Annotated in this window: 49 protein-coding genes, 1 tRNA gene and 1 pseudogene (1 of these 51 running past the window's edge); 34 read left to right on the top strand and 17 right to left on the bottom strand. The window is 67.4% G+C overall.

The window, feature by feature from the left end; all coding sequences use genetic code 11:
- Both RCH07_RS05895 and RCH07_RS05890 read right to left on the bottom strand, forming a co-directional pair.
- Positions 1 to 1,040 carry the 5' portion of a carboxylesterase family protein gene (locus RCH07_RS05895; protein ID WP_326966545.1) on the bottom strand. The gene continues 286 nt to the left of window position 1, outside the view, so the window shows 1,040 of its 1,326 coding nt (coding positions 1–1,040); the start codon lies at positions 1,038 to 1,040; its stop codon lies off the left edge, out of view.
- 135 nt (positions 1,041 to 1,175) lie between these two features.
- Positions 1,176 to 1,664, bottom strand: a complete 489-nt coding sequence (locus RCH07_RS05890; protein ID WP_326966544.1) for an inorganic diphosphatase — start codon at positions 1,662 to 1,664, stop codon at positions 1,176 to 1,178.
- A 159-nt stretch (positions 1,665 to 1,823) separates the two neighbouring features.
- Between RCH07_RS05890 and dacB the strand changes: the two genes are divergently transcribed.
- The 15 genes from dacB (at position 1,824) to RCH07_RS05815 (ending at position 17,899) form a co-directional block, all read left to right on the top strand.
- A complete protein-coding gene (gene dacB / locus RCH07_RS05885; protein ID WP_326966543.1) occupies positions 1,824 to 3,434 on the top strand; it encodes a D-alanyl-D-alanine carboxypeptidase/D-alanyl-D-alanine endopeptidase in 1,611 nt (536 codons plus the stop codon).
- A gap of 180 nt (positions 3,435 to 3,614) precedes the next feature.
- A complete protein-coding gene (locus RCH07_RS05880) occupies positions 3,615 to 4,733 on the top strand; it encodes a zinc-dependent metalloprotease (protein WP_326966542.1) in 1,119 nt (372 codons plus the stop codon).
- Between the two features lie 80 nt (positions 4,734 to 4,813).
- Positions 4,814 to 5,851, top strand: coding sequence for a tRNA lysidine(34) synthetase TilS (gene tilS, locus RCH07_RS05875; protein WP_326966593.1), 1,038 nt, complete (start codon positions 4,814 to 4,816; stop codon positions 5,849 to 5,851).
- A gap of 29 nt (positions 5,852 to 5,880) precedes the next feature.
- Complete coding sequence (gene hpt / locus RCH07_RS05870) at positions 5,881 to 6,432, top strand: hypoxanthine phosphoribosyltransferase (RefSeq protein ID WP_232082480.1); 552 nt, start codon at positions 5,881 to 5,883, stop codon at positions 6,430 to 6,432.
- Between the two features lie 264 nt (positions 6,433 to 6,696).
- Complete coding sequence (gene ftsH, locus RCH07_RS05865; protein WP_326966541.1) at positions 6,697 to 8,766, top strand: ATP-dependent zinc metalloprotease FtsH; 2,070 nt, start codon at positions 6,697 to 6,699, stop codon at positions 8,764 to 8,766.
- A gap of 54 nt (positions 8,767 to 8,820) precedes the next feature.
- Positions 8,821 to 9,417, top strand: a complete 597-nt coding sequence (gene folE, locus RCH07_RS05860) for a GTP cyclohydrolase I FolE (protein WP_442784780.1) — start codon at positions 8,821 to 8,823, stop codon at positions 9,415 to 9,417.
- An 11-nt stretch (positions 9,418 to 9,428) separates the two neighbouring features.
- Positions 9,429 to 10,364, top strand: a complete 936-nt coding sequence (gene folP / locus RCH07_RS05855; RefSeq protein ID WP_326966540.1) for a dihydropteroate synthase — start codon at positions 9,429 to 9,431, stop codon at positions 10,362 to 10,364.
- A 13-nt stretch (positions 10,365 to 10,377) separates the two neighbouring features.
- Positions 10,378 to 10,746, top strand: coding sequence for a dihydroneopterin aldolase (gene folB, locus RCH07_RS05850; RefSeq protein WP_326966539.1), 369 nt, complete (start codon positions 10,378 to 10,380; stop codon positions 10,744 to 10,746).
- A complete protein-coding gene (folK, locus tag RCH07_RS05845; protein WP_326966538.1) occupies positions 10,743 to 11,270 on the top strand; it encodes a 2-amino-4-hydroxy-6-hydroxymethyldihydropteridine diphosphokinase in 528 nt (175 codons plus the stop codon). Before folB ends, folK begins: the two co-directional genes overlap by 4 nt.
- Positions 11,267 to 11,788: a DUF3180 domain-containing protein gene (locus tag RCH07_RS05840; RefSeq protein ID WP_326966537.1), complete on the top strand. Its 522-nt coding sequence runs from the start codon at positions 11,267 to 11,269 to the stop codon at positions 11,786 to 11,788. Before folK ends, RCH07_RS05840 begins: the two co-directional genes overlap by 4 nt.
- Entirely contained in the window at positions 11,769 to 12,281 is a 513-nt protein-coding gene (locus RCH07_RS05835; protein ID WP_326966536.1) for a PH domain-containing protein, read from the top strand. Before RCH07_RS05840 ends, RCH07_RS05835 begins: the two co-directional genes overlap by 20 nt.
- Before the next feature lie 40 nt (positions 12,282 to 12,321).
- A complete protein-coding gene (locus RCH07_RS05830; RefSeq protein WP_326966535.1) occupies positions 12,322 to 13,926 on the top strand; it encodes a PH domain-containing protein in 1,605 nt (534 codons plus the stop codon).
- Positions 13,919 to 14,827, top strand: a complete 909-nt coding sequence (locus tag RCH07_RS05825; protein ID WP_326966534.1) for a Rossmann-like and DUF2520 domain-containing protein — start codon at positions 13,919 to 13,921, stop codon at positions 14,825 to 14,827. Before RCH07_RS05830 ends, RCH07_RS05825 begins: the two co-directional genes overlap by 8 nt.
- Positions 14,828 to 14,842: 15 nt before the next feature.
- Positions 14,843 to 15,742 (top strand): pantoate--beta-alanine ligase, encoded by a 900-nt coding sequence (gene panC, locus RCH07_RS05820; protein ID WP_326966533.1) that lies wholly within the window; start codon positions 14,843 to 14,845, stop codon positions 15,740 to 15,742.
- Between the two features lie 660 nt (positions 15,743 to 16,402).
- Entirely contained in the window at positions 16,403 to 17,899 is a 1,497-nt protein-coding gene (locus RCH07_RS05815) for an MDR family MFS transporter (protein WP_326966532.1), read from the top strand.
- Between the two features lie 88 nt (positions 17,900 to 17,987).
- Here the strand turns inward: RCH07_RS05815 and RCH07_RS05810 are convergent, their stop codons facing one another.
- Together RCH07_RS05810 and RCH07_RS05805 are read right to left on the bottom strand one after the other, a co-directional pair.
- The gene (locus tag RCH07_RS05810) at positions 17,988 to 18,821 is read right to left on the bottom strand and encodes an alpha/beta fold hydrolase (RefSeq protein ID WP_326966531.1); all 834 of its coding nucleotides are present in this window, start codon (positions 18,819 to 18,821) and stop codon (positions 17,988 to 17,990) included.
- A gap of 61 nt (positions 18,822 to 18,882) precedes the next feature.
- On the bottom strand, positions 18,883 to 19,509 hold the full coding sequence (locus RCH07_RS05805) for a thymidine kinase (RefSeq protein ID WP_326966530.1): 627 nt from the start codon (positions 19,507 to 19,509) through the stop codon (positions 18,883 to 18,885).
- A 170-nt stretch (positions 19,510 to 19,679) separates the two neighbouring features.
- Between RCH07_RS05805 and lysS the strand changes: the two genes are divergently transcribed.
- The 9 genes from lysS (at position 19,680) to dhaM (ending at position 30,922) form a co-directional block, all read left to right on the top strand.
- On the top strand, positions 19,680 to 21,212 hold the full coding sequence (gene lysS / locus RCH07_RS05800) for a lysine--tRNA ligase (protein ID WP_326966529.1): 1,533 nt from the start codon (positions 19,680 to 19,682) through the stop codon (positions 21,210 to 21,212).
- A gap of 2 nt (positions 21,213 to 21,214) precedes the next feature.
- A complete protein-coding gene (locus RCH07_RS05795; protein ID WP_326966528.1) occupies positions 21,215 to 21,406 on the top strand; it encodes a hypothetical protein in 192 nt (63 codons plus the stop codon).
- A gap of 134 nt (positions 21,407 to 21,540) precedes the next feature.
- Positions 21,541 to 21,867, top strand: coding sequence for a histone-like nucleoid-structuring protein Lsr2 (locus tag RCH07_RS05790; protein ID WP_326966527.1), 327 nt, complete (start codon positions 21,541 to 21,543; stop codon positions 21,865 to 21,867).
- 794 nt (positions 21,868 to 22,661) lie between these two features.
- Positions 22,662 to 25,154 carry an ATP-dependent Clp protease ATP-binding subunit gene (locus RCH07_RS05785; RefSeq protein WP_326966526.1) on the top strand — a complete coding sequence of 831 codons (2,493 nt, stop codon included), beginning with the start codon at positions 22,662 to 22,664 and terminating at the stop codon, positions 25,152 to 25,154.
- Between the two features lie 174 nt (positions 25,155 to 25,328).
- Entirely contained in the window at positions 25,329 to 27,443 is a 2,115-nt protein-coding gene (locus RCH07_RS05780; RefSeq protein ID WP_326966525.1) for a prolyl oligopeptidase family serine peptidase, read from the top strand.
- Between the two features lie 91 nt (positions 27,444 to 27,534).
- Positions 27,535 to 28,044 carry an amino-acid N-acetyltransferase gene (locus RCH07_RS05775; RefSeq protein WP_326966524.1) on the top strand — a complete coding sequence of 170 codons (510 nt, stop codon included), beginning with the start codon at positions 27,535 to 27,537 and terminating at the stop codon, positions 28,042 to 28,044.
- Positions 28,045 to 28,620: 576 nt separating this feature from the next.
- Complete coding sequence (gene dhaK / locus RCH07_RS05770) at positions 28,621 to 29,622, top strand: dihydroxyacetone kinase subunit DhaK (RefSeq protein ID WP_326966523.1); 1,002 nt, start codon at positions 28,621 to 28,623, stop codon at positions 29,620 to 29,622.
- A gap of 2 nt (positions 29,623 to 29,624) precedes the next feature.
- Positions 29,625 to 30,251, top strand: a complete 627-nt coding sequence (gene dhaL / locus RCH07_RS05765) for a dihydroxyacetone kinase subunit DhaL (protein ID WP_326966522.1) — start codon at positions 29,625 to 29,627, stop codon at positions 30,249 to 30,251.
- Entirely contained in the window at positions 30,248 to 30,922 is a 675-nt protein-coding gene (gene dhaM / locus RCH07_RS05760) for a dihydroxyacetone kinase phosphoryl donor subunit DhaM (protein ID WP_326966521.1), read from the top strand. The genes dhaL and dhaM overlap by 4 nt, the downstream gene beginning before the upstream one ends.
- A 16-nt stretch (positions 30,923 to 30,938) precedes the next feature.
- On the opposite strand, the gene RCH07_RS05755 is transcribed toward dhaM, so the two are convergent.
- Both RCH07_RS05755 and RCH07_RS05750 read right to left on the bottom strand, forming a co-directional pair.
- Entirely contained in the window at positions 30,939 to 31,436 is a 498-nt protein-coding gene (locus RCH07_RS05755; RefSeq protein ID WP_326966520.1) for a hypothetical protein, read from the bottom strand.
- 62 nt (positions 31,437 to 31,498) lie between these two features.
- On the bottom strand, positions 31,499 to 32,335 hold the full coding sequence (locus tag RCH07_RS05750; protein WP_442784779.1) for an A/G-specific adenine glycosylase: 837 nt from the start codon (positions 32,333 to 32,335) through the stop codon (positions 31,499 to 31,501).
- 547 nt (positions 32,336 to 32,882) lie between these two features.
- Here RCH07_RS05750 and RCH07_RS05745 point away from each other — a divergent pair.
- Positions 32,883 to 33,470, top strand: a complete 588-nt coding sequence (locus tag RCH07_RS05745) for a hypothetical protein (RefSeq protein WP_326966518.1) — start codon at positions 32,883 to 32,885, stop codon at positions 33,468 to 33,470.
- Between the two features lie 73 nt (positions 33,471 to 33,543).
- Here the strand turns inward: RCH07_RS05745 and disA are convergent, their stop codons facing one another.
- Positions 33,544 to 34,620 (bottom strand): DNA integrity scanning diadenylate cyclase DisA, encoded by a 1,077-nt coding sequence (disA, locus tag RCH07_RS05740; RefSeq protein ID WP_326966517.1) that lies wholly within the window; start codon positions 34,618 to 34,620, stop codon positions 33,544 to 33,546.
- 446 nt (positions 34,621 to 35,066) lie between these two features.
- Here disA and RCH07_RS05735 point away from each other — a divergent pair, with 446 nt between their 5' ends.
- Both RCH07_RS05735 and RCH07_RS05730 read left to right on the top strand, forming a co-directional pair.
- Positions 35,067 to 36,680, top strand: coding sequence for a peptide chain release factor 3 (locus RCH07_RS05735; RefSeq protein WP_326966516.1), 1,614 nt, complete (start codon positions 35,067 to 35,069; stop codon positions 36,678 to 36,680).
- A gap of 216 nt (positions 36,681 to 36,896) precedes the next feature.
- Positions 36,897 to 38,252 (top strand): GAF domain-containing serine/threonine-protein kinase, encoded by a 1,356-nt coding sequence (locus RCH07_RS05730; protein WP_326966515.1) that lies wholly within the window; start codon positions 36,897 to 36,899, stop codon positions 38,250 to 38,252.
- A 39-nt stretch (positions 38,253 to 38,291) separates the two neighbouring features.
- Here the strand turns inward: RCH07_RS05730 and RCH07_RS05725 are convergent, their stop codons facing one another.
- Positions 38,292 to 39,494, bottom strand: a complete 1,203-nt coding sequence (locus RCH07_RS05725) for a PucR family transcriptional regulator (protein ID WP_326966514.1) — start codon at positions 39,492 to 39,494, stop codon at positions 38,292 to 38,294.
- 100 nt (positions 39,495 to 39,594) lie between these two features.
- Here RCH07_RS05725 and RCH07_RS05720 point away from each other — a divergent pair, with 100 nt between their 5' ends.
- Positions 39,595 to 40,665, top strand: a complete 1,071-nt coding sequence (locus RCH07_RS05720) for a ferredoxin reductase (protein WP_326966513.1) — start codon at positions 39,595 to 39,597, stop codon at positions 40,663 to 40,665.
- A gap of 11 nt (positions 40,666 to 40,676) precedes the next feature.
- Positions 40,677 to 41,867 (top strand): fatty acid desaturase family protein, encoded by a 1,191-nt coding sequence (locus RCH07_RS05715; protein WP_326966512.1) that lies wholly within the window; start codon positions 40,677 to 40,679, stop codon positions 41,865 to 41,867.
- A gap of 111 nt (positions 41,868 to 41,978) precedes the next feature.
- On the opposite strand, the gene RCH07_RS05710 is transcribed toward RCH07_RS05715, so the two are convergent.
- The 3 genes from RCH07_RS05710 to RCH07_RS05700 all read right to left on the bottom strand — a co-directional run bounded on the left by RCH07_RS05710 (position 41,979) and on the right by RCH07_RS05700 (position 45,714).
- A complete protein-coding gene (locus tag RCH07_RS05710; protein ID WP_326966511.1) occupies positions 41,979 to 42,632 on the bottom strand; it encodes a class I SAM-dependent methyltransferase in 654 nt (217 codons plus the stop codon).
- 452 nt (positions 42,633 to 43,084) lie between these two features.
- Positions 43,085 to 44,458: a DNA repair protein RadA gene (gene radA, locus RCH07_RS05705; protein ID WP_326966510.1), complete on the bottom strand. Its 1,374-nt coding sequence runs from the start codon at positions 44,456 to 44,458 to the stop codon at positions 43,085 to 43,087.
- Between the two features lie 128 nt (positions 44,459 to 44,586).
- On the bottom strand, positions 44,587 to 45,714 hold the full coding sequence (locus RCH07_RS05700; RefSeq protein WP_326966509.1) for an FUSC family protein: 1,128 nt from the start codon (positions 45,712 to 45,714) through the stop codon (positions 44,587 to 44,589).
- A 255-nt stretch (positions 45,715 to 45,969) separates the two neighbouring features.
- Between RCH07_RS05700 and pstS the strand changes: the two genes are divergently transcribed.
- The 4 genes from pstS to pstB all read left to right on the top strand — a co-directional run bounded on the left by pstS (position 45,970) and on the right by pstB (position 50,114).
- Entirely contained in the window at positions 45,970 to 47,088 is a 1,119-nt protein-coding gene (gene pstS / locus RCH07_RS05695) for a phosphate ABC transporter substrate-binding protein PstS (RefSeq protein ID WP_326966508.1), read from the top strand.
- 159 nt (positions 47,089 to 47,247) lie between these two features.
- Complete coding sequence (gene pstC, locus RCH07_RS05690) at positions 47,248 to 48,180, top strand: phosphate ABC transporter permease subunit PstC (RefSeq protein WP_326966507.1); 933 nt, start codon at positions 47,248 to 47,250, stop codon at positions 48,178 to 48,180.
- Positions 48,181 to 49,290 carry a phosphate ABC transporter permease PstA gene (gene pstA / locus RCH07_RS05685; RefSeq protein ID WP_326966506.1) on the top strand — a complete coding sequence of 370 codons (1,110 nt, stop codon included), beginning with the start codon at positions 48,181 to 48,183 and terminating at the stop codon, positions 49,288 to 49,290.
- Between the two features lie 44 nt (positions 49,291 to 49,334).
- Positions 49,335 to 50,114 carry a phosphate ABC transporter ATP-binding protein PstB gene (pstB, locus tag RCH07_RS05680; RefSeq protein WP_326966505.1) on the top strand — a complete coding sequence of 260 codons (780 nt, stop codon included), beginning with the start codon at positions 49,335 to 49,337 and terminating at the stop codon, positions 50,112 to 50,114.
- A gap of 75 nt (positions 50,115 to 50,189) precedes the next feature.
- Here the strand turns inward: pstB and RCH07_RS05675 are convergent, their stop codons facing one another.
- The 3 genes from RCH07_RS05675 to RCH07_RS05665 all read right to left on the bottom strand — a co-directional run bounded on the left by RCH07_RS05675 (position 50,190) and on the right by RCH07_RS05665 (position 52,819).
- Entirely contained in the window at positions 50,190 to 51,206 is a 1,017-nt protein-coding gene (locus RCH07_RS05675) for an inorganic phosphate transporter (RefSeq protein ID WP_326966504.1), read from the bottom strand.
- Position 51,207: 1 nt separating this feature from the next.
- Positions 51,208 to 51,825, bottom strand: a complete 618-nt coding sequence (locus RCH07_RS05670) for a DUF47 domain-containing protein (RefSeq protein ID WP_326966503.1) — start codon at positions 51,823 to 51,825, stop codon at positions 51,208 to 51,210.
- A gap of 337 nt (positions 51,826 to 52,162) precedes the next feature.
- Positions 52,163 to 52,819 (bottom strand): hypothetical protein, encoded by a 657-nt coding sequence (locus tag RCH07_RS05665; protein ID WP_326966502.1) that lies wholly within the window; start codon positions 52,817 to 52,819, stop codon positions 52,163 to 52,165.
- Between the two features lie 203 nt (positions 52,820 to 53,022).
- On the opposite strand from RCH07_RS05665, the gene RCH07_RS05660 reads away from it, so the two are divergent.
- Positions 53,023 to 53,095, top strand: a tRNA-Lys gene (locus tag RCH07_RS05660).
- Positions 53,096 to 53,290: 195 nt separating this feature from the next.
- On the opposite strand, the gene RCH07_RS05655 is transcribed toward RCH07_RS05660, so the two are convergent.
- From RCH07_RS05655 to RCH07_RS05645, 3 genes and pseudogenes are all read right to left on the bottom strand, one after another.
- Positions 53,291 to 55,690: an excinuclease ABC subunit UvrA gene (locus RCH07_RS05655; protein ID WP_326966501.1), complete on the bottom strand. Its 2,400-nt coding sequence runs from the start codon at positions 55,688 to 55,690 to the stop codon at positions 53,291 to 53,293.
- A 201-nt stretch (positions 55,691 to 55,891) separates the two neighbouring features.
- Positions 55,892 to 57,064 (bottom strand): GGDEF domain-containing protein, encoded by a 1,173-nt coding sequence (locus RCH07_RS05650; protein WP_326966500.1) that lies wholly within the window; start codon positions 57,062 to 57,064, stop codon positions 55,892 to 55,894.
- Between the two features lie 400 nt (positions 57,065 to 57,464).
- Positions 57,465 to 57,671 (bottom strand): annotated as a pseudogene (locus RCH07_RS05645) (hypothetical protein); the annotation flags it as partial.

Here is a 57,671-nt window from a genome sequence, read left to right as displayed (position 1 = left end):
CTGGCTGATCTGCCATACACCGACTCCGTCACGGCCCAGTTGATGGCCTTGACGACGGCGGAACCGAGGACCGGGACCTTTGCCAGCCGGCTGACGGTGCGGTTGCGCGGCAGGAACAGCCGGGCTTCCCCGGACGTGTGCCCGATCAGGACCTCGATGTCCGGGGCCGCCGCATTCCAGGCTGCGTCGATCCCGGCTTCTGCAGGCAGCGGAGAGTGCCCGTATTGCGTGCCGAACGGCATGGCGGCCAGCATCCCGAACTTCCGGGCCACCTGTGACACGCGCTCTTCTGCGGCCACCACCTCCATGGCAGGGGTGTCCACGGTGACGGCCTGGGCCGCGATGCCCATGGCAGTGCTCATCTTCTCGCGACCCCGGGTAATGCCGAGGGGTGCACTTTGAATGATCGCGCGCTGGAAGAGCGCCGGCGCCTCGGCGGTCGCCATGAGGTGGGCGACGGCGTCGCCCCCGGCGGACTGGCCGAAAGCTGTGACTCGTCCCGGATCGCCGCCGAAGGCGGCAATGTTGCGCTGCACCCAGCGGAACGCCTCGAGTTGGTCCAGGAGGCCGAGATTGGCCGGCCGGCCGGTGCCGGTTGCCAGATACCCGAAGAGGCCCAGCCGGTACGTCACGGAGACCACGATGACCCGGTTTTCGGCAACGAGAGCCCTGGGATCGAAGATCGCCAGGTCCCCGGAGCCTGTGGTGTAGGACCCGCCGTGCACCCAGACCATAACCGGCACCTGCTCGCCGTCGTCGAGGTCCGCCGGCAGGGTGATGGAGAGACGCTGGCAGTCCTCGCTGCCGGCCAGTTCGCCGTAGCGGGTGCCCAGAATATCGTCCAGGAACGGCACCGGCGCCTGCGGGCACGCCGGGGAGAGTGACGTCGCTGCGCGCACCTCGGTCCAGTCGGCTGCACGGAGCGGACGCTGAAAGCGGGCCGCGGTGGCGTACGGAATACCCGTGGCGCGCAGCACGTTGCCGTCCCGCCATCCGGTGATCGGACCGCAGGGAGGACTAAAGGCAGGCTCGGCGTTCATGCGCCAACAATTTCACACATTCCTGACACGGCACTGAACAGCCCTCGCTGCCTAAAAAGCAACGCGGGGTCACTTACGGTCCATGCCGTGCCACCGGATGGGCCGTAAGTGACCCCGCGTTGGGGTTAAGGAGTGTTAGTGCGTGGGTGGAACGTAGCGCTTGATGGAGGCCTCGAGCTCGGCTTCGGCGGCGGCGCGGTCGCCCCAGCCTTCGGCCTTGACCCACTTGCCCGGCTCCAGGTCCTTGTAACGGGTGAAGAAGTGCTCGATCTCCTTGATCAGGTATTCGCTGACGTCGCTGATCTCGTTGATGTGGTCGAAGCGGGCGTCGACCGGCACGCACAGCACCTTGGCATCGCCGCCGCCGTCGTCCGTCATGTTGAACACGCCGATCGGGCGGGACTCAACGATCACGCCGGGGTGCAGATCGAAATCCTGCAGCAGCACCAGGGCGTCCAGCGGATCGCCGTCCTCGCCGAGGGTGTTGTCGAAGAAACCATAGTGGGTGGGGTACTGCATGGAGGTGAACAGGACCCGGTCCAGGCGGACGCGGCCGGTCTCGTGGTCAACTTCGTACTTGACGCGTGATCCCTTGGGGATCTCGATGGTCACGTCATGCTTCATGGACTGCTCCTTGAGAATTCAGGGGGTGCACGGTTTCAGGGGGGTGCGCGGCACACACAAGAGGCTGCCGGTGCCGCCGACTACTATTGAGGATATAGCGAGAGGCCCTGGTTTCATGAACGAGTGGGGACATTTCAGGACTAAAGGACCGGCAGCAGCATGAAACGCAAGACGGACCGCGCGGGCACGGACCGGGTCAGGGACCGGGTCACGGACCCGGTTCCCGGGCCCTCCCGCCAAGTCCTTCCGCCGCTGCTTCAGACGCTTCTGGTGGTGGCTCTCGCCGTCCCGGCCGGCATCGCCATCGCCCCGGCTTTCCTCGGCCCGGACCGCTCGGCGGCAGCCGCGAAGTCCGCCCCGCCCTGGCACCAGATCCCTGGCACGCTGACCAGCCGCAACAGCACCGACCCCAACAGCACCGACCCCGACAGCCCCGGCCCCGACAGCAGCGGCCCCGCGGGCATCCGGCCGCTCAGCGACGCGGCCCCCGTCCCCGATCCCGTATCCCTGGCGGCTCAACTCAATGAGACCCTGAAGACGGACGACGCCGGGACTTTCAGCGGGGTGGTGCAGGACGCCGCCACCGGGACGATCCTCTTTGACCGCTCGGGCGACGAGGCCCGGATCCCGGCCTCCAACATGAAGCTCCTGGCGGCCACGTCGGCACTGCGCGCCCTGGGGCCGGACCGGCGCTTCAGCACCCGTGTCGTGGCCGGCCCCGCACCCGGGACCGTGGTCCTCGCCGGCGGGGGAGATGTGCTCCTGGCCGCCGGCGAATCCGCCCCCGGCGAGGTCCTGGGCCATGCCGGGCTGGCGACGCTCGCGCAGTCGACCGTCCGCGCATTGCAGAACGACGGCGTCTCCGGCACCCTGACCGTCCAGCTGGACGACTCCTTGTTTACTGGACCGTCGCTCAATCCCGCCTGGAGCCCCGAGGATGTGGCCGCCGGCGAGACGGCCCCGCTTTACCCGCTGGCGTTGAACTCGGCTAGGTACGACCCGGCGAAGACCACCGGCCCCCGCCCCCAGGATGCCGCCCTGGCCGCCGCCGAGGCGTTCGCGGCCAGGCTCGCCGCCGCCGCCGCAACGGCCGGATTCACCGTGGCGCCGGGCGTCGCGCGGACCCCCGGCCGGACCCCCGCCCGGACCGAAAGCGCGGAAGGCGCTGACCGGCCGGATGCGTCGGTGGGCCCCGGCGCCGTCAGGGTCCTCGCCGAGGTCCAGTCCGCCACGGTGGGCCAACAGGTGGGCCTGATGCTGCGGACCTCGGACAACTACCTCACCGAGGTGGTGGGCCGGATGGCCGCCCTTGCGAGCGGCAAGCCGGCCAGCAACGACGGCGCCACCGCCGCGGTGCTGCAGCAGCTCCAGGAACTGGGCATCCCCGCGGATACGCTCCGCGCCGCCGACGTGTCAGGCCTGGCCCCGGCGAACAAGGTCTCCGCCCGGCAGCTCGCCGCAATCGTCCGCGCCATCACCTCCGGCACGGACACCCGGCTGCGGGCCGCTCTGGCCGGCTTTCCGGTCGCCGGCCTCACGGGAACGCTGGGGGAGCGCTACACGGAGGTGTCCACAGCCCGCGGCGCCGGGCTGGTCCGGGCCAAAACGGGAACCCTCAACACCGTGATCGCGCTCAGCGGGTACGTTGTTGACGCCGACGGCCGGCTCCTCGTGTTCTCCTTCATCGGCAACGGCCTGACGCCGGGCGCCGCCAACAAGACTGCGCTGGACCGCACCGCATCCGTCCTTGCCGGTTGCGGCTGCCGCTGAGGGGACCGCGTCCGACGTCGGACCGTCGACTTGCTCCGTAAATGCCCTTATGGGCCCCCAAAACGGCAGTTACGGAGCAGCGGACGGCCCGGACGACGGCGATGGGCCCGCCGCCGTCAGCCGTTCGCCGCCCGGCGAATTTAAGGCACAACCCTGTGCCGCTGTGATCTGATGGAGCTTATGGAGTCCTCTGCCGCCGAGACATCTGCCCAAGCCCAGCCCATCATCAACTGGGAACTTGCCGCGTCCACGGCCGCCCGGCTGACCCCTGCCGGGCCCGTCCTCAAGCCCGCCGAGATCGGCGCCGCGGTCGACAACCTGCGGCTCATGGCGGATATCTCCGTGCCGCACGTCCACGACATCACCGGTCTCGAGGCCGCCCGGGACCTCCGCGATTCCTCGGTGCTCGTGGTGGACCGGGCTTCCTGGGCCAGGGCCAACACCCAAAGCTTTGCTGTCATGCTCAAACCCGCGATGGAAAAAATGCTGGAGGGCCGCCACGGCACGGTGAGCCCCGGCGCGGCCAGCGTCAGCGGGGCCATCACCGGCAGCCAGCTCGGGGCCATCCTCGCATTCCTCTCCAGCAAGGTCCTCGGCCAGTACGACCCCTTTTCCGCCCTTGCAGAGAACTCCACTGCGCCGGCCGCGGGACGGCTGCTGCTGGTGGCGCCGAACATCATTTCCGTGGAGCGGGAAATCAACGTCGAACCGGAGGACTTCCGGCTCTGGGTCTGCCTGCACGAACAGACCCACCGCGTGCAGTTTGCCGCCGCACCCTGGCTCCGGCATCACATGCTGGACGAGATCGAAAACCTCAGCGGCCAGCTGCTGGGCAATGTCGATTCGCTGCTGGAACGGGCCTCGGCTGCCGCCAAGTCGCTCAAGGACCGGAGTGCTGACGGCACCGGCCCCAGCCGTGGCGCCATCCTGGACCTCCTGCAAAACCCGGAGGAGAAGGCGGCGCTCTCACGCCTGACTGCCCTGATGAGCCTGCTCGAAGGCCACGCCAACGTGGTCATGGACGCTGTCGACGCCAGCATCGTGCCCTCCGTGAAAACGATCCGGCAGCGCTTCAGCTCCCGCGCCAAGGACCACGGCGTGATCGAGAAGTTCATCCGGAGCCTTCTGGGCCTCGACGCCAAGATGCGCCAGTACAGCGACGGCGCCAAGTTCGTCCGCGAAGTGGTTGACGTGGCTGGCATGGAAGGTTTCAACACGGTCTGGGAGTCCGCGGATAAGCTGCCCAGCGAGGCGGAAATCCACGACTCCAGACTCTGGCTCGAACGGATGGGGCACTAGCCGCCGTGACGTCCGGCCCCGTATCAAGCGGACGACGCCGCCCCGGCAGGCTGGCGCCCGTCGTCGGCACCGCACGGACGATGCTGCGGGACGCCCTGGCCGCAGCTGGCTATCCCGAACGGATCCTCGTCGCCTGCAGCGGCGGGCCCGATTCGATGGCGCTTGCCGCCGTCGCCGCGTACTTTGCCCGCCGCGGACACGTGGACGGCCACCCGGTCTCCGTGGGCGCCGTCGTGGTGGACCATCAACTGCAGCCTGGTTCCGCCGGGGTGGCCGCCACCACGGCCACGGCTCTGCGGGAACTCGGACTCTCACCCGTCAACATCAGGGACGTGGAGGTTACCCCTACGGGCATGGGTCCCGAGGCGGCCGCCCGGGATGCCCGCCATGCCGCCCTTGAAGCCGCCGCCCACGAGGCTGGCGCCACCGTCATCCTGCTCGGCCACACCCTGGATGACCAGGCCGAACAGGTGCTGCTGGGGCTGGCGCGCGGCTCCGGCACGCGCTCCCTGGCCGGGATGCGGCCTGCTCGCGGGCGCCTGCTCCGGCCTTTTTTGGGCCTGCGCCGGGCCGATACCCTGGCGATCTGCGACGTCGAGGCCCTGGAGCCCTGGCACGATCCGAGTAACGCCGACCCCGCATTTGCGCGGTCGCGGACCCGGGTTGAAGTGCTGCCGCTGCTCGAGGAAAAGCTCGGCCCGGGGGTCGCCGAATCACTCGCCAGGACCGCCGCGATCCTGCAGCTCGACGCCGACTACCTCGAGGACGTGGCGAACGACACCTTTGCCCGGCTGCAGGAACAGTCCGGATCCACGATCAGCCTCCCGGAAGAAGCCTTGCGCGTACTGGCCCCGGCTCTGCGGTTCCGGGTCATTGCCAAGGCAGCAGCCGCCGTCGGCGGTCAACAGCCCAGCTACGGGCGCCTGCTCGCCGCCGAAACGCTGCTGCGCCGGCACGGATCGGCCGGTCCGGTGGAGCTCCCCGGCGGCGTCAGCGTCTACCGGCTCCCCCTCACGCAGCTGCTCGCAGACGGCCCGTCCGGCCCCGGCGGGGTTCCCCGCGGGGGCGCCCGCTGTGGGAAGCTTGTATTCCGGCTTCAAAAACCGCCCCAAATATAGTCGACCCCGCATCTACACAGGAGTTATTGGTGGATTCAAACGACGTCCAGGCAGACCTCAAGCACGTTCTGTATTCCAAGGAACAGATCCAGACCCGGATCACCGAACTCGCTGCCCAGATCGACAAGGACTACGAAGGCCGCGATCTGCTGATCGTCGGCGTCCTCAAGGGCGCGGTGATGGTCATGGCCGACCTGGCCCGTGCCCTGCACAGCCACGTGTCCATGGACTGGATGGCCGTGTCCTCGTACGGTTCCGGTACGCAGTCCTCCGGCGTGGTCCGCATCCTCAAGGACCTCGACACCGACCTGATGGGCAAAGACGTCCTGATCGTCGAGGACATCATCGACTCCGGCCTCACCCTCTCCTGGCTCAAGACGAACCTTGAATCACGCGGCACGGCCTCGGTGGAAATCTGCACCGCCTTCCGCAAGCCAACGGCCGCCAAGGTCCAGATCGACGTCAAATATGTCGGCTACGACATCCCCAACGAATTCGTGGTCGGCTACGGACTGGACTACGCCGAGAAGTACCGCAACCTGGACTTCGTGGGCACCCTGGCCCCGCACGTCTACGAGTAGCCGGCCGGCGCCGCGGACCGCGGTTGTGCCGCCAACGCGGCCAACGCGGCCCCGGCGGCCCGGCTGTTTCGCCTCCGCCGGCCCGGCCGGGCCGCCTCCGGCGCGCCGGAGGGCCGCCCCGCTACGCCCACAGGGAACTTTTGCACTCGACCGTGCGTGACTCACTGGGACGGTGTATAGCTTGAAGCTGACTCAGCACCACACGCGCGCAGAATTCGGTCGCCGTGCCGCACTACCAGGAGGGACGGGGGCAGCCCCGATCAGATGAAAGCTAAGAGTTTCTTCAAAGGTCCGGGCATCTGGATTGTCGCTGTTATCGGCATGCTCCTGCTGGCCTTTGCCACCTTGGCTCCGGGAGGCTCCGCCCGGATTGATACGGACAAGGGCCTGGCGCTGCTGACTGAGGGCGGCAAGATCGAGCAGGCCAAGATCTTCGACGCGGAGAACCGCGTGGACCTGGTCCTGAAGGACAACCTGCAGGTCGACGGGCAGGACAAGGGCAAGAACATCCAGTTCTACTACGTCAATGCCCGCGCCGCCGACGTCGTCAAGGCTGTGACCGCTGCCAAGCCCCCGAGCGGCTACACGGACCAGCCGGTCGAGAACAACTGGTTCGCCGGGCTGTTCTCCCTCCTGATCCCGGTACTGCTGCTCGGTGTGCTCTTCTGGTTCCTGCTCTCCCGCATGCAGGGCGGCGGATCCAAGGTCATGCAGTTCGGCAAGTCCAAGGCCAAGCTGGTCAACAAGGACATGCCGCAGGTGACCTTCAGCGACGTGGCCGGAGCCGACGAGGCCGTGGAGGAACTCGAAGAGATCAAGGAATTCCTGCAGGAACCGGCCAAGTTCCAGGCTGTCGGAGCCAAGATCCCCAAGGGCGTGCTGCTCTACGGCCCTCCCGGCACCGGCAAGACCCTCCTGGCTCGCGCGGTAGCCGGCGAATCCGGCGTACCCTTCTTCTCCATCTCCGGTTCGGACTTCGTGGAAATGTTTGTCGGCGTGGGCGCCTCCCGTGTCCGCGATTTGTTCGAACAGGCCAAGGCCAACGCGCCGGCCATCATCTTCGTGGACGAGATCGACGCCGTCGGACGTCACCGCGGTGCCGGCATCGGCGGCGGCAACGACGAACGCGAGCAGACCCTCAACCAGCTGCTGGTTGAAATGGACGGCTTCGACGTCAAGACCAACGTCATCCTGATTGCTGCCACCAACCGGCCCGACGTCCTCGACCCGGCACTGCTGCGTCCGGGCCGCTTCGACCGCCAGATCTCCGTGGAGGCCCCCGACCTGATCGGCCGGGACCAGATCCTGTCGGTCCATGCGAAGGGCAAGCCGATGGCACCCGGCGTCGACCTGCGGGCCGTGGCGAAGAAGACGCCGGGTTACACCGGCGCGGACCTGGCCAACGTCCTCAACGAGGCCGCCCTGCTGACCGCCCGGTCCAACGCCAACCTGATCGACGACCGTGCCCTGGACGAGGCGATCGACCGCGTCATGGCCGGCCCGCAGAAACGCAGCCGCGTCATGAAGGAACATGAGCGCAAGGTCACCGCCTACCACGAAGGCGGGCACGCCCTGGTTGCCGCGGCACTGCGGAACTCGGCCCCGGTCACCAAGATCACCATCCTGCCCCGCGGCCGGGCACTGGGCTACACCATGGTGGTCCCGGAGAATGACAAGTACTCCGTGACCCGCAACGAACTGCTCGACCAGATGGCCTATGCCATGGGTGGCCGGGTGGCCGAGGAGCTGGTCTTCCGCGACCCGTCCACCGGTGCGTCGAACGACATCGAGAAGGCCACCGGAATTGCCCGCCGGATGGTCACCGAGTTCGGCATGAGTGAGCGCGTCGGCGCCGTCCGCCTCGGCCAGGGCGGCGGCGAGCCCTTCCTGGGCCGCGACGCAGGCCACGAGCGCAACTACTCGGACCAGATCGCCTATATCGTCGATGAGGAAGTGCGCCGCCTGATTGACGGGGCCCACGACGAGGCCTATGCCATCCTCATCGAGAACCGTGACGTCCTTGATCAGCTGGCCCTGGAACTGCTCGAGCGCGAAACCCTGAACCAGGCCGAAATCGCGGAGGTCTTCGTCAATATCCGGAAGCGCGATTTCCGTGAGGTCTGGCTGTCCAAGGAGACCCGCCCCATCCGGGAGGCCGGCCCGGTGGAGTCACGCCGCGAGAAGGCCGAACGCGAAGCGCAGGAAGAGGCCACCGAGGCCCGCCTCACCGAGCCGCTGGACACCTTCCCGCCGCACGCCCAGGGAGTCTCCGGACAGGAGCCGTTCCAGGGCGGTGGTGTCACCGATCTCGGGCCTGATGGACGTCCCGGCTAAGCTTCTTCCGTGACTTCATTCAGCAACGACGACGACGCTCCCGCCACCGGTTCTTTGGCGGCGGGAGGTCAGGTTTCCGGTACCACCGTGGTGGACCACCCGCGGATCGAGGCTGCGGTCCGCGAGATCCTGCTGGCTATCGGGGAGGACCCGGACCGCAGCGGCCTGCTGGACACTCCGAAGCGGGTGGCCAAGGCGTACGCCGAGATGTTCGCCGGACTGCACCATGATCCGGCCGAAATCCTCGGGACCACCTTCGACCTGGACCACGAGGAACTGGTCCTGGTCAAGGACATCCCGTTCTACTCCACCTGCGAGCACCACCTCGTCCCGTTCCACGGCGTGGCCCACGTCGGCTACATCCCCTCGCGCGAGGGGAAGGTCACCGGCCTGAGCAAGCTGGCGCGGCTGGTGGACATGTTCGCCCGGCGCCCGCAGGTCCAGGAACGGCTGACCACCCAGATCGTCGAAGCTCTCGTCACCCACCTCAAACCGCGCGGCGCGATCGTCGTCGTCGAATGCGAACATCTCTGCATGTCCATGCGCGGCATCCGCAAGCCCGGCGCCAAGACCGTCACCAGCGCAGTACGCGGGCAACTCCATGACCCGGCCACCCGCGCCGAGGCCATGAGCCTCATCATCGGAAGGTAAGAACACTGACTATGGACTCCCTAGCTGCAGCCCCGGGCACCGGTCCCGCCACCTCGCCCCTTCCCGTCATGCGCAAAGCACGCCCGGCAGCGAATTTTAAGGATTTGCCCACGGACCGGACGCTCGTGATGGGCATCCTCAATGTCACCCCCGATTCGTTCAGCGACGGCGGCCACCACGCCACCGCAGACGCCGCCATCGCCGCGGGCCTGCGGATGTTCTACAGCGGCGCGGACATCATCGACGTCGGCGGCGAATCCACCCGTCCAGGCGCCACCGGAGTCAGCGCCCAGGAAGAGCAGGAGCGGGTCCTGCCCGTGATTGCCGCCCTGGCCAAGGCCGGCGCCCTGATCAGCATCGACACGACCCACGCCGTCACCGCGGCGGCCGCCCTGGCCATCGGCGCCACAATCATCAACGACGTCTCCGGTCTCACCATGGAACCCGAGATGGCGGAGCTCGTGGCCCGCAGCAAGGCCCCTTACATCCTCACGCACCGCCGCGGGAACGCAAGCACCATGGATTCCCTGACCGAGTACGGAAACGTCGCCGAGGACGTCGCGGCGGAACTCGCCGGCGTCCGGGACAAGCTCTACGCCGCGGGCGTCGCCCCGGAGCAGATCATCGTGGACCCGGGGTTGGGCTTCGCCAAAACCGATGTGCAGAACTGGGAACTGCTCAGGCATCTGGACGTGCTGCAGGGCATGGGCCACAAGGTCCTGGTCGCAGCCTCTCGCAAGCGTTTCCTGGGCAGCCTCCTGATCGTCGCCGGCAAAGCCGCGCCGCCGGCCGAACGGGACGCCGCCACCGCAGCTGTCACCGCCATCAGCGCCTACCGGGGTGCCTGGGCGGTCCGCGTGCACGACGTCGGCCCCACCCTTGACGCCGTCAAGGTCGCCGCCCGGATGACCGCCGGGACACCGGGCGCCGCGCCCGGCCACAACTGAACCGGCAGCCATCATGGACCAGATCACGCTGAGCGGTGTCACCGCCGTCGGCCATCACGGGGTGTTTGATTTTGAGCGGCGCAACGGCCAGCCGTTCGTCGTCGATGCCGTGCTGCACCTGGACTTCAGCCGGGCCGCCGAGTCCGACAATGTCCTGGACACCGCCCACTACGGTGAAGTGGCCGAGAGTATCCGGGGCTGGATCACCGGGGAGCCGCTGAACCTGATCGAGGCGCTGGCCGTGCGGATCGCCGAGGACGTGCTGCGGCGGTTCCCGGTGGCCGCGGTCGACATCACCGTGCACAAACCCAAAGCCCCCATCGAAGTCGAGTTCGGCGACGTTTCCGTCAGCGTCCACCGGACCCGGCAGGGGCAGCCATGAATTACACCCGGGCCGTGCTGGCGCTCGGCAGCAACCTGGGGGAGCGCAGCGACACCCTCTCGTCCGCCGTCGCGGACCTGGTCGACCCGCCCGAGGTCCGCCTCCTGGCCATCTCGCCGATCGTGCAGACGAAGGCTGTGGGCGGGCCGCCGGGCCAGCCGGACTTCCTGAACATGGTGATCGCCGTCGAAACCAGCCTTTTACCGGAGGGGCTGCTGCGGCACTGCCAAGCTGTGGAAAAGAAGCACCTGCGGGTACGTGGGGTGCGCTGGGGACCGCGCACCCTGGACGTGGACGTCATCACGTACGGGGACCTGGCCTCTGCCGATCCGGAGCTGACGCTTCCCCATCCGCGCGCCGCGGAGCGGGCCTTCGTGCTGTACCCGTGGTCACTCATCGATCCCGCGGCCGAGCTGAACGGTGAACGGGTGGGCGAGCTCGCAGCCCGGGCCGCCGACTTCGCCGACCTCGTGCCTTTCGACGGCTTCGGCGAGCCGCACGGCGTGGCCGGAGCGGAGTCATGAAGCTGACCAACCCCCTGCTGCTGCTGGTCATTGGCGTGGCCGTGGGAGTCCTGGGCTGGCTCGCCGCCCTGCTGACCACCCGGTACAGCCTCAATACCCCGGTGCTGCCGGTGACCGGGCTGATCACCATGGGCGTGATCGTTGCGCTTACCCTGGTGCTGGGGGTCCGGGTGCTCCGCTGGCGCAACGGCAGGAAGAAAACAATGCTCAACCCGATCCTGGCCGCGTGGACGCTTGTCCTTGCGCAGGCCTGCGCCTACACCGGTGCCGTGCTGCTGGGCTGGCACATGGGGATCTTCGTTGACCAGCTACGGCTCTGGAACCTCCGCAGCGACCAGAGCCTCACCTGGCAGGCCCTGATCATGGCAGCCGGCGGCCTGGCCATGATTGTGGTGGGGCTGGTGGTGGAACGGTTCTGCCGGATTCCCCCGGAAGACGGCGACGCCGGCACGGCACCCGGTCTGCAGGAAAAGCGTAAACCCAAAACGGAAGGCGAATATGCGTACCGAGGCGATTGATCCGCCGGGCATCGATTGGCTGCGGGTTTCCCCGAAGTACATCACAGTCCGGATGGCCGGCTGGGCGATCGGCAACCTCATCGCCGTCGCCGTCCTCTCACTGCCGCTGGTCCTTGTTCTCAGCGGAGCATGGACGTGGCCGCCGCTCTGGCTGGCGGTCACGGTTCCCGCTGCCATGCTGCTCCTGGCCCTGTGGCGGCTGGTGCTCATCCCGCGGCAGGTGCGTTCAATCGGCTACGCCGAGCGGGAGGACGATCTGCTCATCCGCCAGGGCATCTTCTTCCAGCGCACCCTCGTGGTGCCCTACGGTCGCATGCAGTACGTCGACATCGGCGCCGGGCCGGTGGAACGCGGCCTGGGCCTGTGCACCCTGAAGCTGCACACAGCATCAGCCGGCACCCGCGCGGAAATCCCGGGCCTGCCCGCCGGGGAGGGCGCGCGGCTCCGCGAGCAGCTCTCCGCCCGCGGCGAAGCCCGGCTGGCCGGACTGTGACGGGGCGGCCGTGAACGGGCCTGCTGTGAATGGGGCTCCTGTGAACGGGGGCGGTACCGGCGTGGCACTGACCTCCGGCGCCGGGGGTGCGGCGACGCCCGACGGCGCGTGGCTGCGTGTGCATCCGGCCTCGCCGTTCGTCCGCGGCTGGTTTGCGCTGGCCGCGATCGGGTTCTTCGTCGGCCGCGACACCTTCGAGCGGATGCTCCGGGGCGGTCCGCTCATCGACGAGGAGGCCGCGGGCCGGGCGCCCTGGCTGCTGGTCGGCGGCGGTGCCGTGCTGCTGCTCGCCGTGCTCGGCTTCGTCCTGAGCTGGTACTTCACCCGCTATCAGGTGGCGGGGGGCTACGTCCGGGTCAACACCGGCTTCCTCTTCAAGCAGCAGCGGCAGGCCCGGCTGGACCGGGTCCAGGCGATCGACATCGTGCAGCCGCTGCTGGCCCGGATTTTTGGCCTGGCCGAACTCAAATTCGAGGTGGCCGACGCCGGTGAGTCCGCGGTACGGCTGGCATATCTTCGGATGGACGAGGCCCGGCAGCTCCGGGCCACCATCCTGGCCCGCGCGGCGGGTGTGGTGCCCGATCCCGAGCGCCCGCAGGCCGCTGTCGCGGAGGCGCCCGAATACGCCGTGCTCACCGTCGCGCCGCGGCGCCTGGTCGGTTCCCTGCTGCTGAGCGAACAGAGCGTGGGCGTCGCGCTGGGCGCGGTGGCCTCCGTGGTGCTGTCCGCCGTCACCGAGAACCGCGGCTTCTTTTTCTACCTCATCCCGGCCGGCCTGGGCCTCGTGGCCGCCTACTGGTCCTCGTTCAACAAGGGCTACAACTTCACCGCCGCCATCTCCCCGGACGGAATCCGGCTGCGCTACGGGCTGCTGGACACTCAGGCGCAAACCCTGCCGCCGGGCCGGATCCAGGCGCTGCGGGTCAGCCAGCCGCCGCTTTGGCGGATCTTCGGCTGGTACCGGATCCAGGTCAGCGTGGCCGGGTACGGCGCCGCCGGCAGCAACGGCGAAAGTTCATCCCGGACCACGCTCCTGCCGGTGGGGACCTTCCCGGAGGTGCTCACCATGCTGTCCCTGGTGCTTCCCGATCCCGGCACCCCCGACCCCATCCGCGTCTTCACGGCCGGCATCAACGGCCTGGCCAATGCTTCCGCTGCTCCCGCTCCCGCTCCCGGTGCCGGTCCGGCGGACGACGGCGGTTTCATCACCACGCCGCGGCGTGCGCGGCGGCTGGCGCCGCTGGGCTGGCGGCGCAACGGCTTCACCGCCACGGACACGGCGCTGCTGATCCGTTCGGGCCGCTGGTGGCGGCACCTCGTGCTGGTTCCGCACCAGCGCACGCAGTCCATGGCCTTGCAACAGGGCCCGCTGGCCCGCCGCTTCGGCGTGGCAGACCTCGTCCTGCACACCACGGCCGGTCCGGTGGCTCCGAGACTCATCCAGGCCGGCCTCGACGAGGGCAGGGCACTGCTCGAGGCACAATCCGCCAGGGCCCGCGCGGCCAGGAAGCGGCAGACCAGCGAGCACTGGCTCGTCCAGGTCCGGCCGCTCGTGGTGGAGCCAGTGCCGGTGGCGGAGCCCGGCCCCGGCACGCCTGATCACCGGGACGACCTCAGCGATACGGAAGGCCCGCGACATGGCTAAGCCAGGACGCCTCGGCGTCGGAATCATCGGCGCCGGCAAGGTCGGCGCCGTCCTTGGGGCGGCCCTGCGCGGTGCCGAACACGCCGTCGTCGGCGTCTCCGCGGTGTCGGATGCCAGCCGTGAACGCGCGGAAACCCTGCTTCCCGGCGTACCGGTGCTGGACGTGCAGGACATCGTCGAGCGCGCCGAACTGGTGCTCCTGGCGGTTCCCGACGACGCACTCGGCCCGCTCGTGGAGGGCCTGGCGAAACTCGGCGCCTGGCAGCCCGGGCAGCTGGTGGCACACACCTCGGGCCGCTTCGGCGTCGGGATCCTGCACCCGGTCCGCTCCGTTGGTGCCATCCCGCTGGCGCTGCACCCCGCGATGACGTTCACCGGCATGAGCCTGGACCTCACCCGGCTGCTTGACTGCACCTTCGGCGTCACGGCCGACGCCGCGATGCTGCCGATCGCGCAGGCCCTCGTCGTGGAGATGGGCGCGGAGCCCGTTGCCATCGCCGAGGCCGACCGCACCCTCTACCACGCGGCCCTGGCGCACGGCTCGAACCACCTTGTGACCCTCGTCGCCCAGGCCGCGCAGCTGCTCCGGGACGTCGGCGTCGACTCCCCGGAACGCATGCTGGGACCGCTGCTGCGCGCCACCCTGGAAAACGCCCTCGCCTCGGGCGAATCGGCCCTCACCGGGCCCGTGGCCCGCGGGGATACCGGCACGGTGGCCGCGCACGCCGAGGCCCTGCGGGAGTACGACGGCGGTGCCGGCGGCGATATTCTGGAGGCATACTTGGCCATGGCGCGGGCCACCGCCCGACGGGCCGAACTCCGCGGGCGGCTGTTGCCGGACCAGCTCGAGGGCATCCGCCGGGCGCTTGAGGGCCCGGACCGTGATGGCCCGCAACCTTAAGGAAGGTCCATAAACTTGGCGATCCAACTCGTGACGACGGCTGCCCGGCTCCGCAGCGAAAGCGCCCGCCTGCTCGCGCAGAAAAGCGGCAGCTCGCAGGGTCTGGTGCCCACGATGGGCGCCCTCCACGAGGGACATGCCCAACTGGCGCGCACCGCCGTCGCCCAGAACGACGTCGTGGTGGTCAGCATCTTCGTCAATCCGCTGCAGTTCGGCGAGGCCGCTGACCTGGAACGATACCCCCGCTCGCTGGAAGCGGACCTGTCCCTGCTCGACGCCGAGGGCGTGGACCTGGTGTTCGCGCCGAGCGTGGAGGAGGTCTACCCCGGCGGGGCGCCGAAGGTCCGGATCGCCGCGGGGCCGATGGCCGAGAAATGGGAAGGTGCGGTCCGCCCCGGGCATTTCGACGGCGCCCTGACGGTTGTGGCCAAGCTGCTGCACTTCGGCATGCCCGGCGCGGCCGCGGGCACAAGGCTGCCGGCCTACCGGGCGTACTTCGGCCAGAAAGACGCCCAGCAACTGGCCCTGGTCAAGCGTATGGTGGCGGACCTGAACTTCCCGGTGGAAATCGTCGCGGTGCCGATCGTGCGTTCCGCGGACGGGTTGGCACTCTCCAGCCGCAACCGGTTCCTTTCGGCGGAAGAACGCGAGGCTGCCCTGGTGCTGTCCCGGGCGTTGCGCCTGATCGAGGAACGGGCCAACGCCCACGAGCCGCTGGACCTGGAATCCGCGCAGGCGCTGGTGGCATCGCAGCCGCTCGTGGACCTGGACTACTTCGACGTGGTGGATCCGGGCACGCTGGATCCGCTGGCCGAGAACTGCCGGGACACACCGTTCCGCGGCGAGGGCCTGGCACTCCTAGCGGCCACGGTCGGCCCGGTCCGGCTGATCGACAACATTCCGCTGAATTCATAAACGAAGCAACGCGGGGTCACTTAGCGCCCATGCCGACGCCATCCATGGGCCGGATCTGACCCCGCGTTGCATTTTCGGGGTCCGCTCATCGTGGGCCGGCCGGCAGTGGTCGCGGCAAGACCACGATCAGTAGCGTCGCAATTGGCCCGAGGAACATGGAAGTGAAGAACTACGCCAACCGGCTCCGGTTTTTCTGCTCGGCCAGTCCGGCGTTGATCAGCGCGACGGCCAACCACACGCCGCCCCCATTGACATAGTTGCTATCCATGGGGCTACTCAACCACAGAGCGGTCAGAGGGAGTCAGGAGCAACAGCCTGGAGGCTGCGTATCTGCACCCATTCGCCATAAGTGGCCCCTCTGGGATCGACATCCCGGCCATCCTTGGCGAACCGCTGGCGTCCTCAACTGAAGTCACGCCAGCTACGTCAGGAAGATCCGTGGTTGTGGAGGGATTCCACGTGGGAGCGGTTGGTGTGTATCGCAGCTGCCGTCCCCGCGCCGACCCAAAGCAGACCCGAAGCCGCCACAAACGGAAATCCTGGCGGAGCGGGAATTACGCCAGGGGATCGTCTGTTTGCACATGCAGTGGACACCAATACGCAGCCACATCCGGACCCCATTTGCCGGACCCCATTTTCGCACTTCCAGAGGGAACCCCCATGTCTACAGACGTCTCTACAAAGGCCGGCGGCGATCCCGCGCAGGCCGTCCCGACCCACGCCGTCCAGACCAAGGCGGCCGGGAAGAAGCCAGCGGCGCCGCCGTCGAAGATGTCCAGGGAATCGGTCACCATCATCGCCACGCTGCTGGTGGCCACGTTCGTGGTGATCCTCAACGAGACCATCATGAACGTCGCCCTCCAGCGGCTGATGGTGGAGCTTGGGGTCAACGCGCCCACCGTGCAGTGGCTGTCCACGGGCTTTATGCTCACCATGGCCGTGGTGATCCCCACGACGGGCTTCATCCTGCAGCGTTTGTCAACCCGCGCCGTCTTTATGCTGGCCATGGGCCTGTTCTCCGGCGGCACGCTGCTCGCGGCGCTGGCTCCGGGATTCGAAATCCTCCTGCTGGCCCGGATCGTTCAGGCCAGCGGCACGGCGATCATGCTGCCCCTGCTGATGACCACCATTCTCACCCTGGTCCCGGTGTCGCGCCGCGGCCTGGTGATGGGAAACGTCAGCATCGCCATCTCGGTGGCGCCGGCCATGGGCCCCACCGTTTCCGGCCTGATTCTGGAGCACTTTTCCTGGCGCTTTTTGTTCGTCTTTGTCCTGCCGATCGCCCTTGCCGCCTTCGCCATCGGCGCCCGGTACCTGACGAACATCGGTGAAAACGAGAAGACCCGGCTAGATGCCCTGTCCGTGCTGCTGACAGTTCCCGCTTTCGGCGGGCTGGTGTACGGACTCAGCCAGATCGGTGGCGGACAGGGCGGGACGGGTTCCGCCGCCGTGGCGGCGCTGGCCATCGGCGCCGTGGCCATGCTGGCGTTTGTGCTCCGGCAGCTGAGGCTGCAGAAGTCCGATGCGCCCCTGCTGGACCTGCGCGCGTTCAGCTTCCGGATGTTCACGGTGTCCGTGCTCCTGCTCGTGGTCGCCATGATCGCACTGTTCGGCGCGGTGATCCTCCTGCCCCTCTACCTGCAGGAGATCCGCGGGCTGACGTCGCTGGAGACAGGCCTCACCCTGTTGCCCGGCGGCCTCGCCATGGGCCTGCTGGGACCGGTCATCGGCCGGCTCTTCGACAAGGTTGGCCCGCTGCCGCTCACAGTCACAGGATCGACGCTGCTGGTGCTGGCCTTGTTCCAGTTCTCCCTGCTGGACGCGGCCACGCCGGTCGGCTGGATCATCGCGCTGCACGTGGGCTTCAGCCTGGGGCTGGCGCTGATTTTCACGCCGGCGTTCACCACGGGGCTGAATCCGCTGCCGCCGCATCTCTACTCCCACGGGTCGGCCATTTTGAGCACCCTGCAGCAGGTGGCCGGAGCTGCCGGAACAGCGCTGCTGGTCTCCATCTACGCCGTCGTGTCCGCTACTTCCGGAATCGTCGCCGGCATGCACACGGCGTTCCTGACGGCGTCCGCCATAGCCCTCGCCGCCGTCGTGCTGGCTGCCCTGATGCGCAAGACCGCCGCAACGGAACACCCCGCCACCCAGTAGCCCAATTAACCCCAACGCGGGGTCACTTAGCGCCCGTCCGGAGGTCCGGAATGGGCGCTAAGTGACCCCGCGTTGCTTTTTGGGTGGGCTAGCTTGCGAAGAACTCGCTCAGTTCGGCGATGAGCTTGTCCGGTGCCTTATTGACGCCGTCGTGCCCCATGCCCGGCAGGATCGTGTAGCTGGAGCCGGAAAGCACGTCGTGGATCTGGGCGCAGGCCACGCCGAAGTACGCCGGACTCTTCTCACCCACAATAATGAGCGTCTCCAGCGGCAGAGCGAGGAACGGCTCGGCGGGCATGTCGGCGGCGATGATCGCCTTGATCTCGCGGACGCCGGTCTGCATAAGTTCGCGCATCTGCTTGCCGATCGGGGTACCAGAGGCGAGCTTGTTGGCCAGCGTCAGCATGGACAGCGGCATCCGGGACAGGGCACGGCCGGTCTCGAGGCCCTTGAGCAGGACGGCGAGGGCCCGGTCATCGTCACCGGCGGCCGTCGCCCGCTCGTATTCGGTTGTCCAGTCCGCGGTGACGCTATGGTTCACGGACACCGCGGGGTCGTATACCGCCAGTCGCTCCACCGGGAGGGTGCGGGCGGCGTGCAGTGCCACGGCCCCGCCGAAGCTGTGGCCAAAGACGTCCGTGCTGGAGGTGTGTTTCATCACCGCATCGAGGTCGTGGATGTCCACATCCAGGGTGTAGTCCTCCGGCTGCGGGGAGGAGGAGCCGCGGCCGCGCCGGTTGAAGGAGTGGACCGGCCGCCCCAGCGAAGCGCTGAGTTTCTGGGCGAAACGGTTGTAGTCGGCGGCTGTCACCATTGAGGCCAGCACGACGACGACGCCGGAACCCGCCGAGGCGAGCTCGGCGCCGGTGCTGTAAAGCTCGATGGTTCCGCCGTCGGGGGTTCTGATGTTCTCGCGGGTCATGCTCCGAGCCTATCCGAGGCTGTAGCTACCGAGGAGTAGGCCTCCCTCCGGTCCGGAAACGTCAGTTGCCCAGCCGCCCGCCGGAGACCTCGAGGTAGCAGGATCCGCAGAGCGACTCGTACCGGACGTCCTGGCCGTCGATGGCGATCTGGTCGCCGTCGAACACCACATGGTCCCCGATCCGGCGGGTGTTGAAGATCGCCTTGCGGCCGCAGCGGCAGATCGTCTTGAGTTCCTCGAGGGTGTGGGCGATCTCCAGGAGCCGGAGCGAGCCCGGGAACGCCCGGGTGCGGAAATCGGTGCGGATGCCATAGGCGAGCACCGGTACCTGGTCCAGGACTGCGATGCGGAAGAGGTCGTCCACCTGGGCCGGTTCAAGGAACTGCGCCTCATCCACCAGCAGGCACGCCACGGGCTGGGTGTCCACATGCTCCAGCAGGGCCCCGGGATCGTCGCCGTGCGCCCGGGCGGAGAACAGCTCCCGGGCGGACGCCCCGGCCGGGATGAGGAAGTCCACCGAGCGGGTCATGCCGAGGCGGGACACGACGTCGGAATCGCCCTTGGTATCGACATCCGGCTTGGCCAGGAGGACCCGCTGGCCCCGCTCCTCGTAGTTGAAAGCGGCCTGCAGCAGGCCCGTGGACTTGCCGGAGTTCATCGCGCCGTAGCGGAAGTAGAGCTTGGCCAAGGGGGTCCTTTCGAAAGGGTCGCCCACCGATTCTACGGCTGGCGCCCGCCAGCCCGCCCCGGTCCGGGCACGACGACGGCGCCGGGCTGCCGCTTTTGTGCACCATGCCCCGGGCGGGTGCCGGGCGGGCAGGACCCGTGCGGCCTGATCTCCCGGTAAACTTGGGGATTGTGACTTCCCAAAACACCCCCGCCCCGAATACCGCCGCCGAGCACCACGACGCCAGCGAACAGACGCGCATCCGGATGGAGAAGCGTGCCAAGCTGATTGAGCGCGGCATCGAGGCGTATCCGGTGGGAGTTGAGCGCACCCATTCACTGGCTGAAATCCGGGAGAAGTACGCGCACCTCCAGCCCGACGAAACTACCGGACACGACGTCGGTGTGACCGGCCGCATCGTCTTCATCCGCAACACCGGCAAGCTTTGCTTCGCCACCCTCCAGGAGGGCGGCATGGACGGCAAGGCCATCCGGCTGCAGGTCATGCTGAGCTTGGCCAACATCGGCGAGGAAGCGCTCGCCGACTGGAAGGCCCTCGTGGACCTGGGTGACCATGTCTCCATCAAGGGTGAGGTCATCTCCTCCCGCCGCGGGGAGCTCTCTGTTTTGGCCGGGTCCTGGACCATGGCGTCCAAGGCGCTCCGCCCGCTTCCCGTGCTGCACGCCGAGCTCAATGAGGAAACCCGCGTCCGCCAGCGCTACGTGGACCTCATCGTCCGCGACGAAGCCCGCGAAATGGTTTACACTCGGGCCGCGATAACCCGCTCGATCCGCGAAACCCTGCACCGCCAGGGCTACGTCGAGGTCGAAACCCCTATGCTGCAGCTGATCCACGGCGGCGCCACAGCCCGACCGTTCGAGACGCATATGAACGCCTTCGACCAGAAGATGACACTGCGCATCGCCACCGAGCTGTACCTTAAGCGCACCGTCGTCGGCGGGATCGACCGCGTCTACGACATGGGCCGGGTGTTCCGCAACGAAGGCGTGGACTCCACCCACAGCCCGGAATTCACGACGCTGGAGAGCTACGAGGCCTGGGCCGACCAGTTCGTGATGGCGGACCGGATCAAGGAACTCATCCTCGACGCCGCCGGCGCCGCCGGGGTGGGCCGGGTGCTGCAGACCGAAGCCGGCGAGATCAACCTCGACGGCGACTGGGCCTGGCTGGCGGTGTACCCGGGACTCTCCGAGTTCGTCGGCCAGGAAGTCACCCTGGACACCACCGTCCCGGAGCTGCTGGCGCTCGCCGCAAAGCACGACGTCAAGATCGACGCCGACTGGGACGCCGAGAAGCTCGTCGTGGAGCTCTTCGGTGAACTCGTCGAGCCGACCCTGCTCAACCCCACCTTCGTCTACGACTACCCGCCCTCCGCGCAGCCGCTGGCCCGCCAGAACCGCAAGGATGACCGGCTGATCGAGGCCTGGGACCTCATCATTGGCGGCATGGAGCGTGGCACGGCATTCTCAGAACTGATCGACCCGGTGATCCAGCGCGAGCGGCTCACCGAACAGTCCCGCCGCTCAGCCGCAGGCGACGTTGAGGCCATGCAGCTGGACGAGGACTTCCTCCGCGCACTTGAATACGGCGCGCCGCCCATGGGCGGAATCGGCCTGGGCATCGACCGGCTGGTGATGCTCTTCACCGGCGCAGGCATCCGCGAGACCATCCTATTCCCCCTCCTGAAGCCCGAAGGAAACTGAGCATGGAGTACATCGCCGTATTGTTGCCCTCCGTCGTCGTCGGCCTTATTTTCTGGTTCGCGATGAAATCTATTTTCAATGCCGACAAATCGGAGCGCCAGGCCGAAGCGCGCGCCCAGGCGGAAGCCGAGGGAAAGGCCCAGGAGTCGGATACCGTTCGCGAAGACGGTCATTCCGGCGGCCCGAACAAATAGCGGCCCATTCCATCCTTTGGATTTCCTTTGGAGAATTTTTACCGCTTTGACTCACGGCCGTAAAGCGGAGGATACTTTCAGCAGATACATCCTGCTTTTGTAAATCCTCATCCTCATTGGAAAGAGAGTCCTTAATGGCACAGAAGGTAAAAATCATCCTCGTAGATGACCTGGATGGGGGATCCGCGGACGAGACTGTCCGGTTCGGCGTCGATGGTGTCAGCTACGAAATTGACCTGTCGTCGGATAATGCGGCGGAACTCCGCTCTGCAGTCGAGCGCTTTGTTTCACATGCACGCAAGACCTCCGGCGGCCGTGCCACGCGCACCAAGGTCATGAGCGGCCGCAACCAGAACTCCGCGCAGATCCGTCAGTGGGCCCGCGACAATGGCTACTCGGTAAACAGCCGGGGACGTATCCAGGCCGAAATTCAGGAAGCGTACCAGAAAGCGAATTCCTAGGCGGATGCCGCTGCTGTAGCAACGATGCCCTGGCCTTCGGGTCGGGGCATCGTTTGTTGGTGGCGGCCTTTTGCCGCCGGTGCCGCCGGTTGCCGCCGATGCGGGTGCCGACGCCGGCCGCTTCCGGCTGCTGGCCGGGGTTGATGCGACGTCGTGAGGAGTGGCTTGATTCCGGCGATTTAGCCCATTCGCCACAGATGGCCGCTATGAGACTGTCATCCCGGCCATCTGCGGCGAATCGGTGGCATGCGGCCGCCCCGCAAACCACCAGGTCCCGAAGGATCTGCCGGCCCGCAGCCACGAAGCCCCGCCGCTGGACATGCGCAGCGGCGGGGTTGCTGCGTGCGTCCTTGCTCCCGATACCTTTTTTAGGAGCCCCAAGTGGCGACGTTCCAGCCCGGTTGCTCGGTTCCGGAACCCCAGTCGAACCCCTGTCAAACCCCCTGTCAGACCCGGGATTCCGTGGGCGCCGGCCGGTGCGCGTGGAAGTAACTGGGCAGGAGCGTCGAGCCGGAGCCCGGGAACCTCCATATCAAGGACCCGCCCAGGATTCTGGATCAGCGCCGGGCGCCGCCCGTGAAGCAGTGCCGCCCGTGAAGCAGTGCCGCCCGTGCAGCGCCGGGCGGTCGCGCCGGCCCCGCAGGCGGGCAGCCTTCGGGTCGTCGTGGTATCCGCCGTCGGGTCGCCGTGTGACGCGGGGGTTGCGCCCCGGTTTCCCCTGTGGCGAACAAGCCCCAAATCCGGAAGCCAGCCACGTAGCATCAAGGTACGTCGTAGCTAGGAGTGTGGCGAAAATGTTTGAGCGATTTACGGACCGTGCCCGTCGCGTAGTTGTGCTTGCCCAAGAAGAGGCACGCATGCTGAACCACAATTACATTGGTACCGAACACATCCTCTTGGGTCTGATCCATGAAGGTGAAGGTGTTGCCGCCAAAGCCCTTGAGTCCTTGAGCATTTCGCTCGACGGCGTCCGGGAGCAGGTACAGGAGATCATCGGCCAGGGCCAGCAGGCCCCGTCCGGCCACATCCCCTTCACGCCGCGAGCTAAGAAGGTGCTGGAACTTTCGCTGCGCGAGGCCCTGCAGCTCGGCCATAACTACATCGGCACCGAGCACATCCTGCTCGGCCTCATCCGCGAGGGTGAGGGCGTTGCCGCCCAGGTGCTGGTCAAGCTCGGTGCGGACCTCAACCGTGTGCGCCAGCAGGTGATCCAGCTGCTCTCGGGTTACCAGGGCAAGGAAACCACCGGCGCCGGCGTTGGCCCGGGCCAGGCGGAAGGAACCCCCGCCGGTTCAGTCGTCCTGGACCAGTTCGGCCGCAACCTGACCCAGGCTGCCCGCGAAAACAAGCTGGACCCTGTGATCGGCCGCGAATCCGAGATGGAACGCGTCATGCAGATCCTGTCCCGCCGGACCAAGAACAACCCGGTGCTGATTGGTGAGCCCGGCGTCGGCAAGACCGCCGTCGTCGAAGGCCTCGCCCAGGCGATCGTCCGGGGCGACGTCCCGGAAACCATCAAGGACAAGCAGCTGTACACCCTGGACCTCGGGTCCCTGGTGGCCGGCTCCCGCTACCGCGGCGACTTCGAGGAGCGCCTCAAGAAGGTCCTCAAAGAGATCCGCACCCGCGGCGACATCATCTTGTTCATCGATGAAATCCACACCCTCGTGGGTGCCGGCGCAGCCGAAGGCGCCATCGATGCGGCCTCGATCCTGAAGCCCATGCTGGCCCGCGGGGAGCTCCAGACCATCGGCGCCACCACGCTGGATGAGTACCGGAAGCACATCGAGAAAGATGCCGCCCTGGAACGCCGCTTCCAGCCGATCCAGGTCAAGGAACCCTCTGTCGCGCACACGATCGAGATCCTCAAGGGACTCCGTGACCGGTACGAGGCACACCACCGCGTCACCATCACCGACGGCGCCCTCGCGGCGGCCGCGAGCCTGTCCGAACGTTACGTCTCGGACCGTTTCCTGCCGGACAAGGCGATTGACCTGATCGATGAGGCCGGCGCCCGGCTGCGCATCCGCAGGATGACAGCCCCGCCGGAGCTCAAGGTCATGGACGAGAAGATTGCCGCGATGAAGCTGGAGAAGGAATCCGCGATTGATGCGCAGGACTTTGAGGGTGCCGCCTCGCTGCGCGACAAGGAGCAGAAGCTCATTGCCGAGCGGGCCGAGAAGGAACGCCAGTGGAAGACCGGCGGCATGGATGACATCTCCGAAGTTGATGAGGATCTCATCGCGGAGGTGCTCGCGAACTCGACCGGCATTCCGGTCTTCAAGCTGACGGAGGAAGAATCCTCGCGGCTGCTGAAGATGGAAGACGAGCTGCACAAGCGGGTCGTCGGCCAGGATGAGGCCATCAAGTCCCTGTCCCAGGCGATCCGCCGCACCCGTGCAGGCCTCAAGGACCCGAAGCGGCCGGGCGGCTCCTTCATCTTCGCCGGCCCCACGGGCGTCGGCAAGACCGAACTGGCCAAGGCCCTTGCCGAGTTCCTGTTCGGCGATGAAGACGCGCTGATCACCCTGGACATGTCCGAGTACTCGGAGAAGCACACAGTGTCCCGCCTCTTCGGCGCCCCTCCGGGCTACGTGGGCTACGAGGAAGGCGGACAGCTGACCGAGAAGGTCCGCCGTCGTCCGTTCTCCGTGGTCCTGTTCGACGAAGTGGAGAAGGCACACGCCGATCTCTTCAACTCGCTGCTGCAGATTCTGGAAGACGGCCGGCTGACCGACTCCCAGGGCCGCGTGGTTGACTTCAAGAACACCGTGATCATCATGACCACGAACCTCGGCACCCGGGACATCTCCAAGAGTGTGGCCACCGGCTTCCAGTCCGGTACGGACACGCAGACCGGCTACAACCGGATGCGCGCCCGCGTCACGGAGGAGCTCAAGCAGCACTTCCGCCCCGAGTTCCTGAACCGTGTTGACGACGTTGTGGTCTTCCCGCAGCTGACCCAGGACGAAATCATCGAGATCGTTGACATGTTCGTTGGCCGGCTGGAGAAGCGGCTGAAGGACAAGGACATGGGCATCGAGCTCACGTCCGCGGCCAAGGTGCTGCTGGCAACCCGCGGCTACGATCCCGCCATGGGTGCCCGGCCGCTGCGCCGCACCATCCAGCGCGAGATCGAGGACCAGCTCTCCGAGCGGATCCTCTTCGGCGAGCTCAACGCCGGCGACATCGTGGTGGTGGGTGTGGACGGCGAAGGAGACGACGCCAAGTTCACCTTCGCCGGCACTTCCAAGCCGGTCATCCCGGAGATCGCGCCCAGCGTCTAGGTACTAGCTCAAAGGCCCCGTCCACTCCTGCAAAGGAGCGGGCGGGGCCTTTCTGTCTGCGCGTCCGGCCGAATCACTTCCCGGAGCCCTGCTCCGCCGTTGGAGTCTGAAAGTAGTGTTTCACTCTTAGTGAACGTGGTGTGATCGGGGTCATAGGGGGTGTTGAATCGGTGCATGACTTCCATCGATTCAGAGACCCTGAGCGAAAAACCCGAGACGACCTTCCACGATCTGGACCACTACCTGGCCATCCCGAGGGTGAGCGGCCTGGCGTTGAGCCCCGACGGCGGGCGCCTGATCACCACCGTGGCCACCCTCAATGCCAACGGAGCCGACTATGGAACAGCCCTGTGGGAGCTGGATCCTGAAGGGCTCCAACAGGCCCGCAGGATCACCCGCAGTGCGAAGGGTGAGGCCGGGGCCGTCTTCGCCGCCAGCGGTGATCTCTACTTCACCTCCGCCCGTCCGGATCCGGAGAGCCCCGAGGCCGACCCGGTCAACGCCCTGTGGATGCTCCCCGCCGGCGGAGGGGAGGCGCGGGTGGTGCTCTCACGCGGCGGCGGCGTCAGCGCGGTCCTGGCCGCCAAAGATGCCGATGCCCTGTTCGTTGCTGCCTCCGTGCTGGCCGGTTCCACCGATGAGGCCAACGACGGGGAACGCCGCAAGGCCCGGACGGAGCACAAGGTCACCGCCATCCTGCACAGCGGCTATCCCGTGCGCTACTGGGACGCTGACCTCGGACCCGCACAGCCGCGGCTGTTCGCCGTCGAACCGGGCGGGGTGCAGGAGCCGGGCAGGCCGGGCACGGTTGACGCCACAGCGCCGCTCAGGCTCCGCAACCTGACTCCCGGCGCCGGCAGCGGGCTCCGGGACACGGATCCCGTGGTCAGCCCCGACGGGAAGACCATCTACAGCAGCTTCAACAAGCCGCTCGCCAACGCCAACTCGCGGTCCGTCCTGCTCGCGATCGACGTCGCCACCGGCACCCGCAAGGTCCTGCTGGAAACCGAAGGCCTGAGCTACTTCCCGGGGCCGGTCAGCCCGGACAACCGCACCCTCGTTGTGCTCAGCGAGAGCGACACCACTCCGCTTGCTGCCCCGCAGGTCAAGCTGCACCTGTTCGATGTGTCCGAGGCAGCAGCGGAAGGCGCCCTGACGCCGCTGGCCCACGACTGGGACCGCTGGCCCCGCCCCGCCGCCTGGCTGCCGGACGGCTCCGCGATCCTCGCGACGGCCGACGACGACGGCGCCTCACCGGTGTTCCGCATCGGCGTCTCCGGCAGTGAGAACGGCCACGTCACCCGGCTGACCGCCGACACTGCAGCCTATTCCGACGTCGTCATCTCGCCGGACGGCGGGAGCGCCTTTGCGTTACGCAGTTCCTACGATTTCCCCGCTGAGGCGGTGCGGATCGACCTCGCCAGCGGCGACGTCGCCCGGCTCCCGGCCCCCGCTGAACGCCCGCGCTACAAGGGCTCGCTTGAGCGGGTGGAGACGACGGCGGCCGATGGCGCCCGGGTACCGGCGTTCCTGGCGCTCCCCGACGGCGCCTCCGCCGGGAACCCGGCCCCGCTGCTGCTCTGGATCCACGGCGGCCCGCTCGGATCCTGGAACGCCTGGACCTGGCGCTGGAACCCGTGGCTGCTTGTGGCACGCGGCTACGCCGTGCTCCTGCCTGACCCGGCACTGTCCACCGGCTACGGCCAGCACCACATCCAGCGCGGCTGGGGCGAATGGGGCAAGGCTCCGTTCAACGATCTGATGGCCATCACCGATGCCGTGGTCCAACGGCCTGACATTGACGAGAGCCGCACCGCGGCGATGGGCGGCTCCTTTGGCGGCTACATGGCCAACTGGGTGGCCGGCCACACGGACCGGTTCAAGGCGATCGTCACGCACGCCAGCCTCTGGGCTCTGGACCAGTTCGGCCCCACCACCGACGCCGCGCAGTACTGGCTCAAGGAAATGACGGCCGAAATGGCGCTGGCGAACTCCCCGCATCTGCACGTGGAGAACATCAGCACCCCCATGCTGGTCATCCACGGCGACAAGGACTACCGCGTCCCCATCGGCGAGGGCCTGCGCCTCTGGTACGAACTCCTCGCCAAGTCGCAACTCGCGGCCGACGAGAACGGCGACACCGACCACCGCTTCCTCTACTTCCCGGACGAGAACCACTGGATCCTGCAGCCGCAGCACACCAAAATCTGGTACGGCGTAGTCGAGCACTTCCTCGCCAGGAACCTCCTCGCCAAGGACCTTCCCGTGCCGGCCGAACTGGGGCTTTAGCTTTACCTCCGGCTCGGGTGGCCCGGGCCACGCGGCACCGTGACGACGGGCGATGGGTGGCTTTCGCCATCGGCGCGCCTAGGATTGGGCTGTGACCGAGACGATCCGCATCCGCCCTGCCCGCACGGGCGACGTCGCAGCCATCAAGGCGCTGGTGGCGCCGCTGGCAGACCGGCGGATCCTCATGGCCAAGGAGACCGTGGCCTACTACGAGAGCCTGCAGGAGTTCCGGATAGCAGAGGGGCCCGACGGCGAGGTGATCGGCTGCGGGGCGCTCCATGTTATGTGGGAGGACCTTGCCGAGGTGCGCACCCTGACGGCGTCCGATGCCTGGCGCGGCAAGGGGGTAGGGCATGTGCTGGTGGAGCGGCTCCTGGCGGACGCGCGGGCCCTGGGGGTTTCCCGCGTTTTCTGCCTGACCTTCGAGGTGGAGTTCTTCAGGAAGCACGGCTTCGACGTGATGGCGGATCAGTCCGCTGTCGACCCGGTGGTGTATTCCGAACTGCTGCGATCCCATGACGAAGGCGTCGCCGAATTTCTGGATCTCGCGCGGGTGAAGCCGAATACCCTCGGCAACACCCGGATGATCAAGGCCCTCTAGAAGTCGCCGACGGACCCGGGCGTGCCGGCGGCCGAGTGCCGCCTGGCAGCCGGCCGAAGTGTCGTCTCCCTTTCCTTCTACTTGATGGATAAACTGGTCCCGGCCCAGGGGGTGGGTCGGTACTTTCGGAGGCACGACATTGCACCATAACGAGGTTTTTCCGGATTTTTGCGCATTCCAAATGACCATTGCTGGGGGAGCCGCGGAGCCTGGGGGAGTGGCCGGGCCCGCCGAGCCGGTGAAGTCGGGGGAGCCTGCGATGTCGGGGGAGGCCGAGGAGCCTGGGGAGGCCGGGGAACCTGCCGCGCCGGCCGGGCCGGGGGAGCTCGCGGCGCACCAACGCAGGGCCGGGGCCTCGGTGCCGCCGTTTTCGTGGCTGGGGGCAGACGCCTGGCCGGACTTCCCGGTGCGGGCAGGCCGACGTTCCTGACACCCGCCGTCAGCACAGATCAGTTCAGGGCCGCGCCGCCCGGCCGCGCCGAGGACCCGTAGGCGCGGATCCGGAGCCTTTCGCTGGCAGGGCCCCGGTAGTAGGGTCTAAGCAAGCAGCCAGGACACCATCCAGGGAGCACAGCCATGAAGAAACTCATCAATGATCCCCGCGCCGTAGTCGACGAGTCAGTGGAGGGCTTCGGGCTCGCCCATGCCGATCTCGTGACCGTCTTCGCGGACCCGAAGTACATCGTGCGCAAAGACGCGCCGGTGGCAGGAAAGGTAGGGCTGGTCTCCGGCGGCGGCAGCGGGCACGAACCGCTGCACGGCGGATATGTCGGAATGGGCATGCTCGACGCCGCAGTCCCGGGTGCCGTGTTCACCTCGCCCACCCCGGACCAGATCCTTCCGGCCACGCTTGCCGTGAACTCGGGCGCCGGCGTCGTCCATATCGTCAAGAACTACACGGGCGACGTGCTCAACTTCGAGACCGCAGCCGAGCTGGCGCAGGCCGAAGGCGTTGAGGTCCGTACGGTCCTGGTCAACGACGACGTCGCAGTGGAGGACTCGCTGTACACCGCCGGGCGGCGAGGTGTGGGCGGCACGGTGCTGGTGGAGAAGATCGCCGGCGCGGCCGCCGAGCGCGGCGACAACCTCGACGCCGTCGTAGCCATCGGTGACCGCGTCAACCAGAATGTCCGCAGCATGGGTGTGGCGCTGGCCGCCTGCACCGTCCCGCATGCCGGGGTGCCCAGCTTTGAGCTTGAAGAAAATGAGATCGAGATCGGCATCGGCATCCACGGCGAGCCGGGGCGGCACAAGATCCCGATGGAAAATGCCGACGGGATCACGGACCGGCTGCTGGAGCCCGTGGTCAGCGACCTCGGCCTGACCTCCGGTGACAAGGTGCTCCTGTTCGTGAACGGGATGGGCGGCACCCCGCAGAGCGAGTTGTATATCGTCTACCGCCGGGCTGCGCAGAAACTGGCCGAGCAGGGCATCACCGTGGCGCGCTCGCTGGTGGGCAACTACATCACCGCCCTGGAAATGCAGGGCTGTTCCATCACCGTCCTGCGCCTGGACGACGAAATGACGGGCCTCTGGGACGCCCCGGTCCACACTCCGGCACTCCGTTGGGGCGTCTGACCGTGGGTCTGGACGCCGGCTGGGCGGTACGGTGGCTTACTCTCTGTGCGCAGGCCATGTCCGAGCACAGGGTCGAGCTCATTGAACTGGACCGGCCAATCGGGGACTCGGACCATGGCGAGAACATGGACCGGGGCTTCCGGGCGGTGCTGGACAAACTTGCCGAATCTCCTCCGGAAACCCCCGGGGCGGCGCTGAAGCTGACGGCCATGACCCTGATGTCCAAGGTGGGGGGAGCCGCCGGCCCGCTCTACGGCACGGCGTTCCTTCGGGCTTCAACGGCGCTGGGGGACACTGCCGACGTCGACGCCGCGACTCTGGCGGCGGCACTGCAGGCCGCACGCGACGGCATCGTGGCCCGGGGGAAGGCCGAGCCCGGTGACAAGACCATGGTGGACGCCTGGACCCCGGCGATCGAGGCAGCCGCTGCGGCAGCCGCCAACGGTGACGTCCGCAAGGTCCTGGTGGCGGCCGCGGAGGCGGCCGAAGCCGGCGCCGTGTCCACCGATCCAATGCTTGCCCGCAAAGGGCGCGCCAGCTATCTGGGGGAGCGCAGCATCGGCCACCGGGACCCGGGCGCCGTTTCCAGTGCCCTGATCCTGCGTGCCGCTGCCGGGGCAGCCGAATGACCGTACGGCTCGTCGTCGTCTCACACAGCGCAAAGATCGCCGACGGCGCCGTCGAACTTGCCGCGCAAATGGCGCCGGACGTAGTGATCCTGCCCGCCGGAGGCACCGACGACGGCAGGATCGGCACCAGCCTTGAACGGGTGATGGCGGCGCTGGAGCAGGCTGCGGGCCCTGACGGCATTGTTGTGCTCACGGATCTGGGCTCGGCCGTGATGACGGCCGAAGCGGCGGTGGAATTCCTTGCCGACCCCGCCTCCGTGCTGCTGGCCGACGCTCCGCTCGTGGAGGGGCTAGTCGCCGCCGCCGTGGCCGCCCAGGCCGGAGCCGGCGCCGACGCGGTGAAGGATGCCGCCGAGGCCGTCTACCAGCCGCCGGCCCACCCGGCGGTTCCCGACCACGAACACCAGCAGCCGCCGGACGCCATGGGCGATTTCGAGCTCATCAACCAAACCGGCATGCACGCACGCCCCGCGGCGAAAATCGCCGGCGGACTGTCCGGCATGGACGCTGATGTGACGATCAACGGCGCAGACGGCGCCTCCATGACGGAACTCATGATGCTTGGTGCCGCCAAGGGTGCGGTGCTGCACGTCGAGGCCAGCGGCCCGGACGCCAGGAAAGCCGTGGACTATCTGGGCGGGCTGTTCACGGCCGGCTTCGGGGAACCATAGGATCGGAGGGGGGCGGCTACGGCGCCTGCCGGAGGCCGCCGGCGTCGAGCACGACGCCGGCGGTGATGAACCGGCCGCATTGCCCGCCGAAGGGGTAGGCCACCCGAGGGGTGAACGTCAGGGTCCGGACCGGCAGGGGAAGGCCGTTGGCGTCGGTCCCGCTGGAGGTCACCTCCATGGGCGAGTCTCCCAGCGGCTCAAACATCAGCATCCCGGTGAGGGTACCGTCCGGCGAAGAAGTTGCCGAACAGGGGCGGTCGCCGCCGTAGGGGCCGGGCTCGCAGCCCTGGTCCACAGTGGTGGTGCCGGGGAATAGCTCCAGTTCAGCCTCGGTGCAGCGGCCTGCCTGGCACGCTTTCAGCTGGACGGCCCTGACGGAGGCGGCGTAGTCCCGGGCCACGGTCAGCGCGACCACCTGCGCCTGGGCGATCGCCGGGCAGGCGGTTTCCGGCTGGCATCCGGCCGCCAGCAGCGCGGTACAGGCCAGAGCCGCGATCGCCACGAATTTGCGCATGCTTCAGGGTAGTTCCGGCAGGCGCGCCCAGCCAGTGCTCCGCGGTTGCGCGGCCACGATGCTCAGGCGGGGAGCCGGAAGCCGCCGGGATGGAGCTCTGCCAGACCGTCGCTGAGCAGGCCGGCCAGCGCTCGTTCGAGCTGTTCAGGAGCCGGATCGAGCCGGTGCAGGGCGGCCAGCGGAATGCTGATCCCAAGCGGTTCAAAGCCAAGATCCGCCGGGGCCCGCTGGAACAGCTCCGGCGCGACGGGGGCCTCGGCGACGCGGAGCACCGCCATTACCGCGCCCCGCACCTGACGGTCCGTTCCATGCCACGACTGTCCTCTTGGGGTGTACGTGGGCGGCGGCTCACCGGCAGCCAGCCAGGCGCAGGAGCTACGGACCGGGCATTTTCCGCACTTCGGTGACCGCGCCGTGCACACGAGCGCGCCGAGTTCCATGACGGACGCGTTCCAGCGGACGGAGGCACCGGTGTCGGACGGCAGCATCTTTGCGGCCAGCCGCATCTCAGCGGCGGTCAGCGCCTGGGCGGGAAGCGCGGAACCGGAAAGCAGCCGGGCGTGGACGCGGCGGATATTGGTGTCCACCACCGTTTCGCGCCTGCCGAAGGCGAAGGCGGCGACGGCCGCCGCCGTGTAGCTGCCCACCCCGGGCAGCTCCAGCAGTTCCGGATAGGTGTCCGGGACATTTCCGCCGTGGCTGGCCCCGATCGCGACGGCGGCCGCGTGCAGCCGCAGGGCCCGCCGCGGATAGCCCAGCCGGCCCCAGGAACGGACAGCCTCCCCCGCGGGTTCCCGGGCCAGATCGGCCGGCCCGGGCCAGCGCCGCAGCCATTCCTCCCAGACCGGCAGGACGCGCACCACCGGTGTCTGCTGGAGCATAACCTCGCTGACCAGCACACCCCAGGGTGTGCGGTCCGGAGCACGCCAGGGCAGCTGCCGTGCGTTCGATTCGAACCACGAGTCCAGAGCCGCTTGAAGGCCGCTCAGCGCGGCGCCGTCGGGATCGCTGGGGCGACCGCCGTCGGTAGCGCTGGGAGGGATGCCCGCGGCAGGGCCCGCGGGAGCGTTTCCGGGAGCGGCTGCGGGAGCGCTTCCCGGGTTGGCAGCGCGGACGGCGGGGGATTCGGCTTGAGCTTTGATGCAAGTAAGCGTAATAGATGAGGGCCACAGTCCGCCCGCGGCGTGGGAGGCCCGCATACGCGGCGCGGTTCTCTAGCCTAGGAGGATGGGAAGGCAAGGCGATTCAGGAAGTCACGGTTCTCGGCCGAAGGTTTCCGTCGACGGGCAGTCCACACGGACGCCGCCGCGGAGAACCGGGCTGAAGCCTGCGGGGAAACCGGCGGGGAAGCCTGCCGGGAAACCGCTGGGGAAACCGGCGGGGAAACCTGCCGGGAAGCCTGCGGGGAAACCGCTGAATCCTGTCTTCCGGCGCCGCCGGCTGTTCGTGGGTGCCGCGCTCCTGCTGGTTATTGCAATCGTCATCGGGGGCTTCGCAGCCGTAGCCGGCGTTGTCAACGCCGGACAGCCCTCCCCGGCCGGCGCGGCTCCGTCGGGTCAGCCGGCTCCGTCGGCTCAGCCGGGAGGCCCGGAGGGGCCCGCTGCTTCCTCCTCCGCTTCGCCTTCCGCTCCTTCGGCGGGGACCGGCTGCGATCAGAACCTCGTAACCGTCACGGCCGCAACAGACAAGCCTGCATACGCGTCCGGCGAGAATCCGCTGCTCACGCTCAAGGTGACGAACGGCAACAAGGTGCCGTGTGAGATCAATCTCGGCTCCTCGCAGATGGAGTACATCATCACCAGCGGCTCCGACCGGATCTTCTCCTCCACGGACTGCCAGTCGGACGCCACGGACCTCGTGAAGACCATCGCGCCGGGCCAGAGCGAGACGGCGAACTTCCCCTGGCAGCGCAACCGCACGGTCCAGGGCTGCGCGGCGATCGCAGCCCAGCCCGGAGCCGGCGGTGCGTACTACGTCTTCACCGCCCGGCTCGCGGACAAGAATTCCCCCAGGGCCGTGTTCCAGCTCAACTAATCCTCGTCGACTGCTCCGTATCTGCCGTCTTGAGGGCTCAAAAGGGCAGATACGGAGCAATCGCCGGGGGGTTTTAGAGGAACCGGTCCAGCAGGCTGGCCTCAGCCATGCGGCTCAGGCCCTCGCGGACGGTGCGGGCGCGCTGGTCGCCGATGCCGTCCACGGTCATGAGGTCATCGATCGAGGCCGCCATGAGGAACTGCAGCCCGCCGAAGTGGTCCACCAGGCGGTCGGCGACGGCCTTCGGCACTGCCTTCAGCCCCGAAAGCAGGCGGTAACCGCGCGGCTGGACGACGGCGTCGAGGTTCGCCTCGCCGCCCGCGAAGCCGACAATCCCGGCGATCTTGCCCAGATCGATCAGCTCGGTGGGGCCCAGGCTCACCAGCTCCTTGACGGCATTTTCGATGTCCTCGGCGGACGTGTCCGGGCCGGAGTAGTCGCGGATGATCACGTCGCTGCCGGGGCCGCGGCCCACGGTCAGCTCGTCCAGCTGCAAGGACAGCAGGCGGCCGTCTTCACCGAGCTCCAGGACATACTGGGAAATCTCTTCGGAAATCCGGCGCACCATTTCCTGGCGCTGCAGGGTCACAGCCACATCCCGGACCGTCACCATGGCCTCGATTTCCAGCGCGGAGAGTGAGCTGGTCACCTGATCCAGGCGTGACCGGTAGCGTTCCAGGGTTGCCAGGGCCTGATTGGCGCGGGCCAGGACCTTCTCCGAGCCCTCCAGCACGTGCCGAAGGCCATTCACATACAGCGCGATGATCTGCATCGACTGGCTGACCGAGATGACCGGGACGCCGGTCTGGATGGCAACTCGCTCCGCGGTCCGGTGCCGGGTGCCTGATTCCTGGGTCTCGATGCTGGAGTCGGGGACCAGCTGGACGGCGGCGCGCAGGATGTTGCTGGCATCCTTGTCGCAGATGATGGCGCCGTCCATTTTCGCCAGTTCCCGGAGCCGGGTGGGGGAGAAGTCGATGCCGATGTCGAAGCCGCCCGAACAGATGGATTCGATGGTCCTGTCGATGCCCAGCACGATCAGGGCACCGGTCCGTCCGCGGAGGATGCGCTCCAGGCCGTCGCGGAGGGCAGTGCCCGGAGCCACTCTGCCCAGAGTCGCCTTGAGTGAATCTTCAGGGCTCCGAGCCATAGATTTTCCCTTCAAAGGTGCAGGATCCAGCCTGCAGGTGCGCGGTCTCCAGGGTTTCCCGGCAGGATCAAAAGTACTCGATTCCCCGCTCCCACCATAGTAGAGGTAAAGCGGGCCAACTTCCGCACAGACAAGCCCTAAAGTGGCCCATAGCGGCGCGCTCAGGGGTGCCTTCAAAATGGCTCCGGCGGCGGCCGTCGCTGGAGCCATTTTGGTGCCGTGGCTTTCCCGTTGCCGACCCGTCGCCCAGCGCACCTTGTCCAGGTATGGTGCGCACTTCACGGGGGCGGTGCGGCCTGCGATAAACTTGAGGCCTTGGGCGTACCGTCGGCTCCCGGCGCAGCGCCCTCCCAGACCCACAGCAGAACTCCCGCGATCCCACCGGGCCACCCGGACTCGCGCAGTCCCGTCCCGCCACCATCAAAAGCCGCAGCGAAAGTAGCACCGTGTCTCAAGAAGTCCTTAGCCCCGCCCGAGTGCAGGAGATTCACAAGCAGGCTGCCCGGCGTCGGACTTTTGCGGTCATCTCCCACCCCGACGCCGGCAAGTCGACGCTGACCGAAGCGCTCGCGCTGCACGCGAAGGTGATCGGCACCGCCGGCGCCTCCAGCGGCAAGGCCAACCGCAAGGAGACGGTCTCGGACTGGATGCAGATGGAAAAGGACCGCGGCATCTCGATCAGCTCGGCCGCCCTGCAGTTCGCCTACCGGGACACCGTCATCAACCTGCTGGACACCCCCGGCCACGCCGACTTCTCCGAGGACACCTACCGTGTGCTGGCCGCCGTGGATTGCGCCGTGATGCTGGTCGATGCCGCCAAAGGCCTGGAAACCCAAACCATGAAGCTCTTCGAGGTCTGCAAGCAGCGCAACCTCCCCATCATCACGGTGATCAACAAGTGGGACCGGCCGGGCCTGGATGCCCTTGCCCTCATGGACGAGATCACCGAGCGCACCGGCCTCCTCCCGATGCCGCTGACCTGGGCTGTGGGCATCTCCGGTGACTTCCGCGGCGTCTGGGATCTCCGCAATGACCGTTTCGCCCAGTTCAAACGCAACAACGCCGGCGCCAAAATCGCCCTCACCGAGTACTTCACACCGGAGGAGGCCGCTGCCAGCCAGGGTGAGGACTGGTCCAACGCCGTCGACGAGGCAGGGCTGGTTGTCGAATCCAACCTCCAGTTCGACGTCGGGGCGTTCCACGCCGGCAAGGCGACCCCGATCCTTTTCAGCTCCGCCGCACTGAACTTCGGCGTGAAGGAAATCCTCGACGCCCTCGTGGACTTCGCGCCGCCCGCGGCCCCCCGGCCCGACGTCGACGGTGCCCTGCGGCCCGTCGATGCGCCCTTCGCCGGGTTTGTCTTCAAGGTCCAGGCCGGCATGAACAAGGCCCACCGCGACCACGTCGCCTTCATCCGCGTCTGCTCGGGCATGTTTGAGCGCGGCATGGTGGTGACCCAGGGCCGGACCGGAAAGTCCTTCGCCACCAAATACGCCCAGCAGGTCTTCGGCCGCGAACGCGAGGTCATCGACGAGGCCTTCCCCGGCGACGTCGTGGGCCTGGTCAACGCCTCCTCGCTGCGGGTCGGCGACAGCCTGTTCCTGGAGCGGCCGGTGGAGTTCCCCGCGATCCCGCTGTTCGCTCCGGAACACTTCCAGGTGGCGCGCTCCAAGGACCCCAGCCGTTTTAAGCAGTTCCGCCGCGGCATCGAACAGCTCGAGCATGAGGGCGTCATCCAGGTGCTCCGCTCGGACATCCGCGGCGACCAGGCACCCGTCCTGGCCGCCGTCGGTCCCATGCAGTTCGAGGTTGTCGAGGACCGCATGGCGCACGATTTCAGTGCGCCGATGCGGCTTGAACGGTTGCCGTACTCCATCGCCCGGATCTCGACGGCGGACGCCATGCCGGCGCTGGCCAATGTGCCCGGCGCCGAGGTGTTATTGCGGTCCGACGGCGAATACCTGGCGCTGTTCAACGACGTCTGGGCGCTGCGCCGGATCGAGAAGAACCACCCGGATTTGACGCTGCTGCCGATCGGTACGCACAACCCCGCCAAGTAGCGGCCGACGCCCTCCGGGGCAACATTCAGGAAAAAGTGCTGCGGGGCTTCCTGGCGGGCGAAATCGGGTTATCATAAGTAACCTTGCTAATTCTGCGGGCGCCGCACTCAAGGAAAGCAAGAACACTTCTTGACTGATTCAACTAGGAGACGGGCCACGCTAAAACGGGCCATGTCGAGACGGGCCGCCGCAAAACCGGCCACCCTGAAACGGAGCATGGAACCCGGATTCCTGCTGAGCGGGCGCTACCGGATTGAAGACCCCATCGGCAGGGGAAGTCAATCGACCGTTTACCGCGCGTTCGATGAACTCCTTCAGCGCGAGGTGGCAGTCAAACTCTTCCGCAATGACGGTGACGACCTTGAGCACACCCGCCGGCAGGGCCAGGAAGTGCGGATCCTCGCCGGAATGGGCCACCACGCCCTCGTGACGCTCTTTGACGCCGGCTCCGACCTGAGCGACCCGTCCGCGCGCCTGAGCTACCTCGTGATGGAACTGGTCCGCGGACCGGACCTCCGCCACCGGACTGCCCAGGGACCGCTCTCCGCGGCGCACATGGCGCTGATCGGCCATGACCTGGCGGACGGCCTCGCCTACATTCACCACCACGGCATCGTCCACCGTGACGTGAAGCCGGCGAACATCCTGCTGGTGGACTACAGCAACGAGGACCGCCGGCCGCGGGCCAAGCTCACCGACTTCGGCGTCGCCATCATGATGGACAAGAGTCCGGCGGAGGGGGGCGGCACGTCCGGCACCCCTGCCTATCTGAGCCCTGAGCAGGCCGCCGGTGAAGCCGCCGGTCCACTCAGCGACGTGTACTCCCTGGGCCTTGTGCTGCTCGAGGGCCTGACCGGGAAGATGGCCTACCCGGGAGCGCCCGTCCAGTCCGCCGTCGCCCGGTTGCTCCAGGATCCGCACATCCCGGAGGGACTTGCGCCCATGTGGGTCTCGCTTTTGTCCTCCATGCTGGCCCGGGACCCGGCCGGGCGGCCCGCCGCCCGCGAGGTCTCGCTGGCCCTGCACCAGGAAGTGGTCAACGGAGCGGCCCGCCACCGCCTCGCCAACGTTTCGTCAGCGTCCGACGAGGAAGGCCGCATGCGCGCCGTCGAGCGATACCGGATCCTCGATACGCCCGCCGATGGAGCCTTTGACCGGATCGCAGGTCTCGCGGCACGCTTGTTCTCCGTGCCTGTCGCGATCGTGAGCGTCGTGGACCACGACCGGATCTGGTTCAAGGCACACCACGGCACGGACGTGACCGAGATCGGCCGGGATCCGGGACTCTGCGCCTCCGCGATCCTGCAGGACGACACTTGGGTGATTGAAAGTGCGGCCACCGATCCGCGCGCGCTGGCCAACCCGCTCGTGGCGGGCGAGTTCGGCCTGCAGTTCTACGCCGGAGTTCCGCTGCGCACCCCGGATGGCTACAACTTGGGCACCTTCTGCATCCTGGACCGGGAACCGCGCCAGTTTACCGCCGAGGACACCCGGACGCTCGAAGACCTGGCCGCGATCGTCATGAACGATCTTGAGTTGCGGCTCCAGAGCAGGGAAGCGATCACCCGCTGACACGGCCCGACGCCTGCTGTGCCAAATGCCGGCGCTGGCCTAACGCCATCCGGAGTGGAGGGCGAGTTCCAGCTCGAAGCGCGCCTTAGGGTCCTCCAGAGTGTCGCCGAACAGCTCACGCAGCTGGGCCGCGCGGTAGCCGACGGTTTGTGGATGAATTCCGAGTTCGGCCGCCACCGGGCCGCGCTGGCCCCAGTGCCGAAGCCAGGACAGCAGTGTCACGGCCAGCCGTTCGCGCTGGGCCGGGCGCAGTCCTTCCAGCGGTGCCAACCAACGGTTGGCCAGCTCGGCGATGGCGGACGGCTCCGCGCCGAGGATCACCTCGGCCAGGTGCTCGTCCGCCCAGATCGGCGGATCCTCCGGACCGTCCCGGGGCGGCAGCACGGAGGCCGCCCGCACTGCCAGGCGGAGCGAGTCCGGGACTTTCTCCCAGCCGCCGGCCGGCCCCACGGCAGCCCCGCGGCCGCGCAGCGCCTTGTCAAGGTCCCCCCGTGCGGACTCTGACTTCCGTGCCGGAACCAGGGCGACGGCGTCGGTCTCGCGTTCGATCACGAGCGTCCCGGGTCCTAGCCGCAGGCGCAGCCCGGCCGACCGGTCCACCGGCAGCGTCACCACGATCATCCGGGGCGGCAGGGACCAGTCCGCCATGGCGGCCATCTGGCGCAGGGCCGCCTCGTCAGCCTGTCCCAGCAGCAGCAGGTCCAACAGTTCGGTTCGGCGCCGGTCCACCGCGCCGGCCCGTTCGGACTGCTCAAAGGCATACGCCTCGGCGCTGACCGCCGATAGTTCATCGATGTAGGCAAGAATCGATTCGCCCAGATCGACCACCACGCTCTGGCCCAGATGGTGCTCAACGGAGACCCTCGACATCTCACGGAACGTCACGCGGGCACCCATACGGTAGGCGCTGAGCAGGGCATCCATGCTCCGGCCCTGCCGGAATTCGCCACTGCCCAGTCCCGCCACCAGCTGACGGCTCTCCTCCGACAGGGCCGGCAGCGTGGTCCCCGGAAGCTGCAAGAAGCGGTCAAGAGCGGCCGCGACACCCCGCCGCAGCCCCCGGCCGAACCGCCCCTCGATGGGCCGGGCATAGGCGGGCACCAGCTGCGGCACGGCGTCGATGATGGCCTCGACAATGCCCGGCATCATCGGCCGGAGCATGTCGCTGACCTCGCGCGGCAGCGCCAGCCACGGGGGGTCGATGGCGGGTGTTTCGGGCAGGCCGGTCGGGGAAGCGTTCATGAGGCACATTCCGTAAAGTTGTTGCGGGAAGATAGTTTCCTGAACTCGATCGTATGCCCAGAGTGAAGAACTATGACCCTATCTGACATAAGATGGAAGCATGATCCGGCTCCGTAAGCTGGCGCGCGCCGCATCTCTACTGACCACCCCCCTAGCTCCAGAAGATATTCTGTCGCTGTTCAACCCCGTGTTCTCCGCCCGCCAGTTGCGCGGCGTGGTCACCCGGGTGGTTCCAGAAACGGCCGATTCCGCCACCATATTCTTCCGTCCCGGCCGCGGCTGGCAGGCACACCTTGCCGGCCAGTGGGCCCGTATCGGCGTCGAGCTCGACGGCGTCCGTCACTGGCGGTCATATTCGCTCAGCGCCCCTGCCGGCAAGGACCCGGCCATCACCGTCACCGACATGGGCGCGGTCTCCGGCACACTGGTGCGCAGCACCAAGTCCGGCGACGTACTTTTCCTGGCGCCCCCGCAGGGCGACTTCGTCCTGCCGGAACATCCGCGGCCGCTGCTGATGCTCACCGCCGGCAGCGGAATCACCCCGGTTATGTCGATGATCCGCACCCTGGTTCCGCACCGACCGGATTCCGACGTCGTTCTCATCCACAGCGCCCGGACCCCGGCGGACGCCATTTTCCGCGAGGAACTCGCCGAACTTGCAGACCAGTTCCCCAACTTCAAGGTCACCAACTGGTTCACCGGTGAACGCGGGCGGCTGGACTTCACATCGGCCGCCGAACTGGACCAGCTTTGCCCCGACTGGCGCGAGCGCGCTGCCTACGCCTGCGGACCCGAAGGTTTCCTCGACGACGCCGAGGTGCTCTGGGCAGCCGGGACCTCCGCAACTGACGACGGCGTCGCCACCCTGACCATCGAGCGCTTCAGCACCAAGCTGGCCGGCGGCGACGGGCACGACGGCGGACTGGTCACCTTCGAGGCCTCGGACCGCGAGGTCGAGGCCGACGGCGATACGCCCCTGCTCGACGTCGGCGAGGATGCCGGCGTCCTGATGCCCAGCGGTTGCCGCATGGGCATCTGCCACAGCTGCCTCATCCCCCTCCGCGCCGGCCAGGTTCGTGACCTGCGCACGGACGAAGTCCATGGCGAGCCCGGCCAACTAATCCAGACGTGTGTTTCGGCAGCCGCCGGACCTGTTAACCTCGACCTCTGAGGAGTACCCGCATGACGATTATTTCCGACAAGCCTGATGTTTCCGCTGATGACACGAGTTCTTCGACGGCGCCCGCTGCCGTGAAGACGCGGCCCGGCGCCCTCGCCGAGTCCGGCAGCCCGACGGTCCGGCCGCCGGCCGCGGCGCACCTCTCCGACGCGCAGATCGCCGAGATGGGCCGCGAACTCGACGCCATCAAGGACGATATCCTCGCCAAGCGCGGAGCGTCCGACGCCGCCTACATCCGCCGCATGATCAAGATCCAGCGCGGACTCGAGATCTCCGGCCGCGCCGCCCTTCTGGTGAGCAAGAACAAGGCAGCCTGGGTCACCGGGACCACGCTGCTGAGCTTCGCCAAAATCCTGGAAAACATGGAACTGGGGCACAACATCCTGCATGGCCAGTGGGACTGGATGCGTGACCCGGACATCCACTCCACCACCTGGGAATGGGACTTCGTTACGCCCGCGCGCGCCTGGCAGCACACCCACAATGATCTGCACCACCGCTGGACGAACGTCATCGGCAAGGACAACGACGTCGGGTACAACCTGCTGCGCATGGACCCCCAGCAGGAATGGAAGCCGTTCAACCTCGGCAACCCGCTCTACAACGCGCTGCTGGCCCCGGTCTTTGAGTGGGGCATCGCGATCTACGATCTCGAGCTCCAAGATTACAAAGAGGGCAAGAAGTCCAAGGAAGCCCTTACCAAGGACCTCAAGGCCCTGGGACGCAAGGCCCTGAAGCAGTTCACCAAGGACTACGCCGCCACTCCCGCCGTCGCCATGCTGACAGGCTCCGGAAAGCAGGCGCTCTACGGCACCCTGACTGCGAATGCTGTCCGCAATGTCTGGGCACACGCGGTGATCTTTTGCGGCCATTTCCCGGATGGGACCGACACTTTCACCGAGGAAATGGTGGAGGGCGAGACCCGTGGCGACTGGTACGTGCGGCAGATGATCGGCTCCGCCAACATCTCAGGCTCCAAGTTCATGCACCTTATGACCGGCAACCTTTCGCACCAGATCGAGCACCACCTCTTCCCGGACATTCCATCCAACCACTACGCCGAGGTGGCGCCGAAGGTGCAGGAGATCTGCAGGCGCTACGGTCTGCCGTACACCACTGGCCCCATCTGGAAGCAGGTCGGCTCCACCTGGGCCAAGGTTTTCAAGCTGGCCCTGCCGCCCAAGAAAGCCTAGTTTCAGTCCGGCACACCGGCTGGAATGATTGATATGAGGGGCGCCTGCCATCGCGGCAGGTGCCCCTTTTGCGTGGCGTTGCGGTTCGCGAGTCGGACCCGGGCGGGAACGTCACGCCGCGGGATTGTCCCCGGGGTTGGCTGCCACACCGAGAACGTGCGCCACCCGCGGGTTGCCGGGAAGAGCTGAAAAGCCGAAGCGCTCCAGGGCGTGCACGGTGAAGCCGGCACCCGCGATCGTGGCTGCGGTGTCGCGGTTCGGGTGGCATCCGCCGGCCAGCCGGCTCCACAGCGGTGCGATCAGGTCCTCGGCGGCCGCAAGCACACGGTGTGCCGAACGTACGTGTTCGTAGAACAGCAGCAGGCCGCCGGGTCGTAGGACCCGGGATGCCTCCGCCAGCGCGGCCGACTGGTCCGACACGCTGCAGAGCACCAGACTCGAGACGACGACGTCTACCGACGCGTCCGCCGCCGGCAGCGATTCCGCCACGCCGTCCTGCACAGTGACGGGCACCGGTGCCGTGGCCGCGGCGGACACCGCCAGCGCCCGGAGCGTGGGGTCCGGTTCGAGCGCCAGGACGCTCGTCACCGCAGCCGGGTAGAAGCCGAAAGTCGCCCCGTAGCCTGCCCCGATTTCGACGACGACGCCGTGCGCCGTCTCCACGAGGCGCCGGCGGTGGGCCGCCGCTCCGCGGGCGTCCATGCGCGGACCCACCCGGGCAAAGTGTGGTCCGAATGATGGATCGCGGGGGCTGTTGTCCGGCATCGGGGCGTCCTTCCGGTCAGCTGACTTCGGTGGCGTTGAGCTGCAGGCACCGCAGCAACGGCGCGTTGAGCGCCGACCCGGAGCCGCATCAGGCCGAAGCCGTCTCCGTAGCGTCCCGTCATGGCCAGATCCCTTAGCCGGTGCCCTGGTCTGTCTCCAACGCTCCAACTCTAGCGCTCCCCCGCTTGCCGTCCTCCGGCTAGTGGGAATTTTCGTTAGTTCGTCGGGGGTTTGGGCGCGGTGGCCGGGCTCAGGGACATGTCCCGCGCCGGGGGCAGCGGGTGGACATAGTGTCATTGTGCCCGGTCCCGGGTGCGAAGAATGGGCATGTCCCGCTGGACTGGACGCCGGCGCGAAAAGGTCCAGGCTCCGTCTGATCCCCGACGAACCGGCGAAATTGACCGCTAGGCTCCGAAGGCGCATATTTTCTCGGCGCCGCGAACCGGTCAGGGTCAGCTGAGCAGCAGTCCCAGCGCCTCGGCCAGGTGTCCGACTTCCCGCACGGAGAAGCCTGCGGGGATGGGACCGGGCCCATTGGGACTTGCGGGCACCACGGCGTGAGTGAACCCCAGCCGGTGGGCTTCCTGGATCCGCTGGTTAATGCCAGGTACGGGCCGGACTTCGCCGGCCAGGCCCACCTCGCCGAAGGCGATAAGCCGCTGCGGCAGAGGCTTCCTGGCCTTGGCGGAGGCCACCGCCAGGGCGACGGCCAGGTCCGTGGCGGGCTCGCTGAGCTTCACGCCGCCGACGGTCGCGACGTAGGAATCGTCCTTGTTCAGCAGGCAGCCGGCACGCTGCTGGAGCACGGCGAGCAGCATCGCAACACGGGAGCTGTCCAGTCCGCTCGTGGCGCGGCGGGGCTGCGCGCTGGAACTTTCGGCCAGCAGGGACTGCACCTCGGCCAGCAGCGGCCGGCGCCCTTCCAGGGTCACGGTGATGCAGGTTCCGGAGACCGGTTCCTTGGTCCGCGAGACGAAGAGCCCGCTCGGATCGGCCAGGCCCACGATGCCGTCCTCGTTCAGGTCAAAGCAGCCGACGTCGTCCGTGGGGCCGTAGCGGTTCTTGACCGCCCGCAGCAGCCGCAGCCGGGAATGACGCTCGCCTTCGAACTGGCACACCACATCCACGAGGTGTTCAAGCAGCCGTGGCCCGGCGATGGAGCCGTCCTTGGTTACGTGTCCCACCAGCAGGGTGGTCATGTTGCGGCGCTTGGCCGCGGCAATCAGCGAGGCGGCCACCTCGCGGACCTGCGAGACTCCGCCGGCGCTGCCCTCGACGTCGGCGCTGCTCAGAGTCTGGACGGAGTCCACGATCAAGAGGCGCGGCTCGAGCTTCTCCACCTGCCCCAGGGCCTGGCCCAGGTCCGTTTCGGCGGAGAGGTACAGGGAGTCGGCGACGGCGTCGATCCGGTCAGCACGGAGCTTCACCTGCGCGGCGGATTCCTCGCCTGTGATGTAGAGGACGTCCTGCGCGGTGCGCGCAAACTTGGCCGCGACGTCCAGCAGCAGGGTGGATTTGCCCACGCCGGGTTCGCCGGCCAGCAGGATGACCGCGCCGGGAACCAGCCCGCCGCCAAGCACCCGGTCCAACTCGTCCACGCCGGTGGGCAGGAAGGCCGCGGTGCTGGCATCCACCTCGGAGATGCGGCGGGCCGGTTCCAGGACGGTGGTGGCCGTCGTCGTGCGTGCCACGGCGCCGCCGGTCTCCTCAACGCTGCCCCAGGCCTGGCACTCGCCGCAGCGGCCCACCCACTTGGCCGTGGTCCAGCCACATTCGGCGCATTTGTAGCCCGGCGCATTGGAAGCGCGGGAAGTCTTGGTAGCCATTGCTCCACACTATCCGCGGCCAGTGACAACCAAGCTCCCGCGCCGCGGAAAAGCCCCCGCGGAAACGCGTACGGTGAGACCGCATCGCCGAAAAGGCCGCCGCGGAGTACCGCCGGCCGGAAAGCCGGTTACAGCGGCGGCAGGATGTCCCGGGCTTCGCCGGAGTCCACCCCGGCGGCCTCGAGCAGGTCCACCATCAGCGGGCGGAACAGCATGACCACCGTTTCGCCCTCCAGCCGTTGCACGTCCAGCAGCCGGGGATGCAGCCTGCCCGCGATCTCCCGCAGGTCTGCCCGGGTGGTACGCAGATGGGCGCGGCGGGCGCCGTCGTGCGCTTCCGCCAGGCCAAGCGAGAGCTCATCGACGGCATCGGCGGTCTCCTGCAGTACCTCGGCGATGTTCTGGGTGGCCTCATCGGAGAGCGCCGCGTGGTTGATGGCGCTGGTCAGGCGGCGGGCGAAGACGCGGCTGTTGCGCAGCGCGAGGTCGATGTAGTCCAGCGACTGCTCCATCCGGTCCAGTTCCTCCCGGTGCCGCCGGTAGGCCGGGGCCAGGGTGGCCACCTCGCCGGAGGCGCGCAGGGTCTGGCGCATGGAATCGACCAGCGGCTGGCAGTTCCGTCCGCGGATGAGCGCGTGCCAGGCCTGGGTGGAGTCGCTGGAACTCAGCGCGGAGCCGCATTCGCGCAGCACTTCGGCAAGCTCGTGCAGGAGTTTCTTGACGTCATTGCGGGGTTCCCGGCGCGGATCCTTGGGAATCAGGACGGTCACGAGCAAGGCGAAAATGCCGCCGACAATGGCGTCGATGCTGCGGGTGAACGGGCCGCCGTCCGGAGCCGGCAGGAGCACCACCAGCAGCGACTGCAGGCCCAGTTGCGTGGTGAAGATTGTTCCGCTGTCCAGGAACCGTGCCAGCAGGATCGAGAACAGCAGCACGACGGCGGCCTGCCAGATCCCGGCGCCCAGCCAGTGCAGTAGCAGATCGCCCACGACGATGCCGATGGTGCACCCCAGGCCCACCTCCACGACGCGGCGCAGCCGGGGATCGCGGGAAAAGCCGAGCGCAATCAGCGATGATGTGGCGGCGAAAAGCGGGCCGGTGTGACCCAGGACGTACTCGGCGAAGGCGTAGGCACCCACGGCGCAGGCTGTCATCTGGACGGCCGGCAGGATCGAGTTGCGGCTCCGGACAAAGCCGGTGCGGACCCGGCCGCGCAGGAATCGTGCGCTTGCGGAGAGTCCATTAGCGGAGGCCATGCCCACCAGTCTATTTGCAGCCGCGGGCACCGCCGACTGCGGCCAAACCCCCTACGGCTGTGACCCAGCCAACGCAATGGTGGCCCGGCAGATGTCAGCCAATGTCCCGGTGTCGTTAACCCCCTGTTCACTTTGCACCGCAATTCTCTTCACCTCAGGCACATAACTTCAGTAGAGGTACAAACCGTACGCATCCGCTGCTGCGGCCTTCTCCGGCCGGGCACGCACAGAAAATCCCTGGAAGGGGTACATCTAGTGAAGGCTCTCCGCTTCGGCCGCAACGCGGCAATCGCTGTTATCGCCGCCGGCGCTCTCGCGCTTACCGCCTGTGGTTCTGATAACGCAACGGGCACTGCCCCCGCGAACACCACCGCCTCGGGTCCGAAAGTTACCGGCACCCTGACCGGCATCGGGTCCTCCGCGCAGGGCGCGGCAATGGATGTCTGGAAGACCAACTTCGCCTCGGCAAACCAGGGCGCCAGCGTGCAGTATTCCCCGGACGGCTCCGGCGCCGGCCGCAAGGCACTCCTGGACGGCTCCGCCCAGTTCGGCGGCTCCGACGCCTACCTCAAGGATGACGAGTACGCCACCGCCAAGACCCAGTGCGGCCCCGAGGGTGCCTTGAACATCCCGGTGTACATTTCCCCGATCGCCGTGGCCTTCAACCTGCCGGACATCAAGGAACTGAAGCTCGACGCCGGCACTGTCGCCAAGATCTTCCGCGGCGAGATCGCCAAGTGGAACGACCCGGCCATCGCCGCCCTGAACCCGGACGCCAAGCTCCCGGACCTCAAGGTCACCCCGGTGAACCGCTCGGACGATTCCGGCACCACCACCAACTTCACCGAGTACCTTGCCGCCGCCGCGGCCGAGGCCTGGACCGACAAGGCCTCCGGCATCTGGCCCGCAACCCTGAAGGGCGAGAACGCCAAGGGCACCTCCGGTGTGGTCAAGACCGTTACCGACACCCCGGGCGCCGTTACCTACGCTGACGATTCCGCCGTGAGCGGCAAGCTCGGCATCGCGCAGATCAAGGTGGGCTCCTCCTTCACCAAGATCTCCGCCGAGGCAGCGGCCAAGGCGGTTGACGCCGGCAAGCCCGTCGAGGGCCGCAACGCCAACGACCTCTCCATCAAGCTGGACCGCAAGACCACCATCGAGGGCGCCTACCCGATTGTGCTCGTCTCCTTCCACGTCGTCTGCAGCAGCTACGCCGATCAGAAGACCGTCGACCTCGTGAAGGGCTTCGAGAACTACGTTGTCTCCGAAGCCGGCCAGAAGGCAGCCGCTGACGCCGCCAAGTCCGCCCCGCTGTCCAAGACCCTGGCCGACAAGGCCCTGAAGTCGATCGAATCCATCAAGGTCAAGTCCTAGGGTTCCCGCGCGCCAACAGGCATAGTGGAAACACAATCCAGATCCAGGTTCCCTGCTCCGAAATGGCTGTCATAGACGGCCGCCCCGGGGCAGGGAACCGCCGCGTTTGTTCTGTAGTTGCCAGAAGTACCAGTTGATTCGAAGCTGAAGGACCGTGAAGTGACCACCACCTCCCTGACCTCGTCCCGGGGCGCAGGCCGCGCCGGGGACAAAGTCTTTTCCGCAGCCACCTTGGCCGCAGGGTGCCTGATCCTTGCCGTGCTCTTCGGCGTGGCGCTCTTCCTCGTCGTCCAGGCGATCCCGGCCCTCACGGCCTCGCCGGACAAGATCAAGGGCGGCGAAGGCTTCCTCGCCTACATCTGGCCGATCGTGATCGGCACCCTGATTGCGGCCGCCATCGCCATCGTCATCGCCACCCCGGTGGCTATCGGCGTCGCGCTTTTCATCTCGCATTACGCCCCGCGGCAGCTCTCCTCGGGGCTGGGTTACGTGATTGACCTTCTGGCCGCGATTCCGTCCGTGGTTTACGGGGCCTGGGGCGCGGCGTTCCTGGCCAAGGAGATTTCGCCAGCCTACAACTGGCTGGCCGGCAACATGGGCTGGCTTCCCATCTTCCAGGGTCCCGCCTCCGCCACCGGCAAGACGATCCTGACCGCGGGAATCGTCCTGGCCGTGATGGTCCTGCCCATCGTCACCTCGCTGACCCGCGAGATCTTCCTGCAGACCCCCAAGCTGCACGAAGAGGCCGCGCTGGCGCTCGGCGCCACCCGCTGGGAAATGATCAGGATGGCCGTGCTTCCGTTCGGCCGCCCCGGCATCATCAGTGCCGTGATGCTGGGCCTGGGCCGCGCGCTCGGCGAGACCATGGCGGTGGCGCTGGTGTTGTCCTCCGGCGCCCTCACCGCCAGCCTGATCCAGACCGGAAACCAGACCATCGCCGCGGAGATTGCGCTCAACTTCCCGGAGGCCAGCGGGCTCCAGGTCAGCACCCTGATCGCGGCGGGCCTGATCCTGTTCGTCATCACCCTCGGCGTGAACATGATTGCCCGGTGGATCATCAGCCGGCACAAAGAATTCTCGGGAGCCAACTAAATGACCTCCACCCTCACCCCCGTCCAGAAGCGCTCTTCCCTCACCAAGGGCCAGCTGCCAACCTGGGCCCCGTACGTTGTTCTTGGCGCGGCCCTGGTACTGGGCGCCGCCATCCTGGCCCTCATCGGCTTCAACGCCTTCGGCTGGGGAATCGTCTCGGCCATCCTCTTTGCTGCCGGCCTCGTCGGCTGGAGCGCCGTCGTGGAAGGCTCCCGGCGGGCGAAGGACAAGCTGGTCAGCTGCCTGGTCGTCGGCGCGTTCCTGATCGCGCTGCTGCCGCTGATTTCCGTGATCTGGACGGTCCTGGTCAACGGTCTTCCCGGACTCATGAACCCGGGCTTCCTGACCACCTCCATGAACGGCGTCACCGGCGCCTTCGACAACAAGAGCGTGGACGAAGGCGCCCCGGTGGTCGGCGGTATTTTCCATGCCATGATAGGCACCCTGCTGATCACCGCGGTCGCGACTGTCATCTCGGTGCCCGTGGGCCTGCTGTCCGCCATCTACCTTGTGGAGTACGGCAACGACCGCCCGCTGGCCCGGGCCATCACGTTCTTCGTGGACGTCATGACCGGCATCCCCTCGATCGTGGCCGGCCTGTTCGCGGCAGCCTTCTTCTTCGCCGTAGTGGGGCCGGGCACCAAGACCGGTGCCGTCGCCGCCGTCGGACTCTCCGTGCTGATGATTCCCGTGGTGGTCCGCTCCAGCGAGGAAATGCTCAAGATCGTCCCTAACGAACTCCGCGAGGCGGCCTACGCCCTGGGGGTCCGCAAATGGCGGACCATCCTGAAGGTGGTCATCCCGACGGCGATTTCCGGCATCGCCTCGGGCGTCACCCTGGCGATTGCCCGCGTGATCGGCGAAACGGCGCCGATCCTGGTCACCGCAGGATTCGCAACCTCGATTAACGCCAACGTGTTCTCGGGCTGGATGGCCTCGCTGCCCACGTTTATCTACACGCAGATCCTCAACCCGACCTCGCCGTCCAACCCGGACCCGTCATCCCAGCGCGCCTGGGGCGCGGCCCTGGTCCTCATCATCCTGGTGATGCTGCTCAACCTCGGCGCCCGCCTGATCGCCCGCATGTTCGCCCCCAAAACCGGCCGCTAGCCTGAGCCAGCGCCCCTACAACGTCCAGCAAGTGAAGGAACACCATGTCTAAGCGCATCGACGTCAAGGACCTGAACGTCTACTACAGCAAATTCCTGGCCGTCGAAGACGTCACCATCAACATCGAGCCCAAGTCCGTCACCGCCTTCATCGGGCCCTCCGGCTGCGGCAAGTCCACGTTTTTGCGGACCCTGAACCGTATGCACGAGGTTATTCCCGGCGCCCGGGTGGAAGGCGAGGTGCTCCTCGACGGCGAGAACCTCTACGGGCCCGGCGTGGACCCGGTGACCGTCCGCTCGCAGATCGGTATGGTCTTCCAGCGACCCAACCCCTTCCCCACCATGTCCATCCGGGACAACGTGCTGGCCGGCGTGAAGCTCAACAGCCAGAAGATGTCCAAGGGCGAGGCTGATTCCCTCGTGGAGCGCTCCCTGAGCGCAGCCAACCTGTGGAATGAGGTCAAGGACCGCCTCGCGAGGCCGGGCTCGGGCCTGTCCGGCGGCCAGCAGCAGCGTCTCTGCATTGCCCGCGCCATCGCCGTGGAACCCCAGGTGATCCTGATGGACGAGCCATGTTCGGCGCTGGACCCGATTTCCACCCTGGCCATTGAGGACCTCATTAACGAGCTCAAGGACCAGTACACCGTGGTGATCGTGACCCATAATATGCAGCAGGCCGCACGCGTCTCGGAGAAGACCGCGTTCTTCAACATCGCCGGAACAGGCAAGCCGGGCAAGCTGATCGAATACGGTGACACACACACCATCTTCAGCAACCCCTCCGTAAAGGCCACCGAGGACTACGTTTCCGGCCGCTTCGGATAGTCTCGCTTTCCCATCGACTGCTCCATATCCGCCGTTTTGACCCCTCAAAAGGGCGGATGTGGAGCAATCGATGGGCTAGGGGCTGGCTATGGGGGACAGCGCGAGCCCCAGGATCAACGCCACGGCCGCGGTGACCATCGGGGTGAGCACCCAGAAGCGCAGGATCCGGATCACGAGCCGCCGGTTGGTGGCCGGGAAACCCTGGTTCGATCCTGAGCCCAGGACGGCCGCGGTGACCGTGTGGGTGGTCGAAATCGGCCAGTGCAGCCCGATTGCTCCCACCAGCAGGATCACCGAGCTGTACAACTGGGCTATGGAGCCGCGCAAGGGGTCCATCCGCATCAGCCGGTAGCCGATCGTGTAGGAAATCCGCCAGCCGCCGGCCAGCGTTCCGGCCGCCAGCATTGCGGCGGTGAGAAGCGCCACCCAGGCTGGCATGGCGCCGCCGTCGGACAGCCCGGCGGCCAGCATCGCCAGTACCAGTACGGCGGCGGTGCGCTGCCCGTCCTGCAGCCCATGCGCAAACGCGACGGCCCCGGCGGCGACGGACTGGGCCCGACGCGAGCGGCCGTTGACGACGCTCGGCGGCGTGTACCTCGCGGCCCACGTGACCGGCCACACCAAAAGATAAGCGCCGGCGAAGGCTATGACCGGTGAGACCAGCAGCGGGAGTGCCACCTGGAGCAGCAGCGATGTATCCGCCCCGCCTATGGCGTTTCCCCCGACCGCCACGCTCGCGGCGCCGGCTCCGGCCAGGCCACCGACCAGCGCGTGGGTCGAGGAGGATGGAATACCCCGCCACCAGGTGTAGATGCCCCACAGGATGGCGCTTACCAGCCCCGCCGCCAAAATGGTCAGCCCGTTTTGTCCCGGCGGCAGGCGGACCCAGGCCCGGCTGACCTGCAACGCCAGGGCGGCGCTCAGCCCGGCCCCGACGAAATTGAAAAATCCGGCCAGCAGTACCGCGACTGTGGGGGTCAGCGCGCGGTTCCGCACCGCCAGCGCCACCGAGGTGGAGGCATCCCTGAAGCCGTTCAGGAAGGCAAAGGCCGCGGCGAAGACCACTACCAGGGCAAAGAAAAAGATGGTCACGTCAGGATTCCTTGACGATGATGCTGCCCACCTGGGTTGCGATCCGGCGCATGTCCTTGGTGACTTCCACCAGCTGGTTTGCGATGTCGCGGTTGCGTGCGTACTGGGCCGACTTCATCTCGGTGAGCAGGTCCGCCACCCAGACCCGGTGGGTCCGCTCCGCGCGCTTGGCCAGCCGAAGGACCTCGATCCAGTAGTCCTCGAGGTCGTCCAGATTGTTGAGCTTCCGCATGGCGTCCACGGTGAGTTCGGCCTGCCGGCTGATGATCTCGAGCTGGTCCGCGGCGCGTTTAGGCAGCCGGTCCAGCTTGTAGAGCGAAACGAGCTCCGCGGCGGCGTCGAGTTTCTCCATCGCCTCGTTGAGGTACCGCGACAGGGCGTACATGTCCTCACGGGGGAGCGGACTTACAAAGGTGCTCCGCATATGGGTCAGCAGGGCGAAGTGCAGTTCCGCCGATCTGGCCTCGTGGTTGTGCATGTCCTCTACAAGCCGTGCATGCTCACTCACGGGGGCACCCAGGATTTCCGCGAGCGTGGCCGTGGCGAGCACGATCTGGCGCGCCAGCTGGGAAAGGAGGTTCAGCCCGGCGGGCTCCTGGGGGAAAAGGCGCAGCTTCACGTGGGGTTACCGGTCTTCGGGAGAGGAGTACTCGGGTGGGCTCGGCCGGCCGTATGACTTGACGATGACCCGCGCGTAAGCATTACTTTACCGTCAGGTCCGGGAGCGCCCGGAAAGCGTTCCGGCGGGTCCGGCAATGTGACGGCGCACGGCTGGAACGGGCCTGACGAGGGCATGAAAATGGTGCCGAACCGGAGACGCCTCTCGGCGGTAGGCCGCTCTAGGCGGCTAGATGTTGAAGCCCGGGGGTTTCGCGGTTCGGCACCGCTTTTAGTTTTCTACGACAACCGGGACAAGTCAACATTGACAGTCCGGGGCGGGCATGCGTACTGGGACTTCAATCCAGTTCGCCCAGGCGCCACGCGTTGGCCGCGTGCTCAAGGTCCTCGGCCGTCTTGACCAGGAGATGCGAATTGCGGGTGAGCTTGCTCGCATGGTTCTCGTTGCTGTGATCGGCGCCGTCGGCGAGGGTCGCCTGGCCAAGGGCCACCACGCGGCAGAACGCGGCGGAACGTTCCAGCGCGACGTCGAACTCGCCGTCGAACGCTCCGGAGAGGATGGCATTCGCCATCGACTTCATCTCGTCCGCTCCCGGCGGCTCGGCGGCACCGGCAACCACATTGGAAACCTGCGCCGTGTCCTTGCCCGCCTTGAAGTAGACCGAAATGCGCTCGGGATCCTGGATCGTGGCGGCCCGCAGGGCGTAGAGGCGCCACAGAGCTCCCGGGAGGGACCGCGCCGGACTTTCGGCCCACATCTCGGCGATGGCTTCCAGCCCCTGCTCATCGGCGAGTTTCACCAGCCGTTTGGTGACCGTGGGGTCGTCGCTGTCGCGGCCGCGGCGCACGAGTGCCTGGGCGGCAAGGTGGGCGGCCTCGGAGATGCGGGCAGGGTCCGCTCCGCCGGCGAAGGGCTCAAAATCGATGGGTGCGAAGGGCTTCGGCTTGTGGTGCCGGTGTGGTCCGGGGCTGCTGGCTTCTGCGTGCTCGCTCATGCCACCACGCTACTCCAGTGCTGCCGGGGAATCGAGCGTGCGGCCTGGGGACAGTGCCCGTCAGCGGGGCGCACGACGGCGGTGTCACCGCCGTCGTGTGAAAGTCGGCCCCGGTGTGGGGTACAGTAATTAACGTCCAGAAATGGACTGGGCTGATCTGAACTTGGGCAGCGGATTTTCCGCCGCTCCGGGGCAATCGGCTGGGGCCTTTAGCTCAGATGGTAGAGCATCGGACTTTTAATCCGTGGGTCGAGGGTTCGAGCCCCTCAGGGCCCACCCACGTCGCAGGCCAGAGGCATTTTGCCTCTGGCCTGCTTCTCTTTTGAGACCCTGACCCGGCGAAACCCAACGAATTCGCTTTTCTTTACATGTCGGGCCATCCGTTGCCCGTTTCTTTCCAGCCCCCTCGGTGACATGGGCGGGAATGGCTTGCAGCGGGCCAGAGGCATACTGCCTCTGGCCCGCAGTCGTTCAAGACCCCGACCCGCCGACGTAGGCCGCGAGGTGCTCGCCGGTGAGGGTGGAGCGGGCCGCGACGAGGTCCGCGGGTGTGCCCTCGAAGACGAGTCTGCCGCCGTCGTGGCCCGCGCCGGGGCCGAGGTCGATGAGCCAGTCGGCGTGCGCCATGACGGCCTGGTGGTGCTCGATCACGAGGACTGATTTGCCGGACTCCACCAGGCGGTCGAGGAGGCCCAGCAGGTTCCGGACGTCGGCGAGGTGCAGGCCGGTGGTGGGCTCGTCGAGAACGTAAACGTCACCCTTCTCGGCCATCTGGGTGGCCAGCTTGACGCGCTGCCGCTCGCCGCCGGACAGCGTGGTGAGCGGCTGGCCGAGGGTGAGGTAGCCGAGCCCGACGTCCACGAGCCGGTCGAGGATGGTGTGCGCCGCCGGCGTCTTCGCCTCCCCGTCGCCAAAGAACACCCCGGCCTCGGTCATTGACATGGCCAGCACTTCGGCGATGTTGCGGCCGCCCAGTGTGTATTCCAGGACGGACGCCTGGAACCTCTTGCCCTCGCAGTCCTCGCAGGTGGACTCGACGGTGGCCATAACGCCCAGTTCGGTGAAGATGACGCCCGCGCCGTTGCAGGTGGGACAGGCGCCTTCTGAGTTGGAGCTGAACAGCGCCGGTTTCACGCCGTTGGCCCTGGCGAACGCCTTGCGGATCGGCTCGAGGAGGCCCGTGTACGTCGCCGGGTTGCTGCGCCGCGACCCCTTGATGGCATTCTGGTCAACCACCACCACGCCATCGCGGCCGGCCACCGAGCCGTGGATCAGCGAGCTTTTGCCCGACCCCGCGACACCCGTCACCACGCAGAGCACGCCGAGCGGAATGTCGACGTCGACGTCCTTGAGGTTGTGCGTGGAGGCGCCACGCACCTCGAGCGTACCGGCCGGCGTGCGCACCGATTCCTTGACCGCGGCCCGGTCGTCGAGGTGCCGGCCGGTGATGGTCCCACTCGCCCGGAGACCCTCCACGCTTCCCTCGAAGCAGACGCTGCCGCCCTCGGTACCGGCGCCGGGGCCCAGATCGACGACGTGGTCAGCGATGGCAATAGTTTCCGGTTTATGCTCCACGACGAGCACGGTATTGCCCTTATCGCGCAACTGCAGCAGCAGCTGGTTCATCCGCTCGATGTCGTGCGGGTGCAGGCCGATCGTCGGCTCGTCAAAGACGTAGGTGACGTCCGTGAGGGATGAGCCCAGGTGCCGGATCATCTTGGTGCGCTGGGCTTCGCCGCCGGAGAGCGTGCCCGCCGGCCGGTCCAGCGAGAGGTACCCCAGCCCGATCTCGGCGAACGAGTCGAGCAGGTGCTGCAGGCCCTTGAGGAGCGGCGCGACCGACGGCTCGTTGAGCTCGCGGACCCACGCGGCCAGGTCGCTGATCTGCAGCCCGCACAGCTCGGCGATGTTCTTACCCCGGATCTTCGAGGACCTGGCCTCCGGGCTGAGCCGCGTGCCGTCGCACCCGGGGCAGGTCTGAAATGTGATGGCCCGCTCCACGAAGGCCCGGATGTGCGGCTGCATGGAGTCGACGTCCTTGGCGAGCATCGATTTCTGAATCTTCGGGATCACGCCCTCGTAGGTGAGGTTGATGCCCTCGACCTTGATCTTGGTCGGTTCTTTGTAGAGCAGGTCGTGCATTTCCTTCTTGCTGAACTTGTTGATCGGCTTGTCCATGTCGAAGCCGGCGCCGCTGAAGATGCGGCCGTACCAGCCGTCCATGCTGTAGCCGGGGATTGTCAGGGCACCCTCGCCGAGCGACTTGCTGGCGTCGAAGAGCGCGGTGAGGTCGAAGTCGGAGACCGAGCCCATACCCTCGCACCGCGGACACATGCCGCCCAGGTAGACGGCATTTTGGACGACGCTCTTCTCCACCCTGCCGCCCTTCTCGGTGCTCATCACCCCGCTCGCCTTACGCGTCGGGACGTTGAAGGAGAACGCCGTGGGCGGTCCCACGTGCGGCGATCCCAGCCGGCTGAAGAGGATCCGGAGCATGGCGTTGGCGTCGGTGGCAGTGCCCACCGTGGAGCGGGGGTTCGCGCCCATCCGCTCCTGGTCGACGATGATCGCCGTCGTCAGCCCGTCCAGGACGTCGACGTCGGGCCGCGTCAGGTTCGGCATAAAACCCTGCACAAAGGCGCTGTAGGTCTCGTTGATCATCCGCTGCGACTCAGCGGCGATCGTTGCGAACACGAGCGAGCTCTTGCCCGAGCCGGAGACGCCGGTGAACACCGTCAGGCGGCGCTTCGGGATCTCGATGCTGATGTCCTTGAGGTTATTCTCGCGTGCGCCCTGCACCCGGATCAGCTCGTGGCTGTCGGCTATGTTCAACTCAGGCGGCTGCGTGTCCGTACCCGTGGCTATGCTCATCGTGTCTCCATCTGTTGGGCGGGGCCGCCGTCGGCGTCTCCTGGCTGAATCCGAGCGGCGTCGAGCAATACGTCTGATTCTCCTTCGTCGGCGCCGCCGGGGCAACGGTCCGCTGTCCACCTGCTGGCAGCCGTCTGCCCGGCGCCGTCGGCCTGCTCAGCGTTGTCCTGCGGGGGCTATCTGCTGCCAGGCGGGATTCGCTCAGGGTGCCTGATTGCCCGCGAGTGCCAGCCCGATCACCGCGCGGTTGCGACCGGCTGACTTCGCCTGATAGAGCGCGCGGTCCGCGTCCCGGAGGAGGCGCGGCAGCCCGGTGGCACGGTCGTGCGCGTCGACGACGCCGAAGCTCGCCGTGGGCGCGTCCGTGCCGTTCGGCAGGGGGTTGTGTTCAGCCAGTGCGGCGTTGATCCGGCCCGCGATCCGAACGCCCTCCGCAGCGTCGACGCCGTCGAGCAGCAGCACAAATTCCTCCCCGCCGTAGCGGCCCACGAGGTCCATACTCCGCACGGTGAGGCGGCAGGCCTCGGCGAAGGCGCGGATGACGCCGTCGCCCGCGTCATGGCCGAAGCGGTCGTTGATGCCTTTGAAACGGTCCAGGTCCGCCATCACAATCGCGGTGTCGACGCCGGCCGCCAGATTGGTCCGGAGCCGATGTTGGGCCTGGCGCATGAATTCCCCGCGGTTCAGCAGCCCCGTGAGCCCATCGCGGTAGGCCAGCTCCCGGAGGTTCTCGGTCCGCTGCGCGTAGCTTAGCGAGGTGATGCTGGACGATACCACCACCAGCAGGATCATTGCCATCAACAGGGTGACGCCGGTCCCGAAGACCTTTTGGAACAGCGGATCCGCCGGGCCGAGCACCGCCAGTCCAGCCATCCGGCTGAGGTAGTAGAAGGCGCAGACGGCCGTGGCGATGGCGAGGGACCGGACAAGGGGCCAGGAGTGCGCCCGTTCGCGCCACAGCTCCACGGAGGCGAGGCCGATCGCCGACCCCATGAGCGCCAGCAGGACGATGCTGCCGATCCGTGCGTTGTCGGAGTAGCGGACGGTGACGTCGACTGCCACGGCGGCGGCGGCCGGGATCCCCAGCAGCCAGGGGGTGACCCGGCGGTCGGCCAGCGATCGGGTGCCGGCCCAGACGCAACCGGCGCCAAACACCATCACCCCGTTGCCTACGCCTGGGGTCCAGGCAACGTCCTGGACCTCGCCCAGGAAATATAGGCTGGCGCCCACGAAGAAGGACGCTACGGCACCGCACCACCAGGCGGCGAAGGAGGCCCGGCTCTCGCGGTACGTGTCGAAGTAGAAAAGCACCAGCATTGTCAGCGACATCACGGCGAAGACCACCATGAGTGTTGACCGGTCCAGAAGCACCATACGAAAAATATTTCCCAGCTGCCGGAGCCGGCCCTGCCCATCGACTGTCGGCGTAGTTTCCTGCCGGATCGGGCTCCGGCCGGGACAAGTCTCGCAGAACCTTGACCCGCCGCCCAATGCGGCTTGGGCCCGCTGTCCAGGAGGGAGGCGCCGTCTCGCCGCGGGACATGCCCCGCTCCCGCGGGAAGGGCTGGACACAATCCCATTGTGCCCAGTCCCGGGCCTGAAAAATGGGCATGTCCCGCGCGGACAGTGGGGCCGTGATGGGTTTTACGCGGACGGCCCGGCGACGGCGGGGATGTGGTTCAGCAGCCGGCCACGGAAAAGTGCCACGGACCCCCAGGGAGGATCCGCGGCACTTCCCGCCGAACCATGCATCCGGCAGGTTTTTCGGTGGGTGTTACTTGGTGTTGACGGTGATTTTGGCGATGCCGACGAGCATGTCGGCTTTCACGGCGTCGGTCTTGAAGGTTTTGTTCAGCAGGCCGGCGGCGGTGTCGGAGATCAGCACGCGGGTTCCTTCCAGGACGGCGGTGTCGCCGGCGGCCTGGAGGGGCTTGAGGGTGGAGCCGTCGAGGTTGAAGATGTAGGCCTGCTTGGCGGCGGT

The sequence above is a fragment of the Arthrobacter sp. CG_A4 genome, assembly GCF_035985125.1.
Taxonomy (GTDB): domain Bacteria; phylum Actinomycetota; class Actinomycetes; order Actinomycetales; family Micrococcaceae; genus Arthrobacter.
The sequence above is the reverse complement of the archived record's forward strand: the minus strand, read 5'-3'. Positions and strand labels throughout refer to the sequence as shown.

What these genes read in the sequence shown, in the direction of transcription:
- RCH07_RS05890 (WP_326966544.1), bottom strand. Translation starts at nt 1,664, where the DNA reads ATGAAGCATGACGTGACCATCGAGATCCCCAAGGGATCACGCGTCAAG.
- dacB (WP_326966543.1), top strand. Translation starts at nt 1,824, where the DNA reads ATGAAACGCAAGACGGACCGCGCGGGCACGGACCGGGTCAGGGACCGG.
- RCH07_RS05880 (WP_326966542.1), top strand. Translation starts at nt 3,615, where the DNA reads ATGGAGTCCTCTGCCGCCGAGACATCTGCCCAAGCCCAGCCCATCATC.
- tilS (WP_326966593.1), top strand. Translation starts at nt 4,814, where the DNA reads ATGCTGCGGGACGCCCTGGCCGCAGCTGGCTATCCCGAACGGATCCTC.
- ftsH (WP_326966541.1), top strand. Translation starts at nt 6,697, where the DNA reads ATGAAAGCTAAGAGTTTCTTCAAAGGTCCGGGCATCTGGATTGTCGCT.
- folP (WP_326966540.1), top strand. Translation starts at nt 9,429, where the DNA reads ATGGACTCCCTAGCTGCAGCCCCGGGCACCGGTCCCGCCACCTCGCCC.
- folB (WP_326966539.1), top strand. Translation starts at nt 10,378, where the DNA reads ATGGACCAGATCACGCTGAGCGGTGTCACCGCCGTCGGCCATCACGGG.
- folK (WP_326966538.1), top strand. Translation starts at nt 10,743, where the DNA reads ATGAATTACACCCGGGCCGTGCTGGCGCTCGGCAGCAACCTGGGGGAG.
- RCH07_RS05840 (WP_326966537.1), top strand. Translation starts at nt 11,267, where the DNA reads ATGAAGCTGACCAACCCCCTGCTGCTGCTGGTCATTGGCGTGGCCGTG.
- RCH07_RS05835 (WP_326966536.1), top strand. Translation starts at nt 11,769, where the DNA reads ATGCGTACCGAGGCGATTGATCCGCCGGGCATCGATTGGCTGCGGGTT.
- RCH07_RS05825 (WP_326966534.1), top strand. Translation starts at nt 13,919, where the DNA reads ATGGCTAAGCCAGGACGCCTCGGCGTCGGAATCATCGGCGCCGGCAAG.
- RCH07_RS05815 (WP_326966532.1), top strand. Translation starts at nt 16,403, where the DNA reads ATGTCTACAGACGTCTCTACAAAGGCCGGCGGCGATCCCGCGCAGGCC.
- RCH07_RS05810 (WP_326966531.1), bottom strand. Translation starts at nt 18,821, where the DNA reads ATGACCCGCGAGAACATCAGAACCCCCGACGGCGGAACCATCGAGCTT.
- RCH07_RS05795 (WP_326966528.1), top strand. Translation starts at nt 21,215, where the DNA reads ATGGAGTACATCGCCGTATTGTTGCCCTCCGTCGTCGTCGGCCTTATT.
- RCH07_RS05790 (WP_326966527.1), top strand. Translation starts at nt 21,541, where the DNA reads ATGGCACAGAAGGTAAAAATCATCCTCGTAGATGACCTGGATGGGGGA.
- RCH07_RS05785 (WP_326966526.1), top strand. Translation starts at nt 22,662, where the DNA reads ATGTTTGAGCGATTTACGGACCGTGCCCGTCGCGTAGTTGTGCTTGCC.
- RCH07_RS05780 (WP_326966525.1), top strand. Translation starts at nt 25,329, where the DNA reads ATGACTTCCATCGATTCAGAGACCCTGAGCGAAAAACCCGAGACGACC.
- dhaK (WP_326966523.1), top strand. Translation starts at nt 28,621, where the DNA reads ATGAAGAAACTCATCAATGATCCCCGCGCCGTAGTCGACGAGTCAGTG.
- dhaM (WP_326966521.1), top strand. Translation starts at nt 30,248, where the DNA reads ATGACCGTACGGCTCGTCGTCGTCTCACACAGCGCAAAGATCGCCGAC.
- RCH07_RS05755 (WP_326966520.1), bottom strand. Translation starts at nt 31,436, where the DNA reads ATGCGCAAATTCGTGGCGATCGCGGCTCTGGCCTGTACCGCGCTGCTG.
- disA (WP_326966517.1), bottom strand. Translation starts at nt 34,620, where the DNA reads ATGGCTCGGAGCCCTGAAGATTCACTCAAGGCGACTCTGGGCAGAGTG.
- RCH07_RS05730 (WP_326966515.1), top strand. Translation starts at nt 36,897, where the DNA reads ATGGAACCCGGATTCCTGCTGAGCGGGCGCTACCGGATTGAAGACCCC.
- RCH07_RS05725 (WP_326966514.1), bottom strand. Translation starts at nt 39,494, where the DNA reads ATGAACGCTTCCCCGACCGGCCTGCCCGAAACACCCGCCATCGACCCC.
- RCH07_RS05720 (WP_326966513.1), top strand. Translation starts at nt 39,595, where the DNA reads ATGATCCGGCTCCGTAAGCTGGCGCGCGCCGCATCTCTACTGACCACC.
- RCH07_RS05715 (WP_326966512.1), top strand. Translation starts at nt 40,677, where the DNA reads ATGACGATTATTTCCGACAAGCCTGATGTTTCCGCTGATGACACGAGT.
- RCH07_RS05710 (WP_326966511.1), bottom strand. Translation starts at nt 42,632, where the DNA reads ATGCCGGACAACAGCCCCCGCGATCCATCATTCGGACCACACTTTGCC.
- radA (WP_326966510.1), bottom strand. Translation starts at nt 44,458, where the DNA reads ATGGCTACCAAGACTTCCCGCGCTTCCAATGCGCCGGGCTACAAATGC.
- RCH07_RS05700 (WP_326966509.1), bottom strand. Translation starts at nt 45,714, where the DNA reads ATGGCCTCCGCTAATGGACTCTCCGCAAGCGCACGATTCCTGCGCGGC.
- pstA (WP_326966506.1), top strand. Translation starts at nt 48,181, where the DNA reads ATGACCTCCACCCTCACCCCCGTCCAGAAGCGCTCTTCCCTCACCAAG.
- pstB (WP_326966505.1), top strand. Translation starts at nt 49,335, where the DNA reads ATGTCTAAGCGCATCGACGTCAAGGACCTGAACGTCTACTACAGCAAA.
- RCH07_RS05665 (WP_326966502.1), bottom strand. Translation starts at nt 52,819, where the DNA reads ATGAGCGAGCACGCAGAAGCCAGCAGCCCCGGACCACACCGGCACCAC.
- RCH07_RS05655 (WP_326966501.1), bottom strand. Translation starts at nt 55,690, where the DNA reads ATGAGCATAGCCACGGGTACGGACACGCAGCCGCCTGAGTTGAACATA.
- RCH07_RS05650 (WP_326966500.1), bottom strand. Translation starts at nt 57,064, where the DNA reads ATGGTGCTTCTGGACCGGTCAACACTCATGGTGGTCTTCGCCGTGATG.